This window comes from Bacillus sp. FSL R9-9410 (assembly GCF_038050385.1).
Taxonomy (GTDB): Bacteria; Bacillota; Bacilli; order Bacillales; family Bacillaceae_G; genus Bacillus_A; species Bacillus_A cereus_U.
On record NZ_JBBOTV010000001.1, the window covers coordinates 3,167,808 to 3,225,478 of the forward strand.

Here is a 57,671-nt window from a genome sequence, read left to right on the forward strand (position 1 = left end):
CAACATCTTGGAAGTACTTCGCTGCCATTTGAGAGAACTTCATCATAAGTACTGCACCAATCGCAAAGTTTGGAGCAATGATTGTTCCTACTTCTTTTTCTTTTGCATTTTCTGTTAATTGCTTTAGTTCTTCTTCAGTAAATCCAGTTGTACCAATAACTGATCGAAGTCCACGTTCAACTGCAAGTGTCACATGTTTCTTTCCAATTTCTGGTGTTGTTAAATCTAACAATACATCTGCTTCTACTTCATCTAAACAAGTATGTAAATCCGCGTAAATAGGTGCATCTAGCGCTGGCATTCCCGGTAAATCAGAAATTTTTTCTCCGCCATGCTTATAATCAATTGCTGCTACTAAATTGAAATGTCCTGTTCTTTCCATTAGAAGGACTGCTTCATGTCCCATACGTCCTCTTGGTCCAGCGATAATTACTTTAATTTCTTTCATGCGTCTTTCTCTCCCTCATCAATACGTGTCCAGCGATCTTTATCACGTGTATTAAATTTATTCATTACGATGTTATGCGCTGTTTCTAAATCAATATTTAAACTATTTGCCATACAAATCATAACAAATAACACATCTCCAAGCTCTTCCTCAATACTTCGTTCTTTCTCAGTCGTTTTCTTCGGTTTCTCACCATAATAATGATTAACCTCTCTTGCCAGCTCTCCCATTTCTTCAGTTAAACGGGCCATCATTGCAAGCGGACTAAAATAACCTTCTTTAAATTGACCGATATATGCATCTACTTCCTTCTGCATATCTTTCATCGTTTTTGCTTCCATACTAGTCACCTCTATTCCTTCCTCTTTCATGTTAGCCAATTCATCGCGATTTGACAAATATTATTCTCTCATATCACTATTTACGACTCTTTTTGGGATAGACTATAATAAAGTGAAACTTCTTTTGCAATGTTTTTCTGCAAAAGATTAGCCTGAACCAATCGGGTCCCTACGGCTGGTTCGCCCTTTTCTTCTTCGCTTTTCCCTCTACCAGCCGTTGGGACGGGGTAAAGTGAAACTTCTTTTGCGTGATTTTTGCAAAAGATCAGCCTGAACTAATTAGGCCCTTATACTATTCTCTATTTTTACTAGCAACTAGAAATAACTTATTATTATGTCTTACCGTTTAAGCGGAGCAATTCCAAATCATTACGTAACTAGGGGGATTTCTATATGAAAGCAAACTTGAAGATTCGAAATATCATTTTCATTTTAATCGGTTCCGCTATTTTTTCTTTCGGCATTGTAAATATCAATATTGAAAACCATCTTGCAGAGGGTGGGTTTACCGGTATTACGCTATTATTATATTTTAAATTTTCACTTGATCCTTCCTATACAAACTTAATTTTAAACGTCCCTCTATTTTTCATTGGCTGGAAATTACTCGGCCGAACAACATTTTTATACACATTAATCGGTACATTTAGCGTCTCTTTATTCCTTTGGGTGTTTCAGCGCTACGAAGTTCTCAACTTACATTTAAACTTGCAAAATGATATGACACTGGCTGCTTTATTCGCTGGGGCATTTATCGGTATTGGACTTGGAATTATATTCAAATACGGCGGGACTACTGGCGGTGTTGATATTATCGCAAGGCTAGCTCACAAATATGTTGGCTGGAGTATGGGAAAAACGATGTTTATGTTTGATGCCGTCGTTATCATTATCTCTATTCTTACATATTTATCATACCGAGAAGGCATGTATACGTTAGTTGCTGTTTTTATCGGGGCTAAGGTTATTGATTTCATGCAAGAAGGAGCATATGCAGCAAAAGGAGCGACTATTATTTCTGATAAAAACGATGAAATTGCGTCAAAAATTTTATCCGAAATGGAGCGCGGAGCAACCTTTTTAAAAGCAGTTGGATCCTATACAAAAGTAGAACGTAATGTACTATATTGTGTTGTTGCTAAAAATGAAATCGTAAAATTAAAAAATATCATTATTTCAGTAGATCCACATGCCTTTGTCGCTGTAAGTGATGTACACGATGTTGTTGGCGAAGGATTTACATTAGATGAAAATAAAAATCCGTTACATAATTAAATTCAACTAGAAAAGCTCTTTAGCTTTTCTAGTTTTTTATTACATATCTTTTAAGTTTCTCCAAATCCTCATAGATGAGCTCCAACAAACTCCGATTATAGAAAATAGAAGCTGGATGAAAAGTAGGAAATATATTATATTCTTTTTCAGTCCATATAAATTCTGTACCGCTACTATCTTTCAATTGCTGCACGGGTCGCTTTAACAATTCGCCATGAACATCCGTAATTTTATTATTTTTACCAACTAAACGCTGTAATGCAATATTACCAAGTGTAACAATAACAGGCGGCTGTATAAGTTCCAACTCATAATCTAACAAAGGTGCATGGGCAAGTATTTCTCCTTGATTTGGCGTTCTATTATACCTTTTCTGTATTATTTCGCCATTTCGTTCCCTTTTCTCTCTCCATTTATAAGGTCTACTCCGAACCGCACTCGTAATATATACTTCTTCCCTTGTAACGTGAATACGTTCTAAAAACTCCATTAAATGCTTTCCTGCTCTCCCGCTAAACGGAATCCCATTATGAATTTCTGTTTCACCAGGTGCTTCTCCAACAATCATTAATTTCGGATTTCTAGGGCCCTGTCCACTTAAAAAACCTTCTAATTGGTATGTAGCACTACGCTCCCTCACTTGTTTAACTAAATGATCTGGATATTCTATGTCTGTCACCTTCTTTCATCATTCCATACTTATCTTTATTTTAACTAGTTCTATACCCCATATCCTCTCTATTATTTCCATTTGTAACATATTATAAGATTCAATCCACAAAACAAAAAAAAGACTATCATAATTGATAGTCTTTAATCGTCGCTACGCTGCATACCAGTATAAATTAATACGAGACGTAATAATTCAAATACTGCTACAGCAGCTGCTGCTACATATGTTAATGCTGCCGCATTTAATACTTTACGAGCTTGACCGTACTCATCTGTCGATACGATACCAAGTGCTTCAATTTGTTGCATTGCACGTTTTGATGCATCAAACTCAACTGGTAATGTAACAAGTTGGAAAATAACACCTGCTGCCATTAAAATAATTCCTAGTAACAACAAACCAGACATTTGTGCAAATACACCAATTAGGACAAAAACCCATGACATGTTTGAACCAAAATTAGCAACTGGCACTAACGAATGGCGTACACGCATGAAATTATAATCTTTCGCATCTTGAATTGCGTGTCCTACTTCATGTGCTGCTACAGCTGTACCAGCAACTGAATGACCATAATAGTTATCTGTCGATAATCTAACCGTCTTTACACGCGGGTCATAATGATCTGACAAATGACCTGGCGTTTCTTCTACGGCTACATTATACAATCCATTTTCATCTAAAATTTTTCGAGCCACTTCCGCTCCTGTCATACCTGATGTTGAATAGACTTGTGAATACTTGCTATAGGCACTACGTACTTTTGACTGTGCGTACAACGGTATGATCAAAATGATCGCGAAGTAAATTAAATAAAACATCATAAACCTCCATTGAAGTTTTAATTATAGTACTTCTCATTCTATTTTTTTCTTCCACCGTTGTCAATAAATAAACCTTACAATCCGTATCTTTATTTATACGCATTATCTATCTTTAGAATGCAAGTTACTTCTCCGCTTCTCTCTCTCCCCTTTATACTTTCTCCATCCAACATACGTTAAAGTGAACAAAATAAGTCCTCCAGTAATTGTCATAAACCAAATGAGAGAGGGAGCAATCTCATCTTTTTTTACTGTATGAAATATTTTTTGCAAATCACCTTTAATAATCCCTAGTTGCATTTGTCCACCTTTCGTTTTTAACATAACGTTACGAAATTCATCCAAATAAGATAAATGTGCATTTACACGTTGCGCTTCGTTTTCTGGCAGGGCAATCATTAAACTAGGATAAATAATATTAAATTCATTTAAAAGTGTATTTAGCGTCTGTTGGAACTGTCCATCATCGTCTTTTTCCATCGCTTTTTCTACTTGAGAAAAAGCATTCATTATCTTTCTTTCTCTTTCCACCCAAAGTGGCTGATATTTAGATACTTGTGCATCAACAGCAAGTTGTAACGCTAACATATTATCAACTTTAACTTGCCTATCTAAATCTTCCGCGAGAGATTGTTTCGCCTTATCGTATGCTAAAGAAACGACTCTAATTTGTCCCGGAGTTACTTTTGAATTATTTTCATTTTCCTTTGATAGAAACTGCTCTGAGAAATGGTGCAGTACTTGTATTGCCTTCTCATCTTCTTTTTTCTTCACTAACTGCAAAGAGTCATCTAGCAATCCAGTTAGTTCACTCCACTCTTCAGCATATATACGTACTGGAAACATTATAATTAGAAATGCTATCAGTCCAATTAATGTTCTCTTCATCCCGGTCCCCCCTATAACTACTAGTACAAAATATGTGGAATTGGACAAGAATAGAACAGAACAAAATCAAAAAATATATTATCTCTATGAAAACAAAAAAATTCTCTTTAAACAGAGAATTTTTTCTTTGAAACTCTTTTCTTTTTCACTAAATATTTATACACACCGTAACAAAGTATGCTACTGCCTAAAATCAATAATAAAATAACACATGCAGCATGCATAAAGAATTCTTCCGGTAACATTAAAATAACCGGATCTGTTTCAATATCAAACATCCAATAATCATTGCTAAATAAAAGCTTATGAAATAATACGAAACTCTTTTCAAAATTAATAGCAATTGGTAACGTAAGAGCTATTGGAAAAATAATTGTAAGAATCGCTCCGTGAAGTAAAAACTTTTCTTTTTTCTTTTTTAATAAATACGCTCCTCCTAATACAGCAATTACAATCGTTCCATACATTATATATTGAATCTTTACTAAAATATTTTTAACATCCACAAAATGAATACGTCCATTTGTGGACATATCTAATGTTGGCAATTGTAATGCACCTTCATAAAACGGCGATAAATATGTAATAAGCACGTCATAGTTTCTCTTAACTTCATCTTTCGTCATATCCGCTAAATCTGGAATATTTAAAAAATCAATTTCAAAATAATACAACCATTTTCCATATACAACTACCGTTGTCGCGAGAGCGAAAATAGAAAATGCTATGCTATATGAAACTACTAAAGTGATCAATCGATCCAATATGTTTATACCACTCTTATTTTTCTTCATTTTCTCCCCCTAAATGTCCTCACCATCATAAAGAAAACTGTTTTCGGTTCTCACGTAAGCAATAATAATATGTAATACACAGTACAGCAATACTTAACCAAAACGTAAAATAACCAATTTTCTCTACAAACAAATGCATAATCCCGTATCTCGGCATTTGCCAAAATAAATAATCAATTGCATCATTATGTAATGTCCATATGCCAGCTACAGTGAAGTGCCATTTTTTTATCCGATAAAACGGAGCATATAACATTCCCTGCACTGCCATCGCAAAATGAGATAGCATTAACATATATCCCATAAGGCCGATAGGACCTTTTACATAAATCATAATTGCATTTACAACAACAGCCCAAATACCATATTTTATTAAAGTAACTATCGCTAACGCTTCTATTAACCCCCAGTTCTTCTTCATCAAGAAAGCAATTAAAACAAAGACAAAAAAGAGACTCGCTATAGGGCTATCTGGTACAAACGGCCAAAATATGGGTGAGGTTTCTTTTAATTGATTTCCATACCATATGAATCCGTAAATTGTACCTAATATGTTAACAACCAATAAAAATAATAGTACCGAACGTTGCCTTAACATTGCATACAAGTAAACCAAGCTGTATGTCCAACACCTTTCAAACAAAGTAATTCTTTCATCTAACTCTACTCTATTATATAGCAAACTTTCCGTCATCAAAATAAAAAGCTGACCACAGATTTTGTAGTCAGCTTTTCTATTATTTTTTATTATACTTTGCAACGAATTCCGAAAGCTTTTTCAGTTCCTCATCTGTACCTTTAAATACCCCTTTAGGCATTGAACCTTTTCCATCTTTCGCAATTTTAGCGATTTCTTCTGGTTTTAAAGTTAAGTTTTGCAAAGCCGGTGCTGCCGCCCCGCCCTGTAAATTGTCACCATGACACGTTAAACAAGTATTTTTTTGCATTAACTTGTAGCCGTCATCATTTTTATCAACTGGTGCTGTTTTTACAATTGCTCCTTGTTTTTTTGCAGCGTCCCAGTCGTGGTGTGCTACAGATTCCCAAGTTAAAAAGATAATCGATGCAATTGCTAAAAGCATAAACCCTGTTGCTACAGGACGCTTCAATGGCGCTCTTTCTGGGCCTCGATCTAGAAACGGAGCTAATAGTAACGCTCCAAACGCAATCCCCGGCATAATAAACGCACCAATTACAGTAAATGAGCCTGAAGCATACGAATACTTTAATAACTGATACAAGAATAAGAAATACCAATCTGGAAGTGGTATATATCCTGCATCTGTAGGATCCGCCATTCTCTCAAGCGGTGACGGATGCGCCACTGTTAAACATAAATAACCGATTAAAAAAACTGCACCAACCATCCATTCTTTTAACAAGAAATTCGGCCAAAACGCTTCTGTTTTCCCTGGATATTCAGAATAATCTTTTGGAATATTTGGGTTCCGAGCTACCGGTACCCGAGAATCTCCTACAAACTTCATCCCTTTGCCGCGATGCATAATCTCCCTCCTTTTGTTCTTTCCCCTTTAATTTAGCAATCTCTTATAGCGGACCGGAAATACCTTGTTTGCGAATCATGATGAAGTGGAAGGCCATTAAACCTAGAAGTGCTGCTGGTAAGAAGAAGACGTGAATAGCAAAGAAGCGAGTTAATGTTTGAGCGCCAACAATTTCAGAATGACCAGCGAGTAATGTTTTAATATAAGGACCAATGAGCGGCGTTTGCTCTGCGATTTGAATCCCTACTTTCGTAGCAAATAAAGCTTTCATATCCCACGGTAATAAATATCCGGTAAAACCAAGACCTAACATAACAAAGAAAATAAGAACACCAACAACCCAGTTTAACTCACGAGGCTTTTTATACGCACCCTGGAAGAAAACTCTGAGTGTATGTAAAAACATCATTACAATTACGAGACTGGCACCCCAGTGGTGCATACCACGAACAATTTGTCCATACGCAACTTCATTTTGTAAATAGTAAACCGACTCCCAAGCATTTTTAATATCAGGCACATAATACATTGTTAAAAACATTCCAGACAAAATTTGAATTACAGTAACGAAAAAGGTAAGTCCTCCGAAGCAGTAGACGAATGCAGAAAAGTGATGCGCTGGGTTAACATGCTCAGGTACTTCATGATCAGCGATATCACGCCATATCGGTGTAATATCTAAACGTTCGTCCACCCAATCATAAATTTTATTTAGCATCTACTTTGCACCCCCTTTCGGCTTCGCTTTTCCTAAATAAAGTGTTCCATCTTTTACTTTGGATTCGTATACGTCAAGTGGAGCAAGAGGCGGTGTGCCTTTAATGTTCATCCCATCTTTTGTGTAACGTCCCCCGTGACATGGGCAAAAGAATTGATTAGGATGTGCTTTGTCCGAATTCCAGTTCACTGTGCAACCTAAATGTTTACACACTGGAGAAAACGCAACAATGTCTCCGCTTTCATCTTTATGCACCCAAGCAGATTTTGGCTCTTCAGACTTGTACCATCCGTCAACCTGCTTCACCTTAAAATCGAAGCGCTTCGGCTCTGTTGTAATATCCTTTACTTGTCCAACAGCAACCATATCTGTTCCCGCTTCTTTTCTTAACACCGGATCAAGCGCAAACCGCGTCATCGGCATTAAAATACCCGCCGCCATAAAGCCTCCTACCCCTGTAAGTGTGTAATTTAAAAACTGTCTTCTTGACACACGATGTTCTTTCTCGCTCACGAAAATTTCCCCCCTCTATCAGAAATTGTCCCCTCGTGAAAAAATTATATAAAAAATAAATACTAGGACACTATCATGATATAATACCCTCTTGTATAGGTCAATATCATACTACTCATAATAATAAGAACTTTCTGTTTATTGTTACCTTATCCATCTTTCTTCCAACATTACCATAATATTTTTTATGTGAGCACGAATAACCTCCCTTTTCGCTTGCTCACTAAATTGCTCTAATGATAACGATGGAAACCAAAATAAATCACCCTGCAACTCTTGCATATCTTCTTTCCATGAAAAATCACTTGTCACATAGGCAATATGCTTAAAACCTTGCGTTTGCAAATGATCTGTCCATTCTTGCAAACGGTCTTTTTCATTCTTTTGGCTCTCTACCAAATACGTAAATGCGGGCAGTAAAAGCACTCTTCCTTTATACTCCCTTTCCAACTCCATACTCAAAGCCTCAATAAATTCACCTTGCTCTACAACCATTTTCATTTCTTTTGCTGCCGAAATAGACAAAAGGGGGATAATCCCTGTATCTACATACTCCCTCTCTTGCTCAAACTGTTCCACATCTTTTACAATCCATTTCACCTTTTCTCCCCTCCTTCACCTTAAATGACAGAACTTTCACTTTATATATATTAAACCATACTAAAAGAGGTAAAAAAAGAAAAACTACCTATTATTAAGTAGTTTTTCTTAAAAAGTCTGAAATTCGTAAAGATTACATAATCAAAATGAATTCTATAAAATTTTCAACTCTGCTGTTAACCTATGAAATGCTTCCTTATCTTGCTTATCCAAAGCTTCATCAATTTGTTTCAAAAGACGCTCTCTTCTAAATGAGAATACACTTTCTTCTAAAAATCGTTCTGCAAGCAATCGATCTTTTTCATTCACTTCAATATGCTTTGGTAAATATGGATTTTCTTCTAATACAGCTACATAGTTTGCATTTTGAAACGATGATTTAAAATTAAGCTGAATATAAATATCCTCATCTCGATTCAAACGAATATCATGAAACGACTTTTCTGCATCTGTTGTCATTACATTTTGTTTAAAAAAGTGAAACGGTGTGTCTTTCACACAATTCGCTGACATTACTAAGCCACGCGGACAATATTTTGCATGTTCTACGAAGTGGACTTTATGCATTAATTGATCGTGACTCATTAAATAATTCAAAATCCATACACATTCACGCTGTTTCAGTTGGTAATTATTCAAAAACCATTTTACAAAATCCTTCTTCTCGTTTACAGAAACAGGGGTATTCATAGCGATTAAGTCCCTCCTCTGTCTTTCTCTTTTCTTTTTAGATTCAAGAAGCGGCATTCAGTTTCCTTCCAACTTACGAAAAATCCTCTAAATTATATAACAATTCTTCAATATGAATTTGTGTCGGGTCTAGTTGTATTAACTGCGTAAATACTTCTTTCGCCTCTTTTCGCATTCCTTCTTCTAATAAGAAATAACCGTACTCTTCCAAGAAATCTGGATGATTCTTAAAAGAAGTATATGCACTTTCATAGTGTTTTAATGCATCCGAATACATTTCTAATTGTTTTTTTGCAAATGCAAGATCCCAAAGTAGTTGTGTATCTGGTTCTCCACTGTCAATTGTACGCTCTACAACTGCAATTAACTCTTCGTATTTCTCTTGTCCTTTTAATATATACGCATATTTTAATGTCGCACCTAAATGTCCCGGATCTAGCTCCAGCGCTTTTTTAAGCACTTCTTCTGCCTCCGCTATTTTACCTAATTTCGCCGCAATATTCGCTAATTCTACATAGAAAGGAACAGAAAGCTCATCTACTTTAATTCCTTCTTGAAGTGTTTCATAGCTTTCTTGAAGCATGCCTTCTTTTTCATAGCTTTTCGCTAAATACATGTATAACGATGCGTACTCAGGATCTAATTCTTTTAATTCTTGCCAAGCACCAATTGCTCTTTGATATTCTTCCCCTTGGTATAATGTGAAGGCATATCCAAATAGTGAGTGAATATCTTTTTGCTCTTCTAACCCCGCCTCATAGTAAGAGATTGCCTCTTCCCAGTTTCCAATAGCACTTAAAGTTTCTGCTAGACGAAGCGCAATGACAACACCGCCCATAACTTTATGGTCTGCTAGTAACGATTCATAATAAGTGATCGCCTTTTTCTCTTCACCTTTACTACTATATAATTCTGCTAATCCAAACGTAATAACAGGTTCGTCTGGCATCATTTCTTTCGCCTTTAATAGTTTTTGTTCTGCTACATCATCAAAACCTTGCATTTGGAATAAATCTGCAACAAGTAATAGCGATTGAACATATAGATCATCATTTTCTGGAATATCATGAAGCACTTCAATCGCTTCATCTTCTTTATCTAAATCAATATATAACTCTGCTAAAAATAATGTAAATTCACTTTCTTCTGGATATAACAAGCGTAAATCATCAATAATTGCTAACGCCTCATCCATAAACCCAAGTGTATGATAGTAACGAGCGATATCATACTTCTCTTCATCATTAGCAACTCGTAGTTGTTCTTTTAATAATTGTAATCCTTTTTCTGCTTCACCGTTTTCAATATAAGAAACAGCTTGTTCAAACTTTTGCATAAACGTCTCCTTTAATTCAAAAAATATTCTCTTCTGTTCATTTATCATAAGCAACTAGGTGTAAGAACGCAACCTTTTGAGTGAACTGCCTCTTCCTATACTTGCTCTTATAGCGCAGCTAATTGTTCGAAAAATTTCGGATACGATACAGCGACCGCATCACTATTCTCTATTTTCACTTCTCCATCTATAATACACGATGCGATTGCAAGCATCATCCCAATACGATGATCGCCGTGACTATTAACAGTATTTCCTTTTAAATTTTGTTTACCATATATAATCATACCATCTGGTGTAGCTTCAATCTTCGCACCTAATTTGCCTAATTCATCTACAACCGTATCGATACGGTTTGTTTCTTTTACTTTTAACTCCTCAGCGTTTTTAATAACAGTAATTCCTTCTGCCTGCGTTGCCAATAAAGCAATTACAGGAATTTCATCAATTAATCTTGGAATAAGAGTTCCACCAATTTCTATTCCTTTTAGTTTAGATGTTTCAATCGTAATATCTCCGCACGGCTCAAACTCTTCATTTCTAATATGATTGATAGAAATAAGTGCACCCATCTTTGTTAATACATCTAAAATCCCTGTTCTCGTCGGATTTAAACCAACGTTTTCCAATACAAGCTTACTATTTTGGACAATTGCACCAGCTACTAAGAAAAATGCCGCCGAAGAAACATCTCCTGGAACTTCTATGTCTGCACCTTTAAGTTGTTGTCCGCCTTGTAATGAAACGGTCCGTCCATTAACATCTACGGTACAACCAAATGCACGTAACATTCTTTCCGTATGATCACGAGATTGCATAGGCTCTGTTACCGTAGTTATGCCTTCCCCTTGCAAACCCGCAAGTAAAACCGCTGACTTCACTTGTGCACTCGCTACTGGTGAATCGTAATGCATACCTTTTACCTTACCACCGCGAATAGATAAAGGTGTATATTGTCCGTTTTCTCTACCATCAATTTGAGCATTCATCTTACTAAGCGGGTCTGTAACACGTTTCATAGGACGTTTTCCAATTGATGCATCTCCAATTATCGTACTATGGAACGGCGTATTTGCTAAAATTCCAAGCATAAGACGAATAGTCGTCCCTGAATTCCCCACATCTAATACTTCTTTCGGTTCTTGTAAATTTGCTAATCCTTTACCGTAAATCGTGACATCGTTACCACTCTGTTCAATCTGGACACCTAGTTTTTGAAAACATGCAATTGTACTTAAACAATCTTCGCCCAATAAAAAATTTGATACTTTCGTCGTCCCTTCCGCTATCGCTCCAAACATAACAGAGCGATGCGAAATAGATTTATCTCCTGGAACAACAATTTTCCCATTCAAACTATTTTTTCGTCCTACTAGTTTCAAACTGTATCCTCCTCACATTTTAAATAAGTTATATGTACAATGGTTCTTCTTATACGTCTACTTCTATTGTAACGTTTTCTTTCTTGACCGTGCAAACAACTCCCCTTATTGCAGTTCAAATGAAAAAGACTCCTATAACAGGAGCCTTCACCATTTCTTAAGAATACGTTTCTTCTTTCTTCACTTGTTCTTTTACAAGTTCCGTAAGTAATTCAATAATCTCATCATTTTCTTCTTTTAATCCAACAGTAATACGAATACCATCATGCATACCAAATGCTGCACCAGAACGAACGATGTATCCTTTTTTCATTAATCGTTCGAAAGCTTCATTACCAGGTATACCGAGTTTCAAGAAAATGAAATTCGTTTGAGATGGATAGTAGAATACGTTATATTCCTTACAAAATGCATAATATTGATTTAATCCTTCGGCATTTTTCTTCACACACTCTTGTAAAAACTGTTGATCCTCTATTGCCGCTACTGCTACCGCTTGGGCGATAGTTGATGTGTTAAATGGTAGTCTTGCTACCTCTAACTGCCCAATAAGCTTTGCATCCCCAATCGCATATCCAATACGAAAAGCAGCTAATCCATATGCTTTTGAGAATGTGCGTAGCACCATAAGATTTTCGTACTTTTCAAGAAGGGGTAATGTTTGCGGATAATCTTCTGCCCCAGCATATTCATAATATGCTTCGTCCATAATAACGAGCGCTGACTTTGGAATTGATTCTAAAAATGAAAGTAATTTTTGTTTTTCTACATATGTACCTGTCGGATTATTCGGATTACAAATCCATACAATCTTCGTTTTCTCATCTACTTGCTGTAACATTGCATCTAAATTGTGAATACCATTTTCAAGTGGTACTTCCCGAACTTCCGCTCCTTCAATAACAGCATGATGATAATATTGTGAGAACGTAGGATTCGCCATTACAACATTTGTTCCGTTATGTAGCAAAGCGCGACTAATCATTTGAATGACTTCATCTAACCCACTACCAAATAAAAGTTGTTCCGCTTTTACACTTAAATGCTCTGCTACTTTCTCACGAAGCTCAAAAGCCGCCCCGTCCGGGTAGAGTGCATATTGATTGGCTAACGAAGTTAATGCTTCTGTCACACGCGCAGAGCAGCCAAACGGATTTTCATTCGATGCTAACTTCACAATTTTTGACAATCCATATTCTCTTTTTACTTCTTCAATATTTTTCCCAGGTACATATGCTCTCAAAGTTAACAATTGCTCTTTTACTCTCACTTTTCTTCCCCCAGTCATTGATATGATTTATAATGTCTTACTGTCATCTTTAATCATAACCGCCACCATTACGAGAATACCTTTAAATATGCATTTCATACCTGTTCTACCAACTTTTTTAGACCATATCCTTTTGAAATGCTTCTAACGCAATATGAACAGTCTCATCTGAAATAGATACGACATTCACTCCCCCATATTCCTGCATAAGCACCATATGAATTGTTCCAGCATTTGCTTTTTTATCTTGCTTCATCAACTGAACGAGACGTTCTACATTCAAGTCGCTTGGCATTTTTGGATAACCGTATTTCAAGAACCACTGCTTCATTTCTTCATAAGAAAGATCGATTTTGTACACTTGCTCGCTTAAAAACATGGCAAATAGCATGCCAACCGCTACTCCATCACCGTGAGTAATATTTCCATATCCTAACTCTTTTTCAAGAGCATGTCCTAACGTATGCCCAAAATTCAAATGGGCACGTACACCCTTTTCTGTTTCGTCTTGCGACACAATGTTCGCTTTCACAGGAATCGCCTTCGTTAATATATGAATTAACTTTTCATCACGAAGATCCGTTAATGTTTGCACTTCTTCTTTTAACCAATGATATAGCTCTACATCACCAATGAGAGCATGCTTTATCACTTCTGCATAACCTGATCGCCACTCTTTTTCAGGAAGTGAATGTAAAAATGGCGTATGATATACAACAGCTTCTGGCTGATGAAACGCTCCAATCATATTTTTTCCTAGTGGATGGTTAATTGCTACTTTCCCGCCTACTGCGCTATCGTGAGCTAATAAAGTCGTTGGAACTTGGACAAAGCGAATACCACGCATAAACGACGCGGCAACAAATCCAGCCAAATCTCCAATCATTCCGCCTCCAAGTGCGATGATTAAAGAATTTCTATCTAATTTATTTTCAAGAGCCGCAGTGTGAGCCTCATAGAAATTTTCAAAAGACTTCTCCTTTTCGCCACTCGGTACAACAAACGAAAATACTTTTTGCTCTACTTGCAATGCATCAACAACTGTCTGTAAATGCAGTGATGCAACAGCTTCATCAGAAATAATCATTATGTTAGATACCGCAGGATTCATTTTTTGAATAAGCGTTGTTAAATGTAACAACGCCTCCCTTCCAACATGTACATCATATTCTTTTGATTTCGTTTGAATATGTATGTTCTCCATTAAAATCCCCTCGCATATTCATTATGTTTCTCAATATTTTCACGTATAAGATCGATACGATCTAATCCAAATTGTTCAATTAAAGCTGTTGCGAGCTCCCAAGCCACAACAGCTTCAGCCACAACGCTAGCTGCTGGCACTGCACAACTATCTGAACGTTCAATACTCGCTGTAAAAGGTTCTTTCGTATCAATATCAACACTTTGAAGCGGTTTATATAATGTCGGTATCGGTTTCATAACACCGCGCACAACAACCGGCATACCAGTTGTCATGCCACCTTCTAATCCACCTGCATTGTTTGTTTTTCTTCTGTATCCTTGCACTTCATCCCAAAGGATTTCATCATGTACTTCACTTCCGGGTCTATGTGCTGCTTCAAAACCAATTCCAATTTCAACACCTTTAAAAGCGTTAATGCTCATAATTGCGGCTGCTAATTTTGCATCTAATTTTCTATCATAATGTACATAGCTACCTACTCCGATTGGCATTCCTTCTACAATTACTTCAACAATACCGCCGATAGAATCACCATTTGCCTTCGCATCATCAATTGCTTGCATCATCTTTTTGCCGGCCTTTTCATCTAAACAACGTACAGGAGATGCTTCTGTAGTACTTTGTAATTCCGCAATAGAGTTATATTTAATCTTTTCTACCTGTACACCACCAATCTCGACAACATGTCCCGCTACTTGTATACCTAATTCCGCTAATATTTTTTTTGCAACTGCACCAGCTGCAACACGAACTGTCGTTTCACGTGCGGAAGAACGCTCTAATACATTCCTCATATCTCTATGACCATATTTAATCGCACCATTTAAATCTGCGTGTCCAGGTCTAGGTTTCGTAACTTGCCTTTTCATTTCTTTCTCTTCCTGCTCAGTTAACGGCTCTGCACCCATAACCTTTGTCCAATGTGTAAAATCACGATTTTCAACAACAAGTGCAATTGGGGACCCCATCGTCTTCCCATGCCTAACACCACTTACAATTTGCACTTGGTCTTTCTCAATTTGCATGCGTCTACCGCGTCCATATCCTTTTTGTCTTCTAGCTAATTCTTCATTTATATCATTCGCTACTAAAGATAATCCTGCCGGAACACCTTCTAAAATTGTCGTAAGTTGCGGACCGTGGGATTCACCAGCTGTAATATATCGCATACGTTATTCCTCTTTTCGCATATGTATTTATCCCGCTACATAAAGTAGCTATATTATCTTCCATCACTCTTTAAAATACAAAGAAATTATATAGTAAATCGAGTATTTGCTTTCCCTACTTGTAATTATTCTATTATTTTCATAATAGTAGACCTTTTACTTTACATACCAATATATCATAACAGTCCTAACTTCGTAACTGATCGAAATAAAAAAAAGTGCAAGAAGAATACCCCTATTCTTCTTGCACTTTTTACTATTATCACAGTTATTAAAGCGTTTACAAATTATTTCAAAATAATTAGTAAATCCATTGATTCATTAATTTTGAGTAGTCTACTAATTCTTCTTCCTTAAAGAAAATAGCAATCTCGCGCTCTGCACTTTCTAAAGAATCCGAACCGTGGATAATGTTTTTCGCAACAGTTACACCGAAATCTCCACGAATTGTTCCCATATCAGCTTCATGTGGGCGTGTTTTACCCATCATATTGCGTGCTGTATCTACTACATTTTCACCTTGCCATACCATTGCGAATACAGGGCCCGATGTAATAAAGTCTACTAATTCACCAAAGAAAGGTCTTTCTTTATGCTCACCGTAGTGTTGTTCAGCAATTTCTGGAGTAACTTGCATTAATTTTGCACCAACTAATTGAAAGCCCTTTTTCTCAAAACGAGCTACGATTTCCCCAATGAAGGCACGTTGTACACCGTCTGGTTTTACCATTAGAAATGTTTTTTCCATAAAAAATCTCTCCACTTCTGAATTATGTATGTAATTGTATATCCCCACACACATAGTAACACCCTTATCACAATTGCGCAATAGTTTTGAAATAGAGAGATTATTTTATTTTTTAGAAAAATCACTAAAATTTTCGTTTTCCAATATACTTTGCAACATTTTGCAACGCGTACTTCGCCTGTCCACGAGGGAGTGGTTTTATTATTTCTAATGCTTTATGTAAATAACGTTCACTAAACGAAAATGCTTTATCAATAGCTTCGCTCGCTTTAATATCATCAATAATTTCTTTCATTTCACTTGCTGTTGTATTTTCATGCACAGATGTAATTTTCTGACGAAGAACTGGATCTTCCATAGCATACAAAACAGGTAATGTAATGTTACCTTGTAATAAATCACCACCAGCAGGCTTTCCAAGCTTCTCTTCTGTCGATACGAAATCTAAAATATCATCAATAATTTGATAAGACATACCAACAAAATATCCATACCAAAATAGACGATTTACAGTATCACGATTAGCACCAGCAGCAATCGCTCCCAACTGACAACTCGCGGCGATTAACAATGCTGTTTTTCGTTTTATTCTTCTTAAATACGTTCTTAAATTTTGATCATAGTTATACTTATCTTTAATTTGTTCGATTTCACCTTTACAAACTTCTAAAATTGTATGAGACAACGCTTGATGTGCATCTGGAATTTCTATGTTTGTTATACATTCAAGAGACTTTGCAAACAAGTAGTCTCCTGTATACATTGCAATACGATCTCCCCATTTCGCATTCACTGTTGCGCTACCGCGTCGTAAAAACGCAGCATCAATGACATCATCGTGAACAAGCGAAGCCATATGAATAAGTTCTAATGCAACCGCAACATGCTTAATTGCATCTAACTTATAATCCCCAAATTTCCCTGCAAGCAAAACAAAAACAGGGCGAATCCGCTTCCCACCTGCTTCAATAAGCTGTAATGCCGCTTCTTCTACTAACGGCTGCTCAGAAGCAACTGTCTTCTTCAATTCTTTTTCTATAACATTAATATCCGATCGTAAAAAAGAGTACATAAGTTGTAACTTCATATTGTTCACCTTAACCTAAAACGTCTTTTTTCTATTTTGATTCTGGTTTAATACCTAAATGCATAGCTGCTACACCAAAAGTAAATGGTTTCACTTGCACATTCTTAAGCCCAGCTTCTTCAAACATACTTGCTAACTCTTTCATCCCTGGGAATGTACTAGCAGATTCCTGAAGCCATGAATATTCTTTATAACTTTTCGCAAACATCTTTCCAAATAACGGCATGATATATTTAAAGTATAAGACATATCCTTGACGAAAACCTATCATCGTTGGTTGGGATGTTTCCAGGCAAATTACTTTTCCACCAGGCTTTACTACACGCGTCATTTCTTTTAATACTTGCATGTAATCCGGAACGTTACGTAACCCAAAACCAATCGTTACATAATCAAACGTATTATCTTCATAAGGAAGTTCCATTGCATTTCCATGCATAAGTTCTACTTGCTTTAATTCTAAAGCTTCTACCTTTTGTTTACCGACAGCTAGCATATTTTCGCTAAAGTCTAAACCGTAAACCTTCCCATCTTCACCTACAGCTCCCGCTAGTGCAATTGTCCAATCTGCCGTCCCGCAGCATACATCAAGTGCCTTACTCCCAGGTTTCACATCCATAATTCGCATCGTCTCTTTACGCCATGCCTTATGCCTTTGAAAACTAATTACAGAATTCATCACATCGTATTTATCAGAAATTTTCTCAAATACGTCATGTACTCTTTCTTCTTTTGATTGTTGCATGCTCGTACCTTCTTCCAATGTAAAGTTGCTTATGTCCTTGATTTATCTCTTAACATAGAAATTATCTCATTAACTTCTGTATGATTCTCTAAAAAATTTTCTTCCTGCTTTCTCATTTCCATAAGCCATTCATTAATAACTGTTTCTAGATTTTTATCGTCATCCAATGAGAGTTTTTGAACCGCTTGAAAAACAGGTGAATTTTGTTTATCAGCATACAATTGACACTCTTTTTGAAGACGATTTTTTCCTAACACATAAGTTATATATGGTTTCCAATTAGATAAATGAAAATGATCACATGTTTTTTGCAAAAGCGCAGATTCAATTATTACTACACTTTCCATTATGTCTTGAATCGCCACATGTGCTTTTTGATATAGCATAATTTTATGTTCATTAATCTCCTTAATTCCTTCAGCAAGTGCACGAATTAAGATAATATCACAATTCATTGACAATAAGTAATAGTATAGACCACTATAATAATCCCCTGCAAGAACTGTCAATTGACGACGCTTATGGAACCCACTCGTCTCTTCATTTGCCTTATTTGATACTTTTTCATGTGTATCAAGAGCAATTTGTACAAGCATAATCGTTACTACATAATGATCAATTTGTTCTTTATGTATATTTGCACCTTTTAATGCACCGTATAACAGCGCTATTTTTTCTTCATCAATAAATGGTTCTTCAATATAGTTTATAAAATAAGGATGGCGTAATTTCTCCATCAATTTCTCTTTAATACCCGCATACCCTCCGTAGATGTCACACACAAAAAATCACCCTTGTTTTCTAATTCATAAAATTTATTATAACACATACATTCTATTTTCTATAATCAAAACTTGGCTACTTCTGCCAAACTACCCCCGAATAAACCCTCACCTTTCATTCATACGAGTTATCTTCGTCTCTAACAACTACAAACATTCATTTCCACAAAAGGCAGAAGTAATTTTCAACCTTTATATTCTTGCTCTTTAACACTAAAACTATATCATTTTTTTGTATATAAAAAAAAGAAAAGCAGTTTCCCGCTTTTCTTTACTTCGTCTTAATAAACGATAAAATTTCACTACGTGCTGCTGCATCATTTTCTAACACGCCGCGCACCGCAGTCGTTATTGTTTTCGCACCAGGCTTTTTCACACCACGCATCGTCATACACATATGCTCTGCTTCTACTACTACCATTACACCATGCGGCTCTAGTACTTCCATAATAGAGTTAGCTACTGTTGATGTAATTCGTTCCTGTAGTTGCGGACGACGCGCAATTGTGTCTACAGTACGGGCTAATTTACTTAGCCCTGTTACTTTTCCACCTTGCGGAATATATGCAACGTGAGCAACTCCATAAAACGGAACAAGATGATGCTCACACATCGAATAGAATGGTATATCCTTTACTAGTACAAGCTCTTCGTGGTCTTCTCCAAATACTTTGTGTAAATGCTCTTTCGGATCCTCATGCATCCCTGAGAATACTTCTGCGTACATTTTCGCAACACGTTTCGGTGTATCAAGTACTCCCTCGCGATTTGGGTCATCTCCGATTGCCTCTAAAATAAGACGTACTGCATGTTCAATTTGTTCTAAATTAACTTTTGCCATCCGCTAGCCCTCCCGAAAAACCTAAAAGTGATACGAACACATTCTAGCATATTTATGTTTTTAAAAGCAAAAAGAAGAGTTTCCAAAAAGGAAACTCTTCTTCCCTGTTAATATGTAAGGATTATTTAACCGCATCTTTTAACGCTTTACCAGGTTTGAATGCAGGTACTTTACTTGCAGCGATTTCAATCTCCTCACCTGTTTGTGGGTTACGACCTTTACGAGCCGCACGCTCACGAACTTCGAAGTTACCGAATCCGATTAGTTGTACTTTATCACCTTGTTTTAAAGCTTCTAAGATAGAATCAAAAACAGCGTCCACTGCTTTTGTTGCGTCCTTTTTAGAAAGGGAACTTGCTTCTGCAACAGCATTGATTAAATCTGTCTTGTTCATGCCATTCACCTCCTCCCAAAGATAAGACTGTATAATGATCATAAAATGAGTCTTACTTTCATTTGTAGGCAATTTTTACAAATTCTATACTACAAAGATGTAGATAAATCATTATCAACGCCTATATTATACGATTCTCCTTTATAATTCAATATTTTTAAGGAAATTATTACTCTTAAAATGTGAAATTCTGATGAAACTTGACAATTTACAACAAAATATTAGATAATGGCTGCTTATTTTTCTATTACGAACTCAAAAAGAAAAAAATCCCTCTGCAATTAGAGGGATTTTTTTCTTATAATATAATCGCAATTAATCCGCCAGATCCTTCATTAATAATTCTTTCTAGCGTTTCTTTTAACTTATAACGAGCGTTTTCTGGCATTAGAGATAACTTCGCTTGAATTCCTTCTCTAACAATAGAACTAAGAGAGCGACCAAATATATCAGAATTCCAAATTGATAGCGGGTCATCTTCAAAATCTTGCATCAAGTAACGAACTAGTTCTTCACTTTGTTTTTCAGTACCGATAATCGGTTCAAATGTTGATTCTACATCCACTTTTATCATATGAATAGACGGCGCAACCGCTTTTAATTTAACACCGAACCTTGAACCGTGACGAATAATTTCCGGTTCATCTAAGCTCATATCAGCTAATGCAGGCGCTGCTACTCCATATCCGGTTTGTTTTACCATCCGCAGGGCATCCGCCACTTGGTCATACTCTGTTTTCGCATAAGATAAATCGAGCATAAGCTTCAATAAATGATCTTTTCCTCGAATCTCTACTCCTACTACTTCTTTTAAAATTTGATCATACAATTCATCTGGCGCATATAAATCAATCTCTGCCACACCTTGCCCCATATCGATGCCAGCTAGACTTGCTCGATCAATAAATTCATATTGACTAAACTGCCAAACGACACGGTCCACATCACGAAGACGTTTTATATCCTTTACAGTCTCTTGAACCGCTTCCTGATAACTTTTGCGTAACCAATGCCCTTCATTTAGCACCATTACCCAGCTCGGAAGATTTACATTCACTTCTAAAACTGGGAACTCGAATAACGCTTCTCGAAGTACGTTATACACATCTGTTTCTCTTAAACTCTCTACACTCATCGCAATTACTGGGATATCATATTCTTCTGATAAACTTTGACGTAACTGCTCTGTATCTGGATGATATGGCTGTACAGTATTGATAATCATAATGAAAGGCTTTCCTACTTCTTTTAACTCATTTACAACGCGTTCTTCTGCCTCTATATAATCTCTTCTTGGAATTTCACCAATTGTTCCATCTGTTGTAATAACGACACCAATTGTTGAATGCTCTTGAATTACTTTACGTGTTCCGATTTCTGCAGCTTCATGGAATGGAATAGGCTCTTCATACCAAGGAGTATTAATCATGCGCGGACCATTCTCATCTTCATAGCCTTTTGCTCCTGGAACCGTATATCCAACACAATCTACTAATCGAATATTCACTTCAAGACCTTCATCTACTTCGATAGAAACCGCTTGGTTTGGAACAAACTTCGGTTCCGTCGTCATTATTGTACGACCAGCAGCACTTTGAGGCAGTTCATCCTGCGCTCTTTGACGGTCTGACTCATTTTCAATATTGGGAATAACAACAAGTTCCATAAACTTTTTAATAAATGTTGATTTCCCTGTTCGAACAGCTCCTACAACTCCAAAATAAATATCACCGCCTGTGCGTTCCGCAATATCTTTAAAAATATCTACCTTTTCCAAGTGATTCCCTCCCTCAATATTTTTGGGAATAATTCCACGTTTATAGTCAACTAATACCTTCTCTAACGTTGCCTATAATATCTGATATAATATAATGGTATTCTAGAAGTTCGGACAATATATCATATAATTTTGTCCAATTTCATATGACTATTTAAAAATACCTTTTGTTTGCATCGCAAGTTGTATAACATAAAAAACCTTTCTTCTAGAACTTATTCACTAAAAGAAAGGTTCATGACTTATGATTTTAAAAAAATTGGTTCTCCATTTTTTACTGTGTACGGCAAAGAATATGCAGGAACAAACGGGGAATCCTTCGATAGTATACTCCGGATATCTTCGCCTTCTTTAAATTGCCCTTCATTTTTTTTCAACACTTCATATAAGTCGATTCTATAATCAACAAACAATTCTCCTTTTTCATTGATTACAAGAGGGAGACCTTTTCCTGAGTACGGACTTGTCACTTGTGGTACATCTTTATATCCTAGTTTTTTGAAGTCTAATTCATAAACACCATCTGTAATCACTTTTTTAAAAGGTGGATATTGATGTTCATCCCGATACATCCTGAGCTTCAATGCCACTTCTTGAATTTGTTCCGCCATTCTCACATCAATTAACTTTACTGTCGGATTTTTTTCAACATCTATTAATACATATTGATATACTCCACCACTTTCATACGCATTCCCTGGCGCCTCTTGTATGTACCTTGGAGCAATTTTTTGAAAATCAATTGGATACTTCTGATAAATCGGCGTACTCATATCACGCGTCTTAATTGGTAATAAACCATCCGTTTGCTCCTTATATGTATTAATGGCTTTTTGTACAACTTGCAACTGATCTTCATAAGGAATAGCACTTTGTTTCATATTTTCTTTTGGATACATACACCCTGTTAAAATGCTCATGCAACAAAATATTAAAATAAAATGGATTTTTTTCACTGACAATCACCTTTTCATGCTAGTATGGACTGTTCCTTTTGTAACATTTACCGATTACACATCCTTTATTGCTCTATAGGGCCACTAAATACAACAAGGAAAATAACAATTCCCGATACAATCATGAGGGTGTACGCTACTAAAGCTGTAATCCCTTTCAAAAATTTATTCTTCATTTTATGCCTACTTAATAAAATAAAACTTACTGCAAGAAACATAAATCCAATTGCCCCTAAAGCAAACCACATTTTCATAAGCCCTTCCGACATATATACACCCCTTTACTTTCAATCTATTTTTATACTATTTTAACAAATTAAAATATTTAAACAAATAAAAATCATCATTTTTCCGTGAATTGATGATTTTTATTTAAAATAATAAAACCGAAGCACGAAATGATGCGCTTCGGTTGACCAAATATGCCCTTAACAGCTCTATTCCCATTCTTTCATAACTATCATATGCATTCTCTAAACTCTTTGTTTCTCATAATTTATTTTTTAAACATTTTACTTAACGAACCAAAATCCGCCGGCATATTATTGTTAATAATCGCTTTTACAATTTGATCCTCTTGCTCTTTCGGCACTTCGCGTCCTGCCATTAGAGCAACTTGATGAATCAATTGGCGAAGCACTGTCTCATCACGTAAGTTCGCATTTTGAACAGACGACGCTAATTTAAAAATATCTTCTTTGTTCACTTTCGCTTCTTTTTCAATGTTATTAAAAATGTTGTTATCCATTCTTTTCACCCTCTCCTCAAGTTACTCTTCATCCTATGCAGAGATGAAAAATTGGTGAAAAGACCCATAAAAAATAAAAAACGGTAGAAGTACGAAATGTACTTCTACCGCTTTCTTTATAACAAATCAGGTATCGCTTCAACTTCATGTTTTCGAACACGTCCCATCAATGAGCCTACTGCATCTTTCACATTATTCCCATTGAACAGCACGTCATATAAAGCAGCTGTAATCGGCATTTCAACTTCCATTTTCTCTGCCAATTCATGAGCAGCTTTCGTTGTTCTTACACCTTCAACAACCATACCCATGCTTTCTAATACTTCTTCTAAAGAATGTCCTTTTCCAAGCATATTTCCCGCACGCCAATTTCGACTATGCACACTTGTACAAGTTACAATTAAGTCCCCCATACCAGTTAGGCCGGCAAATGTCAGTGGATTTCCGCCCATTTTTCTTCCTAAACGAGCAATCTCTGTTAAACCACGTGTCATTAATGCCGCTTTCGCATTATCACCTAATCCAAGCCCGTCAGTTATCCCCGCAGCTAGTGCAATAATATTTTTTAAAGCACCACCAAGTTCCACTCCAACGATATCTGGGTTTGTATATACACGGAAATAGCTATTCATAAACAAATCTTGTACTCCCTCAGCCGCTTCCATACGCTTTGCTGCAGACGTAACAGTTGTCGCTTGACGCAATCCAACTTCTTCAGCGTGACTCGGCCCAGATAGTACAACAACATCCTTAATCAAGCTCTCTGGAATTTCTTCCTCAATCACTTCCGAAATACGTTTTGACGTACCTGGTTCGATTCCTTTACTTGCATGAATCCAAGTAATTGGCTCTGTAACAATTTCTTTCATCTCTTGCAATACGTCTCTGTACGCTTTCGTCGGTACTACTAGCAGTACTGTATTTACATCTACTAATGCTTCTTCTAAAGAAGAGTAGGCTACGATTGTGCTTGGCAATGTAATCCCTGGAAGATATCTACTGTTCTCATGCTTCGTATTAATTTCATTCATGAGTTCAGGACGGTTCCCCCAAATACGTACATCATGCCCATTGTCAGCTAATACCATCGCTAACGCTGTTCCCCAGCTACCTGCTCCTATTACTGTGATTTTTGTCATAAAATCACATCCTCTCCATTAGTCTCTTGCTCTAGCGATAATGTGAATCGGCGTTCCTACAAAACCGAACGCTTCACGTAAACGGTTCTTTAAGAAGCGCTCATATGAAAAGTGCATTAATTCCGTATCGTTTACAAATATAACAAATGTTGGTGGTTTTACCGCAACCTGTGTCGCATAGAAGATTTTCAGACGGCTACCATTATGAGTCGGCGTTGGATTCATCGCTACCGCATCCATAATTACATCATTTAATACGTTCGTTTGTACGCGGATGCTATGACTTTCATTTACTTCATTAATAACTGGTAATAATGTTTGTGTACGTTTTTTCGTTTTCGCAGATAAGAATACAATCGGCGCATACTCTAAAAATTGGAAATGAGCGCGAATGTTTTCTTCAAATGCTTTCATTGTTTTTTCATCTTTTTTCACTGCATCCCATTTGTTTACAACGATAATAACAGCTCGTCCTGAATCATGAGCATATCCAGCGATTTTTTTATCTTGCTCAATAATTCCTTCTTCTCCGTCTAAAACGACTAAAACAACGTCAGAACGTTCAATCGCTCTAAGTGCACGAAGTACACTATACTTTTCTGTACTTTCGTATACTTTCCCTTTTTTACGCATACCAGCTGTATCGATGATTACATAATCTTGATCATCTTTACTATATGGTGTATCAACAGCATCACGTGTCGTTCCCGCTATATTACTTACAATTACACGTTCTTGACCAAGAAGTGCATTTACAAGTGATGATTTCCCTACGTTTGGACGTCCAATTAAAGAGAAACGGATTGTTTCATCGTCATACGCTTCTTCTTCAATCTTTGGAAAATGATTTGCAGCTTCATCTAACAAATCACCAAGTCCTAAACCGTGTGTACCTGAAATTGGGAATGGCTCGCCAAATCCTAATGCATAAAAATCATAAATATCACCGCGCATGTCTGGATTATCTACTTTATTTACCGCAAGTACAATTGGTTTTTTAGAACGATATAAAATTTTAGCAACTTCTTCATCTGCTGCAGTTACACCATCGCGACCATTCGTCATAAAAATGATAACATCTGCTTCATCAATCGCTACTTCCGCCTGTTGACGAATTTGTGTCAAGAACGGCTCGTCTCCAATATCAATTCCACCTGTATCAATAATGTTAAATTCATGGCTTAACCATTCTCCCGCACTATAAATACGGTCTCGTGTTATACCTGGTATATCTTCTACGATTGAAACTCTTTCTCCAACAATTCTATTGAAAATAGTAGATTTCCCTACGTTCGGGCGGCCTACTATCGCTATTACTGGTTTCGGCATATACTTTCATCCTTTCAACTTGCTTCTGTTTATTATGTAAAAAACCCTTCTTTGTGCAAGAAGGGATTTGCATTCCAGAATATTTCTCAACGTATCAAAACACCTCACATTATACCACACGTTACTAATGTTTCACAATAATATATACATTATCTTGTAAGCGATGTGCAATACCATCTAAAATAGCCTCTAAATTATTTGCAACAAATTCCAGTTCCTCTGTCGACTCGCAAATAAATAAAGGGGCACCACCTGCAAATTTCTCTGGTGTTGTTGTAATGACTGCGAGAATAACACTTTCTAACATCATCTCTTATCTCCCCTTCCTTTCGGAGCTTCTGATGACATATGAACAGCACTCTCTAATGTTGGTACATTTCCGATCACCCCTATCGCTTTTTCTGCATCTTGATCTTGCGGCAGAACAAAAATCCCAACTCTCCCATCCTCTAAATCACGCTTCGCTAACGGTACAAGTGCCGGCGTTCCAGAATCTCTATATATTCCTAAAGCAACCGAAACATCATGTAAAATAGCTTGACGTTGTCCTAAGTTTGAGATTGTAACCATCGCATCTATCGATTTCGGTTTTAAAATAAATCCCATTCCATATTTCATAATTTCTTCTTGTCTTGCTGGCAATCCAATATTCATAATGTAAATATTATCAATATAAAGTCCCGCTCCTTCAAAACGAAGTGGAACGTGCTCTATTTCTACAAGGTCATGAAGTCTTTTACCTGACATTAATTTTTTCGCAATGAAAAAACTTACTATACCAGTAATTACCCCGGCAATCCATGAATGGAATCCTATATACGCAAACGTTGTTACAAACGACGTTAACATCGCCAAATAGTTACGACTTTCAAATACTAATGCAATTCCTTCAATGTATGTATTGCCACGTGGTACGAGCTCGTATCCATCTAATTGTTGAAGCGTATTTCTTTCCATATTGCGTACATCACGAAATTGCGTCGCTGCTAACGTAAGAAATGTAATTGCAGAGAAATCTTTTTTCAAAACAGACGGAATCGCAATTGCTCCTAAGGCAGCCGCAATTAATCCCATCGCGATATGAATAATTTTCCCGTGAAGCCTCGTCGGATATTGCCTCGTATCGGTACGAAGCATTAACAACCTAGTTATTGTACCTGCAATTACGCCACATAAAATAGCTGGTGTATATTCAGTCATGTATTACCCTCGCCTTTCTTTTACGTGTTTTCCTCTTAAATTGTTCCATATATACTGATGCCTTTGTAATCCAAAGTAAAATCACCATAAATAAAGTGGAAACAGCAGCAACATCTAAAAAAGCTAAACTGCCGTATTCATAAGGAAAATGTAATTTACGAAAAATAAGCGTCACCAGCAATTCTCCTTGTAACATCCCTATATATAAGGAGCATAATCGTAATATGCGATCCCCGTGCAATAAAACCGATGCATACACAAGTGCACCACTTAACAGCAACAACCTATCAACCACAATCCAAATTGGATCATATACTTCTAACAAATGAAAGCTTGTATATAACATTGCAATAATAAGTGCCGAAAGTAAGGTATATAATTTTTTCCAAATAGAATATAACGCGATACCTACAAAAGAAATAATACAAAGAAAAAGGGCATTTACCGATATCGTGAAAGACGCAATCGTCACATTTAACGGAGAACAAATAATAAAAATTAATATACAAGCACTTATCTTCCAACGAATAGATTCTTTTTTCATAAAAAAGGTCACGACAACCCACCCTATCCAAGCAACAAAATAAAAAGTACTCCCATCCATCACTTCACCTCCTATGTTTTCCATTATGGGAACTTTTTATGAAAGTTAATCCCCCTTTTCTTTGTGCATAGTTTTTCTCATAACAGCAACACTTCTAATAAGGAGGTGTAACTCACAATGGGTAAAGATCGCCAAGAACGAAAACTAAGAGAATCACGCCGCGTTGAATCTGATCGCGACCAATCACTTCAATATCCCGGTGCAACAAGTCTTGATACACCGGAGCAAGCTCGAAAGCAGAATCAGCATTAAGTAAAGTGAAACTTCAGCGGGGGTATCCATCCCCACTGATTATTAGCCCACACCAATCGGGCTTTTACGGACAATTCAAAAAGACGGTTTCGATAATGTACGAAACCGTCTTTTTACACCATTATTTTATTTCTACTCGTAATATAATTCTTTTGTTTTCGCATTATAAACCCTATCACTTGATGAGGCATCAATCGTAACTATACCTGTTGGTTTTTTAGAATATGTAATAACATAATACGTATGAAGAGAAGGATTTTTACTCTTTACCTCAACACGTACATAATCCGTCTCTCCTATTTCATTTAACTTTCGCTCAACCTCTTTTTTCACGCCTACAATATCTTCTTTTTCCTCTTTAATTTCCCTACTCACAATGGTATTTCCTTGATCAGAAAGTAATACTACTTCAGCATTACTTAAACTCACTTCATTTGGTATATTAAAATAGTAATTCACATACGAATCTTCCGATGGATTTTTGTCTTCTCCTAATTCCCTTGGCAAAATTAGTGCTTCTATTCCACTTCCTGCATTCACCATTGGATTCCTATACAATTTATTCCCGACTGCGATTGCAATATTCGCCGTTTTAATTGTTGATTGTACTGTTGTTGAACTAGAATCCCCTTCTCTTGCATTTGAAGTTAATGAAATTTCAATCTTTTTATTATATCCAGAAATCGCTGTATCTTCTCTTATATTTCGTGCATGGATATTAACATCTTCACTATTATATGTAATGCGTCCTATCGTATTTTTACTATTTGAAGATACATTATCTCCTTTTTTATTAACATCCTCATCCCCTAAATTATCGTAAATTTCTTCTTGTTTCTTTTGACTCTTAAATAGCAATCTCTTATCTTGTTTTATCGCTAACCAGCTATATAGAGCGGAATACTTTCTTATTTTTACCATGTTTCTCTCCACAAACATGGCAAAAGTAAGAACCCTCCAATAATTCAGCAGCACATTTTCTACATTTCTTCATTTTTATAACCCCTTTTTCAATCATAGCTTTTTCGCACAATATTCCTATATAACTTTATTACAATATAAATTCTCTCTTTTTTCCATTTATAGAATTATATAGATTTCCAACTTCCCGCCCGGACCATTGATTTTTTACAGACTGTGTCTTAACCTCTTTTTCCTTTCTGTGTCAACATGAAAAAAATAGCCCTTCACCTGACCCAAAAGGGTCAGGTGAAGGGCTATTTTCTTAGTTTCTATCATTTATTATTGTTTTCATTTAATAAAATTCAAAAGATATCAGAGTGTTGGAAACCCTAAAGGGTTTCTCAACACTCTGAAAAAAATCAACCGGACGGTTGATTTTTTATCGCCTACTATAATGTGCAGTGTCAATCCCTCGCTGCGCTAACCAATGATATGTTTCGCCTTTTACAACAAGAGGTACAGATTGCAACTCTTCTATCGTCTTCACGCCAAGAGCTGTCATAATAAATTTTAAATCTGTATGTAAAAGATCGATTTCATCCACTAACTTCTCAACACCATCTTGCATTAAAATACGTAAAAAGTATCCAGCAAACGCAGTTGTATTCGCCCCTAATGCGATTGCCTTCGCCACGTCAATTGCTGTTTGTATACCCCCAGATGCAATAAAAGAGAGGTTATTATTTGTAGAGGTTGCTTCAATAATCGAGGTAGCTGTTTGTATGCCCCAGTTATTAAAATAAGAAAGCATTCGCTGTCTTCTTTCATTTTCAACAGCAGCAAAATTCGTACCACCTTGTCCACCAATATCAATTGCTGCTATACCTATACTCGCTAACTGTTGCACTGTTTCCTTACTCATTCCAAATCCGACTTCTTTTACAATAACAGGAACTTTACTGTTTAAAACAATTTGTTCAATTCGCCGAAGTACACCAGTAAAATCACGGTCTCCTTCTGGCATCGTTAACTCTTGTATGACATTTAAATGAATTTGCAGTGCATTCGCTTCAATCATATCAACGGCACGCTCTGCCTGTTCGACAGTTGCCTCACTCCCCAAATTAGCAAAGAAAATACCATTTGGGTTTACCTTTCTGACGATCTTATAAGAAGCCGCCTCGCTTTCATTTTTTAAAGCTGCCATTTGCGACCCTACAGCCATAGCAAGGTTATGATGTTTCGCTACATATGCTAATTGCTCATTAATATGTAATGTTTGCTCTCCTCCACCACCAGTCATCGCATTGATAAAAATCGGCGAACTTAGTGAAAGTTCGCCGATTTTTGTTTCACATGTTACAGTATCATAACTTGAATTTGGCAAGCTTTGATGCACAAAATCAATATCATGAAAGCCATGCGTACGAGACTGACCAGTAGAAAGAGCATATTCAATATGATCTAATTTACGTTTTGCCCTTACCACTTGTACCCCTCTTTATTTCTTTAATTTTTTCAGTTGTTCACCAATAATATCACCTAACTGGAAAGTAGCAGAATCAGCATTTGGCTCATATTGGCTATAATCTTCTGTTACATTATTTTCTTCAAGCGTTTCTTTTATGCTTAAAGAAATACGTTTTTCTGCTACATGGACTTCAAGTACTTTCACCTTTACTTCTTGTCCCATTTCCAATACTTCATTTGGATTTTTCACGTGACGATTTGCAATTTGAGATACATGCACAAGCCCTTCAACACCAGGTAAAATTTCAACAAATGCACCGAATGTAACAAGGCGTTTTACTACGCCCTCACGAATATCTCCAGCCTTTATTTCGCCATCAATATTTTCCCAAGGTCCCGGCTGAGCTGCTTTAATTGATAAAGAAATACGTTGCGTATCAGCATCAACAGATAACACTTTTACCTTTACCTTTTGACCTTGCTCTAATACCTCAGAAGGTTGCTCTACACGTTCGTGTGAAATTTGTGAAATGTGAACTAAACCATCCACACCACCAACGTTAACGAAAGCACCAAAATCCGTTAATCGTTGTACTGTTCCTTCAACAATATCCCCTTCTTTTAACGAAGAGATTGCTTCTTTTTTCTTAGAATCTAGTTCTAGTTCTACTACCGCTTTATGTGAAAGAATAACACGATTTTTTTCACGGTCTAATTCAACAATTTTCACCGCTAATGTTTTTCCTTTATAGTCAGCAAAATCTTCTACATAATGTACCTCTACAAGTGAAGCTGGGATAAAACCACGAACACCAAGGTCCACAACTAACCCACCATTCACAATATCTTTTACAGTAACATCAAATACATGACCAGAATTAAATTTTTCTTGTAATTCTACCCACGCTTTTTCTGCGTCAACAGCTCTCTTAGATAAAACAAGATCATCTTCTTCTAATTTAATAATTTTCAATTCAAGTGTTTGATCTAATTCTACAACATCGCTTGCTTTTTCAATATGAACGTTAGCTAATTCACTAATCGGAATTACGCCATCTGTTTTGTATCCAACATTTACAAGCACTTGTTTCTCTTCAACTTTCGTTACAGAACCTGTAACAACGTCACCAACTTGTAATTCTTTTGAATTCATAACTTCTTCATTCATTTTCTCTACCATGGAAATACCTCCCTACAGAATTGACAAAGCATTTTTATGTATATACGAAATGAAAACAAATGTTTTCATTTGCATGTTTAAGAATTTATCATCACATATTCTGTTTCAATACAGTTCATAAGAAACTATATTAAACCTATATAAATAGTATACAGCAAAATCATCTTGAAGAAAGTATGATTTGAAATATAATAGCGAATATATTCTGACAGTTTTTTTCCTCTGTAACTAACTTCTTACAAATTAGCCCATTTGTCAAGAAAAGAGACTTATAATTCACTTATCCTTTACATTTCAAAAAAAAAAAAAGAAAGAGGATAGCCCTCTTTCTTTATTTCGCAAATACTCCTGAAACAATACCCATAATTTTTTGGACAACCTCTTCAATTGATAAAGAAGTTGTATCTAATTCCAATGCATCATCAGCCTTTTTCAAAGGAGAAACTTCGCGTTCTGAATCTAATTTATCACGCCTAGCAATTTCTTCTTTTAACTGCTCTAAATTAGAATCGAAACCTTTATTCATATTTTCTAAATGTCTTCTTTCCGCTCTTTCTTCTACAGAAGCAAGCATAAAGATTTTCACTTCAGCATCTGGTAGTACATGTGTACCAATATCACGACCATCCATTACTACGCCGCCTTTTTTAGCTAACTCTTGTTGACGACGTACCATTTCTTCACGAACAAGACGATGCTTTGCTACAATAGATACTCGATTCGTCACATCTGGCGTACGAATCACTTCAGAAACATCTTGTCCATTTAAAAATACAAGTTGTGTATTTTCCCCTTGCTGAAATTCAATATTTACATTTTTTACAACTTTCATTAACTTTTCTTCATTTTCAATATCCACTTTTTGTTCAAGGGCTGCATATGTAATAGCACGGTACATTGCGCCTGTATCAATGTAGACATATGAAAGTTTTTTCGCAACAACTTTTGCAACTGTACTTTTCCCAGCAGCCGCTGGACCATCTATAGCAATCGAAATTCGTTTATCCATTGTAACACCTCATTTTTCACTTATAAAAACAAAACGAAAAGCAGGTATTCTCCCCCTGCTTCTTCTCATTTGCCTCACGTCATTAAATCCTCAATTATTGTAGCATAATCCATCATAGAAGAAAATGAAAACTACTTATTCACCTGTAAGATTTTCGCCTTATTTTGCGTGACGACACCCTCGTAATAAACAATTTTCGATAAATATTTCACTGAAGATTTATGTATAAAAAGCAGTTGGACGACAGAAAGACAAATAAATTGAATCAGTAATATACGAATTATAATTTTCTCCACTTTTTTCAAAAAACTCACTCCTTCCCTCTCTACACTTACATATACCCTCCTATAAATTCCCATAAACAAAACCTAACCTAATAACCACTTACCGAAGCACAATTAAAGTAATTTATTTTATTGTCATTTTCTAACCATACTTTTATACATTTTCATTGTCGAATTTACTCAAAACATGTTATGTTCTAAATGTATTTTTCAACTTGAAAGGGGTATAAGCATTGAAAAGAATCCTAGTTTTACACACAGGTGGAACAATTGCAATGGAGGAAGATAAAGAAACCGGGGTCGTACAACCAGGTGAAAAGAATCCTCTTTTAAAATTTATTCCTGATTTAGAAGGCGATGTTGATTTAATTGTCGAAGATGTGTTCCATCTTCCATCTCCTCACATGACTCCTAGCGAAATGCTACAATTACAAGTCATCATTGACGAAAGAGTAAGACAAGATGATATTCACGGCGTAGTCATTACGCATGGTACCGATACATTAGAAGAGACAGCTTATTTTCTTGATTTAACAGTTCAAGCAACGATCCCAATCGTTGTGACAGGAGCAATGCGTTCTAGTAATGAATTAGGTGCTGATGGTCTATATAATTTCTTATCAGCTGTAAAAGTTGCTAGTAGTAATGAAGCTGCTAAAAAAGGCGTTCTAGTCGTATTAAACGACGAAATACATTGTGCTACAAATGTAACAAAAACGCACACAAGTAATGTCGCGACATTCCAAAGTCCACAGTACGGACCAATTGGCATGGTAACAAAACGTGGTGTTGTTTTCCATCATGCTTTAGTGCATCACGAAACATGCACAGTACGACAGATTTCTAAAAACGTTGTCGTTCTAAAAGCATACGCAGGTATGGATGATACATTATTATCAGCAATTGAAACACTACCAGTAGACGGAATTGTTATTGAAGCACTTGGACAAGGTAATTTACCTCCAAGAACACTTCCAAGTCTAGAACGATTAATAGGCAAAGGAATTCCTGTCGTATTAGTGTCTCGCTGTTTCAACGGTATCGTTCAAGATGTATATTCGTATGAAGGTGGCGGCAAGCAATTAAAAGATATGGGCGTTATATTCACATACGGTTTAAATGCTCAAAAGGCGCGTATTAAATTATTAGTCGCATTAGAGAATACAAATTCTCATGAAGCAATCCAAAATATGTATATGCACGATTAAAAAAGAAGCTGTCGAATTTCGACAGCTTCTTTTTATTCTTCTCTTGATGCAATGGTTTGCGCAATCGCATCTCCATGGAATCTACCGTTCTCGATAAATATTTCATTTGCGTTATTCCCCGCAGCAATTACACCTGCAATAAAAATATTTTCAGCGTTTGTTTCCATACTACCCTCTGTATAAATCGGGCGTCCTGTTTCTTCATCAATCCGAACTCCCATTTTCGTTAAGAAGCTGTGGTCTGGATGGTAACCCGTCATAGCAAATACAAAATCGTTTTGAATTGTATTTTCCTCACCATCTACTGTATACGTCAACGTATGCTCAGTAATTTCTTTTACATGCGCATGGAAACGCATTTGAATTGTCCCATTTCGTACTAACGCCTCAAATTCCGGCAAAATCCACGGCTTAATACTTGGCGAGTATTCCCCGCCACGGTATAGAACTGCTACACGTGCACCCGATTTAACAAGCTCTAACGCCGCATCTATACTTGAATTTTTACCACCTATTACAACGACATCTCGATCAAAATAAGGATGTCCTTCTTTGAAATAATGAGCTACTTTCTCAAGTTTCTCACCAGGTACATTCATATAATTCGGATTATCATAATATCCAGTTGCGACAACAATGTATTTCGCCACATATATTTCTTTGTTTCCGTCACGCTTCGTCGTTTCAACTTTAAAAACATCACCATCTTTTTGAACTTGTTCCACTCGTTCAAATGCATTTACACGTATAGATTTACGCTTTACTACTTCACGATAATACGCAAGCGCTTGATTACGAAATGGCTTACGATTTTCTGTAATAAAAGCAACTTCACCAATTTCTAATTTTTCACTAGAGGAGAAAAATGTTTGATGAGTTGGATAATTATAAATTGCATTTACTATGTTACCTTTTTCGATTACTAACGGATTTAACCCCACTTTTTGCAACGAAATCGCCGCTGCTAATCCGCATGGACCGCCTCCGATAATAATAACTGTTTCTTTTTGCATACTCGGTTCACTCCTAGTCTTCTACCTCTGCTCTATTTATCTAAACAAGAAAAAACCTACTTACAGCAGTAGGCACCTATCTTTATTGTATTCATTTTTCATATATTTGTCATCTAAACGAAACATACATCCGATAGACATCTGCTAAAAACTGCTGAAATTTAATTCCTTGTTGCCCTAATACATTTTCAGGATCGATTTTCCGAGTAGGATCCAACGTTTTGTGTGACACAATAGCCTTTTTAGGATTTAAACCGAAATTTTGACATAAATACGCATGATACCAAGTAAAACGAGTATACGCCTCCCAAAAGTTTACGTCGCCTCCATAACAAAGTTCCACCCCAATAGCAGCCTTATTCGCATCATAACCGAATAAATCATTATCCGTCGGCACATTGTATCGAACATGGTACGCAACTTCATTTATAGGGACAATTTCTAATATTGTTTTATCATCAATAAATGTATGCGCTGAAGCTTTCGGTTGTATTTCATTAAAGTAATCCCGATTTCCTATCGCATTGCTACCAGGGTTCCCTGTGTCATGACTTACAATAAATCTTACTTTTGAAAGAGGAATTCCTGGTCGTGAATTTCCATACCCAATATAATTACGCTCAATAGGGAACATCGCCATTACTACCAACTCCCGCTCTACAAAGTTACCTTACTTCCTTATATATGTATTCGGTAGCAATGTCCTTATGGCATTATTTCTTATGCGAAGAGAAAATCGAAAATATTTGATGTGAATACCAGAAATAATACAATACTTACAGCCACTCCGTAAAAACCGTAAAACCAAACACAATCTTCTTTCGTATCTAAACCGAAAAACTTATTTACTGATTGTAATAATGATCCACGCTTACTATGATTATTTCGTAAAACTTCCACTCGTTCCACAACATCTGCTGGCATCATAAATCTTTGGTCTACTGTCATTTTCATCATTTATCTCTCCTTAAAATCATTTCCGTTTTGCTTATCTAAGGAAAGTATAGCACGTTTGTTCGTATAGAACAAGTGTTCTTTTTGTTTTTATTTTTCACCAAGCTACGTAATAATTCCAATTACTACTGCGATAATCAATCCTCCAACAACCAGATGCAATAAACCCTCTCCAAACATTCTAAAAACACTTGTTTTCTGGGCATTTTAAATTATTGCTATTTTTACTTTCTAGTTGGTTCCCCCTTCTTCTAATCAATCTACTCGATTCATCATTTCATTATCCATATACAACACCTCTAACTAGTAACTTCAGCAAAAAACGCGATTCCCTCAAAAGGAAATCACGTTTTCTCAAAACATTATATATTATACCCAACCTCTGAAGCGACTAGCCTCAGCCATTTTACGAACACCAATCATGTATGCAGCTAAGCGCATGTTTACTTTACGAACTTGTGATGTTTCATAGATTGAATCGAATGATTTTACCATTACTTTTTCTAAACGTTGTTCTACTTCTTCCTCAGTCCAGTAGTAACCTTGGTTATTTTGTACCCACTCAAAGTAAGATACCGTAACGCCACCAGCACTTGCTAATACGTCTGGAACAAGTAAGATACCACGATCTGTTAAGATTTTTGTTGCTTCTAATGTAGTTGGACCATTTGCAGCTTCAACTACAATTTTCGCTTTAATCTTATCAGCATTTTCTTCTGTAATTTGGTTCTCAATTGCAGCTGGAACTAAAATATCGCAATCAAGTTCTAACAATTCTGTGTTTGAAATTGTATTATTAAATAGTTTTGTTACAGTACCGAAGCTATCGCGACGATCTAGTAAGTAGTCAATATCTAATCCATTCGGATCATGTAGTGCACCGTACGCATCTGAAATTGCAATTACTTTCGCGCCTGCATCATGCATAAATTTAGCTAAGAAGCTACCCGCATTCCCAAATCCTTGAACAACAACGCGTGCACCTTTAATATCAATGTCACGTTTTTTCGCAGCTTCACGAATACAAATTGTTACACCTTTTGCAGTCGCTGTTTCACGTCCGTGTGATCCACCTAATACAAGTGGTTTACCTGTAATAAATCCTGGTGAATTAAATTCATCGATACGGCTATACTCATCCATCATCCATGCCATAATTTGTGAGTTTGTAAATACATCTGGAGCTGGAATATCTTTTGTCGGACCAACAATTTGGCTAATTGCTCGTACATAACCGCGGCTTAATCTTTCTAATTCACGGAAAGACATCTCACGTGGGTCACAAATGATTCCACCTTTACCTCCACCATATGGTAAATCAACAATACCACATTTTAAACTCATCCAAATAGAAAGTGCTTTCACTTCATTTTCTGTTACGTTTGGATGGAAGCGAATTCCACCTTTCGTTGGACCAACAGCATCATTATGTTGCGCACGATATCCTGTAAATATTTTAACAGTCCCGTCATCCATACGAACTGGAATTTTCACTGTCATCATACGAATTGGTTCTTTCAATAATTCATATACTTCGTTTGGATAACCCAATTTTTCTAATGCTTCATTAATTACAATTTGTGTTGAATTTAACAATTCAAAATGTTGTTCCCCTTGTTGTTGTGTTTTCGTTTGAGTTCCCTTTTCGGCTACCATAGTAAGTAAACCCCCTGTAATTTCACTTGTTTAGTAAACCTTCATTGCCTAGTATACACCGTTAAATTTGGAATGCAATAGAAAACGCTAACAAATATATACAAACTATTTTGCATTGCAAGCGTTTTCACTATTATTATAGTCCTTTTATTGCTTTTAGAAAAGTAAAATACTTAAATATTTAAATATTTTTCATTTTCATCAAAATACGTTCGATAAAACAATTATTTCATCAAAAAATACTGATTATATTTTTAAATATAGATCGGCTAGTCTTGTTTCCTACACTTCGCTCTATAGATTTTAGATTTTCCAATCTTCAGCTGAATAAAAATAAAACCTCAAGCTACGTTACATTAGCTGAGGTTTTGTTTTTTTACAAAGTAATTGTATATTTGTTCAATTGCTTGAGAATCCATTAATTCTTTACCATATTCCATTATGCGGTAAATTGTTGCTGTTGACGGATTACCGTATTCCGCTAAAATAGCTATAAAATCCGCCTTCAATAATTGAAATTGCTCTTCTTCTTCTATCCAAAGATAAAAACGATCATCCCACGTATACAACTTCCCATCAGTTACACCAAGGTTATATAAGCGATTTGACAAATTGATTACATCATCTAATGTAGCAAACTCGTAAAGTATATGTTCGCTTTCATCAAGAGTCACTTGCATTTCAATAAACTCGTCACGGAACTCATCTTCTGTATCCACTTCGTGATTTTCTTTTGTTACAATTACAACCATACCTTGAGCTTGTAGAGAAAATACTTCAACAGCAATCGGTCCATCCGCTTCAAACCCTAATTCTTTATTCGCTTCTTGCATCATATCACGGAATAGTTGCTGTACTTTCGGTGCATTTCTCCACAAATCTTCTTTCGTTAATCCTCGTTCAGATAAATCATCAAATGTTAGGAAAATTTTAATCTTATTATAATTTAAACGTTCCAGTCTCATCTCATACCCTCCCTACGTAACCATTGCATCTAATTTTTATTATATGAAATAGAAAATAGATGGTTCTTTTCGAACGACTATTCTAACATTTTTAACCATCCATCCCATTCTTCTTTCGTATTACCAATTAGGATATTTTGAAGATTTAATTGATCTCCAATGCCTTTTCTTCCTATAAAACCACCAGAGAGGTTTTCATTTTTTTTTTGCAATAAGTCAATAAATTCTACTGCCTCTTCAAGTTCTCGTTCATCATCAAAAGATATAAACAAATATTTAGGTTGTAATTGTTCAATAGCTAGTAAAATACCTTCTTCATCTAAACTTGTCCCCATATACATTGCTTGATATCCTTTTAGTCGTAAATACGTCGCGAAAATAAATCCTTTTAATATATTATTTTCTAAAACGAAAACTTTGTTAACGGAAGAATACACTGACGCATTATGATATATCATTCCTAGACGTGTTTGTAAGAATGATACAACATATTTGAATTGTGACATTGTAATCTCATTATTATTTTTTAAAGATAACAACTTGTTTGCCACTTGAAGGATGATGCTTGTAACAACCTTTTCCGTTGAATATATACTAAAAACCTCGTTTAATAATGCAGAAGTTGTAATTTCATCAAATTTTAACAAAGCTTGTAGTATATCGTCCACTAAAACAACTTCTGTATCTGTAATTTTTTCTTTTTGAACGTTGTTCTGCAAACGATTCCCTTCCAATAACTGAACTGCTTGTCCAATCATCATCCCCTCAGAAACTTTATTCATTAACCATTTCAAAATATGAATATGCTCTTCTGTATATAAACGGTGCCCCGCACGATTTCTCTTTGGGGCAATAATATGATAGCGTCTTTCCCATGCGCGAAGTGTACTCGGTTGAATTCCGAGTATATTCGAAATAGCTTTTATATTATATGTCCCATTTAAAGTCGGCATTATTTTCCTCCGCATAATGTAATGATATGTGTTTGGGAAGGTGCCCGAAAACGAAGAGGGAATAATGTTGTTCCATACCCATTACTAACAAAGAGAGTCGTATTAGAATGCTTATATACACCACCCTTTAAATACTTTTCAGATGGAAACAACCGAATCTGACCTCCATGTGTATGTCCACTTAATACGAGCGAAATTTGTTCTTTACCAGACATTTTCTTTATTATATCTGGGTTGTGACTAATTAAAATGCGAAAACCTTCTTCTTTACAATCAGACAACGCTAAATCTAAACGATCTCGTTCTAATCCAACATCATCGATACCGAGTAAGCAAATTTTCTCTCCTAATTCAGACTCAAATACAACTCTTGTATTATCTAATACCTTCACATTATTTTCTATTAATAAAGCATCCAATTCGTGATATTCAATTTCATAATCATTATTTCCCCATACAAAATATACAGGGGCTATTTCTCTTAACTTTTGAATATTTAAAGAGATTTGCGATAAAGGTACTCCTTTTTCAGCTAAATCACCGCCAATAATTACGATATCAGCTTTTCCTTTCACTCGTTCAATTAGCGAGCTAGAAATGGTCCTTCTATGAATATCCGAAATAAAAAAAACTTTAACTTTTTGAAAACTTTCCGGAAATTCTTCGAATACTAAAGTATGTTCCAACACTGTATTACGCATTGCTTCTTTATACATTCCAAGAAGACATACAAAACCAATGCATATGAGAGTACATAATAATATAATCCATGACATATATTTTTTACTCTCCCTCCTCGTAAAGTATAGTCCTTAATTTTATGTGCAGCTATATCACTCATTTAGCTAGCTCTCATACTTCGTGGACTTATCTTTTATAGGAATTTTCAATTCTTGTCCTACTTTCACTTCATCTTCTTGTAAATCATTATACTTTTTTATTATTTCTATCCCATTTTTATCTGAGAAATATTGCTTCGCTATACTTTCTAAAGTTTCTCCATCTTTCACAACATGAGTTGCTACTTTCTCAGACTGCTTCTTTGATTCAGTCTGAGCTGAATCAAAGAAAATCACTTCAAACGCACTTTTCTCAGCATTATTACTATCACTTTTTACCTGTATATACTTATCCGTATACCATAGGATACTAATAGGTAACAATATGAACAAAAATGTTAACACTCGGACGAAAATGTGATTCATTTTAAACTTTGGTTTGTTCTCTTTATTTCTATGAATTTCACTACGCGGCGGTAAAACTTCATCTTCTTCCACTTGCTCAACTTCTAACTCCTCTTCAAAATCAGGAATTCGTTTTCTCATGTTGTTCACCACCACCTTCCATTTATTTTCTTAATTGGAGCCCCATTATAAAATCAACAAGAAAGTGTGCAAAGATTGTTATAAACAAATTTCCTGTCCACTCGAATACATAACCAAAAACAAAACTAATAAAGCAGACGAAACAAAACAAAAAAGGCTTCGTTATATACCGAATATGTAACACAGCAAAAATTAAACTCGCTATTACAATTCCGAAATGAGTCTGCACTACACCTCTAAATAAAAACTCTTCCGCAAAGCCAATAATAAACGTGATAACGAGTAAATGCATGACAGAAATCCCTTGAAACATTCTATCGTTAATGCCACCATCATCAAACCAAGATTCTGGAAACACTCGCATTGCAACATAATCTAATAACACAATACAGATCGCTAACAAGCTACCTATTACAAGTATAGAAACCGGTTCCCATTTCCACAAACTATAAACTTCTCTTTTATCTTGAAATAATATATATGCTAGTAAACAACCGATACCAATAATGATTAGTTGTGTTATGTAGAGATTCAGTCTTATTTCTCTCGGACTCATATCTTCAACATTATGCCTTTGAATGTTCATCATTCCTCCATCTTCCCTAGGCCGAAAAGCTTTTGTAACTCTGTTTCCCAATTATAGTCGAAAACTAACTGTTGCGCTCGTCTTTTTTTATAATCCGTTTTTGTAATACCACAGTAATCACAACAGTTTTCTATCTCTTTTTCTTTTCTATAACCGAATTGTTGTAATAAATATTCACGTCTACATCCTTGAACTTGTATCCATGACTTCATATTTTCTAGCTCACTATATTTATTGCGCAGTCTCACTGCCACTTCCGCTATTAATCTGTGCATTATTTCATCTGACAAGCTCTCTAGCATGAGATTTCGCTGTTGTATGATTCCAAGATGTTCGAGATGATAACGTGTAAAACGCCAATACTGTTCATTAAATCTTGCTGCATTATAACAAATTTCTTCTACATCTTCTAATGGTAATACTTTCGTTTGAAACATTCTTTCTTGTAGTAACGAAAATAAAAATTGTATTTGCGATTTACTTGGCAATTCATCTTCAATGATTGAAATTGGCAAATCGTGATCCAATGGACTACATAATAAAATGGCTATACTCAATTCTCCATCTCTTCCCGCTCTTCCAATTTCTTGTAAATAGGAAGCTACATTTGTCGGATATTGAAAATGAATAATATATCTTGTATTCGCCTTATTTACCCCCATCCCAAAAGCGCTTGTACATATTACAATTTGCAACTGGTCATTCATAAACTGTTGTTGAATTAACATACGCTCTTCATGTTCCATACCACCATGATAAAAAGCTACACCTGTAATTCCTTTTCCTCTTAAATACTCGGTTAAACGCTCTGTCCAGGCCCTACTTGAACAATAAACAATACCAGGCCCTTGCAAATACATTACATGCTCAAAAAGCGCCTCTTTTTTTTCTTCTATTGTTTCCACAAATTGCACTTCCATCGCAATATTTGGACGATCAATTGAGTACACATGCTCAGCTATATTTTTTAGATTTAAACTTTCCGCTATATCTCGCAGTACATCCTTTGTCGCAGTTGCTGTTAATGCTAATACTTTCGGAGATCCGATACTCTCAATTACTTTATCTAATTTTTTATAATCTGGCCGAAAATCATAGCCCCATTGTGAAATACAATGCGCTTCATCTACGACAAATAATGAAATATGAATTTTTTTCAATTCTCTTATTAGAAGTTCCGACTGCAACATCTCTGGTGATACGAAAACAAATTTATAAAAAGATAGCTTTTTCATTGCTTCTCTTTTTTCACTTAACGTCCGAAAACTATTCAATGCAATAACTCGATTTTTTACGACATACTTTAATTGCGTAACTTGGTCTTCCATTAAAGATAATAATGGTGATACAACAAGCACCGTACCCTCTTGCAGAAGCCCCGGAAGTTGATAACACATTGACTTTCCTCTTCCAGTCGGAAGCATTGCTACAACATCTTTCCCTTCCAATAAGTCCGTAATAACTCCTTTTTGCCCCGGACGAAATTCAGAATATCCAAACCACTTATATAAATATTCCTCAAGCTTCATTTATACCCTCCATCCGCGCCAATACAAGACGGACTTCAAAATAAGAGATTTCCTCTCCAACCGCTTGCTTCAACACACGCAATTTGCGTGTTTGTAATGCTTCAATTACTTTTGTTACTTTTTCTATTTTTTCTTTTTCCATAAACATCTCAATAGAAAATTCTTTTTCTCGTAAAGCAATTTCTACAAAATGGTCTTCTATCGTGGCAACCTTCAAATTCCGAATTGTTGCTATTTCTTCTAAAGAGCGTCCTTGTTTCCAAAGATTATATGTTTTTTTCGTTGATAAGCTAAATAAATCAGCTTTCTCATTTGGATAAGATATAATTTCAGCTAATAATGGAAACTCATTTTCTTTATTGCGAACTTCTTGAATAAGGAAATGAATTGTACCCCAAAATAAAAAATAAACTCGAAATATATCTTGTTTCGTAATTTCCGCTAATTGTTGTAAAGTACACCCAATACGTTCATACCCAGTTAACCGATATGTTACGATTGTCGCCTCTACTGGATTATTTTTTTGTAAAAGAGTATGCATTTCCTTCCATAATCTTTTAGCCAATTCACTTCTCATATATGGTATTCCAGTGAGGAAGCGTTTCACCCACATCATTATTTCTGTATCCTGTTGAATTGGAATAAATTTCGTATTCGCCTGTTGTAAATTCGAAATGGTTTGAACGATCAATGATAATCTCCTCCAAAACGTTTCACCTATTTCACCATAGTGTAAACCATTTAAATACGTCGGAAAGGCAAAGTCACCTTCCCATTTGTTTAATTGCATGTTACCAGCAGTCGTTAACACATATGTATTATCATGTATACCTTGAACTAAATCCGTTCGTAACAACCTTGCAACTTCTTGATCATAATCAGCTCTATTTAATGACTTATAAATCCCAAACAAAAAAGAAATTTGAAACATATTCCCATCTTGTAATGTTTGCGACGATCTCTTTCCTTTTAATAAATAATAAATCGAAGAAACGGTTCTTTCACCATTCAATTGTTTTAAACAATATAATAAAGTATATTGTAGCTGCATTACCGCTTCCACCTCTCTGTCTAACTTCATTCCCTTTTCAATACGATTGCACATTAACTGCTATTCATTTAACTTATCATATTCACACTACATGCTTGTATATATTCTATTGTATCAAACGAAATAACATTTAAGTATTTTGAAAATCTTATGAAATAATTCAAAAATAAGTTGACACCCTAATTGATAAGCATTATCATTATAATTTTATGTTGAAAAGTTTTAAAAACCGTTTTACAATAAGGTTATAATTTTTTGGCGAACTTTTCACATACATATTATCAGGAGGGAAAAAAGATGGCAAAATATACAATCGTTGACAAAGATACTTGTATCGCATGCGGTGCTTGTGGTGCTGCTGCACCAGACATTTATGACTATGATGATGAAGGTATTGCATTTGTAACATTAGACGATAACCAAGGTATCGTTGAAATTCCAGATGTATTAATTGAAGATATGATGGATGCATTCGAAGGTTGTCCAACTGACTCAATTAAAGTTGCTGACGAATCATTTGATGGCGACTCTTTAAAATTCGAATAGTCTTTTATTAACTTTAAACCCCCCTCATAAGTATGAGGGGGGTTTTTACTCTCTTTTTCATTCTCACTAACAAAAAAACCATTGGCAGCGTAACTGCTAATGGTTTAATATTTTTAAGCATTTTTCATTTTTGCAAATACCCATACTTTCAAGCGTGAAAATAATGCTACAAATACAATTGTTACAACAATTCCTTTAATTACATTAAACGGTAATATCGCCGTTACAATAGTTTGTCGCATAATATCACTAGACATAGCTGGTGAATTTAAAAACCAAGTGTACGCTGGTAAAATAATAAAGTAGTTTAACACACTCATAATAACTGTCATAGTAATTGTGCCTAGCATTAATCCTGTCGTTAAACTTTTTACTGTGCGATACTTTCGGAATAAGAATGCTGCTGGACCAATAAATAAACATCCCGCTATAAAGTTTGCTACTTCTCCTACTGGTACTCCCGTTAAACTTCCTTGAATTCCGTAATGCAAAATATTTTTTATCGCTTCTACAATTACACCTGCAATTGGACTAAAAATTATCGCCGCAATTAAAGCTGGCACATCACTAAAATCAATCTTTAAAAATGGCGGAAGCCCTGGGAATGGAAAATCCAACATCATTAGTAAATACGCAATACTACTTAGCATCGCTACACTCACCATCTGCACTACACTGTTTTTTTGTTTCATCTTTCTCTCTCCTTTTCCATCGATCTTCTCATGGAAAGTGGAAAGGTTCTGCTATGCCTATTTTTTCATAGAACGAAAAAACCCTTTGTGATTTACACAAAGGGAGAATTTTAAGGCACATCAAACAGACGTTCAAATACTTATCTTTTTTGAACGCTTGAACCTCCATCTTCTCCCATCCAGACTGTACTGTCGGCTTTGGAATCACACCAAATCCTGCCTTAACGGCTCGCGGGCTTAGAACGAAATTATTAACTGTTCATCACCGCCGGTCGGGATTTTCACCCTGCCCCGAAGATAGACCGATATTCTATTTTCCACTTCATTATACAACAACATAATCGTATTGTGAACAAAAAAAGTGTAACTTATTAAAAATAAGTTATTTATTTTATATTATTAAAGAAGCAATCACTATATTTTACAATACAACCCATATTTTTTATAATTCGGTATTTCTCTTATGAATCCCCTAGTCATATGTCGTCAAAAGTGATAAGATGTTGAATTGTTAAGATAAGAACATTTTCTGAGTTATGGAGGAAATGTCATGAAGAAAGATAAAAGACACTCTATTCGAGAAGCAATGAAAAAGAACTTAAGAAAAGAATACTTTTATTTGAAAAAAGAATTACTTTTCTACTGTCCAATTGATCTAGGCACATTCTCAAGAGAGACATACTACGCTACTTTTGACCAAGATGGCATAAGTATTTATCAGTATGATAAAAAAACAGAAAGTAAATTAAAATTGTGTGAGCGTCATCCATGGAAGAGTTGGAATAAGGTAAAAGTTGATCACTATTTAACAACTTCTCAATTTATTTTCCAAGGTGAGCGAAATTGGATTTTATCCCTTTTCCAAAAAGGAAAAGAAGCTCAAAAAATAATTGAAGAACATACATCTTTACAAACGGAAGTTGTTTCCCGTCCTTTTTCCAAGAAACTTCCTGGTTTCCGTTCTGATACACCATTGAATAAATACATCGGTAGCATTTGTTACACTGCACTTATTGCATTTTTATTAAAATGGATGATTCCATTTCAAGCACCACAAATCGCCCTGTATTCTCTTTCAATTGGCTTTATGCTTCTTGGTTTACTTTGTCTTACAATTGGTCTAATCGAACCAACTATCGTACTATTTCGGACAAAAGAAAAAACAAGAACAAAAGTCTTTTACTTATATAGCTACTTAGCTATTTCTGGATTTATATGTGTCTTTATTTTTTGGTAAAAGAAGCCGTCCCAAAAGATCTTTTGGGACGGTTTTTCGTTAAGAATAGGTTGCTCTTATTGTCGCATTTTGTTATTAAGTCGATATAATTTCATTTACTATCGCAATCTTAACTAAGACGAAAGTAAGTTTATTCAAAAGTTATGCTTTTGGGACGTTTCCTTTACTTAACGTATAGTTGTTGATTCGGATAGATTTGCTCTTGTCGCAATCCATTCCTCACTTTAATTTCCTCAACTGTCATACTAAATTTCCGAGCAATGCCAACTAAAGTATCACCTTTTTGTACAACATATAGTGATGATGACACGACTTGATTTTTTTGTTCATTTAAAACAAGCAACGGATTCATCGCATTCCTTTTCTCCATCGTCCATCTCCCTTGATGCACTTCTAAATGTAAATGCGCTCCTCGCGATTCTCCTGTATTCCCTACCTCTCCAATTAGCTTTCCTTTTGAAATGGTATCCCCTTGAACTACATATCTCTTATTTAAATGCGCATAAACAGCCTCATATTCTCCATGTTTAATAAACACAACATTTCCATAACTACTTGAAAAATAAGACTTTGTCACCTTACCATTTTGAATAGCTGCAACAGGCGTTCCAATAGGCGCAGCTATATCAATACCATAGTGTTTCCCATGTCTTGTCCCAAAATAATCACTTATCTGCCCATCAATAGGCCATATCCACTGATTCTCTTCAGCGTAAACATGTAATTGAGATAAAAATAATATACTCAATATCAACACGCCACATTTTAACGCTTTCATATACATCCTCCGTTTTCTAATAACGATCATACCTTCTCTATTGTGGGATATTACAGAAAAAAGTATACAAAAAAAGAAAGTGGATTACTCCACTTCCTTCTCTTCTCTATTGCGAAAAACAAGTGCACTGCGGTTATATTCCACATCTTTCACTTGTAAACGTGCATTTATTACTCTAGCAAGCGCAAATAAATAATCAGATAACCTATTTACATACTTTAGAACAATTTCATTAGTTTCTCCTTCTTTTTGCAATGAAACTATACAACGTTCCGCTCTTCTTATAACTGTACGTGCAATGTGTAGTGCAGCCGATACCTCGCTACCGCCTGGTAAAATAAAACGCTCTAACGGCGGCGCTTCTTCTGTATACGAATCAATTCGTCTTTCTAAATACTCGACCATCTCTATCGTTACTTTATAAGGGATTTTCTTCTCTACTATTGCTAAATCCCCTCCACAATCAAATAGTTCATGTTGAATATTTTCAAGTTCGCTATAAATGTTGCGAAAACATTCCTCTTGTAATTTAGACATGGCATATCCGATATGAGAATTCGCCTCATCAATTGTGCCATAAGCTTCTACACGTATATGATCTTTATCCACTCGGCCACCTATGACACTCGTTTCCCCTTTATCACCTGTTTTTGTATACAGTTTCATTTCATTATGGCACCTCTCTTTTTATTTTCATTCTGATTATTAAAGAAAAAAAACTCTACCATTCTTTATTTAATTGCACTTACAAAAAAATAAAAAAACAGTAAAGCTTTTATTCATGATCAACTTTAAAAAACATATATATCTAAATTATACGATTTGGTAAATATACAGAGAATATAGTTCCTTCTCCAACGACACTTGATACAAAAATCTTCCCGTCATGACCTTGAACAATATTTTTAGCAATCGCAAGCCCGAGTCCTGTTCCAACTTTTTTCCCGCGAGTTCTCGCTTTATCAGCTTTATAGAATCGATCGAACAAGAACGGAATATCTTCTTCTGGAATACCAGCACCTGAATCTTGCACTTCGAAAGTAAGGCCACTATTTTTCGTATTAATTACAAGTGTAACATGTCCACCTGCATTTGTATGACGGATTGCATTATCAATTAAATTCGTCAGTACCTGTTCCATACGGTCTGCATCAAACGGATATTGTGCAATTGGACTTTGGAAATCCACTGTTAATTGGACTTCTTTATCCTTTGCAATCCCCTGGAATTTACGGCCAATTTTTTCAACAAATGGATGAATATCTACTTCACCTATATGTAACTCTACATGTCCACTTTCCATACGGGCTAAATCTAATAACTCATTTACAAGTTTACCTAAACGAACAGATTCATCATAAATAATTTGAACAAACTCATTAATTTCTTCTTTCGTTTGCACAATATCATCTAAAATTGCTTCACTATATCCTTGAAGCATTACCATCGGTGTACGAAGTTCATGTGATACATTCGCAATAAAGTCTTGACGCATTTTCTCAAGACGACGCTCCTCCGTCATATCTCGCAATACTGCTACAGCTCCACGAATTTTTGTCTGATTGTAAAGCGGTGTCATAAGAACTACGTAGTTACCTTTTTGCAAATTAATTTCAACAACTTGTTGTTGCTCACTTTCTACAACGAGATGGAATAGTTCAACAAGTTCAGAAGGCAGTTTTTTACTTAACTCCACTTCTTTTTCTTCTTGCCAAACTTGTAAGAAGTGTTCTGCCGGTGGGTTGATAACAACGACTTCACCTTCTTGATTTAACGTAATAACACCATCTGCCATACTACTCAAAATGCTAGCCAACTGCTCTTTTTCTTGCTGCAGGGCATTCATATTAAACTTCAACTGTTTCCCCATTTGATTTAAAGCAGTTGCAAGCTCACCAATTTCATCCTGCGACACCATAGGGGCTTTCGTATCAAATTTCCCGCGCGCTACCTCAAATGCAACCTCACGCATTTTACGAAGCGGTGCCGTAATTCGAGTAGATAAGAAAAATGCAAAGAAAGTTGTTAAAATAATCGCAATCCCGGCTGATAAGAAAATAAAATCAGTCGTTCTCTCCATACCTTGTATTGGAACTTGCAATGATTCATATACAAACACCGCACTTTGATTTTTTGACTGTACTGGTTTCCCGACGATCATAATATCATTTTCAGTGTTCTTATTCTTCCTACTATTAGAAGCTTTTCTAATATTATTCTTAATATCCTTTTTATCTGTAAAAACAGCTGCTAATTCTTTATCATTTTTCAAATCATCTATTGTAAGAGTAACTAATCCTTCTTGTTTCGGCGAAGAAGAAATTTCCTTACCATCTTCTACAATGATAATCCTTGAAAGTGGATCAGAAAATTTGTAAGCAATATCCTCAATCGTTTTTACATCGGCACCTTCTTCAATTAATTCCGTGACACTTGTTGCAACTTTCTGAAGCCTAGCTTCACTCATATCAACATAATACGTTCTAAAAAACTGTGAAAGTAAAATAGCAACAAATCCAAGAACAAACGAAACGAGAAGTAATATGGTCATCCATAACTTCCCTACTACACTTCTCCAAAGCATCAGTCGTTCACAACCTCAAACTTGTAACCAACGCCCCAAACGGTAACAATCATCTTCGCTGCATCTGGTGATTGTTTACTTAACTTTTCACGTAAACGCTTTACATGCGTATCAACTGTACGTAAATCTCCGAAGAACTCATATTGCCATACTTCTTTTAACAATTGCTCACGGTCAAAAACTTTATCCGGGGCTTTCGCTAAGAATAATAGCAATTCATATTCTTTCGGTGTTAAGTTTACTTCATTACCATCCGCTGTAACGCGGTGCGCATCATTATCAATTGCTAAATGAGGGAACACAGTAACATCTTTCGTCGTTGTATCTTGTGTAAAGAATGTCGTTGGTACAGCGCGGCGTAATACCGCTTTCACACGAAGTACTACTTCACGCGGGCTAAACGGCTTTACAATATAATCATCAGTTCCAACTTCAAACCCTTGTACCCTATTTACTTCCTCACCTTTTGCTGTCAGCATAATAATTGGCGTCGCTTTCTTCTCACGAATCCCTTTACACACTTCGATACCATCTTTACCAGGCATCATAATATCCAATAGGATTAAATCATAATCATTTTGTAACGCCATTTCTAAAGCTGTATCACCATTATCCGCTTCTTCAATTGTGTATTGCTCTCTTTCTAAATACATCTTTAATAAACGACGAATACGATCCTCATCGTCTACAATTAAAATTCTTGATTCATTTTCCATTTCTACCCGCTGCGTACTTTTACCACAACGGTTTACACCTACCCTTCTACAATATAATGTTGCACCTATCCTCGTTTAATTAAGCACTTTTTAACGTTCCACTTCCCATATTATGCTTCACAAGAATAATAAAGTTTGTTCATTTTTTTTCCAAAACTATGTATTTTTTTTGAACAGTATATTGGGTCCTCGACATCATTTTACAGAATCAACTACTACTTTGTCATGTTTTTCTCAAAAAAGAAGAAAATTTGACAAAAATAAAATAGGAAAGTGACATACACTCTCCTATTTTATTTCTCTATGCATATGAATGTAAACCCGCGATAATTAAGTTTACTACAATAAAGTTAAACATAATGATTGCAAAACCAATTACTGCAAGCCAGGCGGATTTTTCTCCATGCCATCCTTTAGATAAACGTAAATGTAATACCGCAGCATAAAAGAGCCAAGTAATAAGCGCCCAAACTTCTTTTGGATCCCAACCCCAAAAGCGCGTCCAAGCAATTTGAGCCCAGATCATTGCAAAGATTAACGCTCCTAATGTAAACACTGGGAATCCTATCGCAATAGAACGATATCCGATTTCATCTAATAAATCACTATTCGTATTCTTTACTAACGGCTGAAGTGCAGCTGACACTCGCTTACGTAAAACAAGTCTTAATACAATATAAAGTAGTGTTCCGACTAACACTGACCAAATAACAGTATTTAATTTTTTCGCATTTACAATCGCTGGGACTTCAACTGTTGGCTCTAATTTATTTTCCGTCATTAATTTCCCTTCATGCGGTCCAACTAAAGCAGGGAGATTATACTTCATCTCAACTTGTTGTTCATTTTTATCAATCCATTGAAACTTCGCTTCGTATTTCATACTAGAAAATACCGTTGTTACTCCAATAAATCCAACTGTACAAACAAGTGTGAAAACTACTGTCTCTAACCAAAATGTACGCTTACTTCTTGTTGATTGATCTACATTTTTCAGTAAATACATTACGCCTGTAATAAAACTAATTGCTAATATTGCTTGTCCCGCTGCCGCTGTCGTTACATGAATATGTAGCCAATTACTCTTTAAAGATGGGATAAGCGGCGAAATTTCTCTCGGGAACATACTTGCATAAGCGATTAATAAAAGAGCTACCGGTAAAGCAAATAAACCAATAATACTTACACGATATACAAAGTACATAATGATAAAAGCTCCCACAAGCATCATGCCGAAAAATGTACCAAATTCAAAAAAGTTACTAACTGGTGCATGTCCTGATGCAATCCATCTTGTAATAAAATATACTATTTGCGCAATAAATCCTAAAATTGCTATAGTTATACCTATATTTGCCCACTTATGACCTTTTTCTTTAATTGATCCTCCAAAAAATAAAGTTGCAATTAAATATAAGATGAACGCGGCGAACAGAAAATTACTACTTATTTGTACCATATCGTTTCCCCACCTTAACTAATTTTTTTATCATTCATTTTATCGTGTGGTTGTGGAATCGCTGTTCCTTCTAGTACTCTTTCAATATCTTTCTTTAAGCCGAACCAATTTTTATTCGTATGGCCTGCAACCCACCATTCATCATTAACACGTTGTATCCAAATACGGCGATGGTTCCAATACATACCTTGAATCACACCAACCATAAATATAAATCCTCCAATACCGAGAATCCAAAGTGTCAAATCTTTTCTTACTGTAAGAGCTGTTGCATTTTGCATTTCCACACCTGCAAATGACATTTTATATTTATTATTCCCATCTGGCTCTATGTTTTGCTGAATACCGACGAAACTAACTTCACCATCTGATGTTTCCGGGGTAAACATTTTAAAGACGAATGCAGGATTATTCGGTAATTTTGTTTTCGTATTCGGCCTTCCATTCTCATCAAAATAAAAATCAGGAAAATAGCTTAATAGTTCTAGAGAATACCCATTTCCTAAATCATATTTTTCTGTAGGATTCGCTAAATCTACTTTAATCGGTCCCCACTTTTGATTATTTTCTTTGTTTTGCAAATGGAAAGACATGCTTTTAAATTCACTTTCTTTATAATCCACTTGATAAACAGCAAATTGATCAAATTTCAGTGGCTCATTCACTCGAATTTCAGCTTCTTTTACCTTTTCTAATTTTGGTTTTTGACCTGCTATATTTTCTCCTACCGCTTTATATAATACAGCATTTGTTTGGAAGTTTTTCGCAATCATTTTATCACCAACACGATCAATTGCTTCATCAAAAACTTCTTTATCCTTACTCTTATCATAAACTTCCTTGATAAACTTTTCGTTTTTCAAATAGTATTGACCATCTGTTCCTGGTATTTCTTTCGTTTCACCGTCACGTAACCAAAGTGCTTCATCTACATACATACTCGGTAAAAAACGTAGCATTGCACCGAATAGAAAGATAATAAGACCAATATGGTTTACATATGGACCCCAACGAGAAAAACGCCCCTTTTCCGCTAAAACGTTCCCGTCTTCCACTTTCACATTATAATTACGTTTCTTTAAATTAATTTGAACTCGTTCTAAGTCACCTTCATGCGGCGTACCAGTCCCGTACACTCTCTGTCTTTTTAAAAAACTTGGGTGTCTTTTCACCCCTTGTTTTTTTAAAGCTTTATAAAGAGGAATAACACGGTCTAAACTACATATAACAAGTGAAATACCAATGGAAGCAATTAAAATCATGTACCACCATGATCCATATAAATTATTAAATCCTAATTGATAGTATAATTGCCCTAAAAATCCATACTCGGTCTTATAATATTCAGCTGGTTCGATTCCTGGAGTTATGTACATTTCTTGGGGAAAGATAGTTCCTATTGCCGATGCAGCTAAAGTTATTACAATTAACCATACACCTACTTTTACAGAAGAGAAAAAACTCCAAATTTTATCGACTATCGTTTTTGTATGTGTGAGAGATCTCCGGGCACTCCCCTCATATCTCATATCCAATAATTTCATATTTTCATTACTTTCAAATGGTTTCCCACATGCTTCACAAAAAATGGTTCCTATCGGATTAACATGTCCACATTCACACTTAATTTCTTTCAAAGCTCTCACCGCCCTTTTATCTATATGTACTATTGTATATTCCAGCTCAGAGTTACCGCAATACTCAGAATTTTTAAAGCGAAGGCGCTATACGTAAGCACCTCTTATGTAAAGGCTTTCTTAATTATGGAGTAATTTTCTTTAAGTACTCTTCCAATTGTTCCTTCGTTTGCTCACCTATAATTTGTTCTACTACTTTGCCTTCTTTATCAATTAAAAAGGTTGTTGGTAATGGGCCTACTCCATATGTACCTATGATTTTTTGCCCTTTATCAATTGCAACTGGGAATTTCAAATCATATTGTTTCACAAAGTTCTTCACTGCGATATCCGTTTCATCTGCATCTAAGGCAATAATTTCAACGCCTTTTTCTTTATATTTCGGATATAACTCATTCATATAAGGCATTTCTTTTTCACAAGGTTTACACCAAGTTCCCCAAAAATTTAAAAATACACCTTTTCCCTTTAAATCTTTTAATTCAATATTCTTTCCTTCTAAATCAGTTACAACAAAGTTAGGTGCTTCTTTTCCAATTTGCATTTTCTCTTTATCAGTAAAAAATCCTTGATATAGCGTAAACCCTACCGCACCGCTTAAAATGAGCAAAATGATAACACGAAATAATAAGCGATTTTTTTTCATATTGTCTCCCCTCTCTTCGACGAGTGATAAATATATGTATTTTTTAATAAATCACCAGCGGAGCATTCCACTGGTGAAAGTTTCACAATATAGATTAGCGAGGCTTTGTAGAAGCCAATGCACGTAATTGTTTCACCTCATGTGGTGTCAATTCTCTTGCATCACCAGGACGCAAGCTACCCACTTCTAAAAAGGCATAACGTTCACGTTTTAATTTCATTACTTTACAATCTAACGCTTCAAACATGCGGCGTACTTGACGGTTACGTCCTTCATGAATCGTTAATTGTACAATCGCCATCTCTTTACGCTTGTCCCAAGAAATAATTTTCACTTGTGCTGGTGCTGTTTTCCCATCTTCTAATGCAACACCTCGTTCTAACATGCGAATTTTCTCACCTGTTAATGGCCCTTTAATTTTCGCAACATACGTTTTTTCAACTTTATATTTCGGATGCATTAATATATTTGCGAAGTCCCCATCATTTGTCATCAATAATACGCCAGACGTATCATAATCTAAGCGTCCGATTGGGAATAAACGTTGTCTAATTTCAGGGAAAAAGTCTGTTACAACATTTCTTCCTTTATCATCTGATACACTTGAAATTACACCAGTTGGTTTATATAGTAAAAAATAAACAGGTTCTTCTTTTTCAAGAGGGATGTTATTTACTTCCACTTTATCTTGAGGAGTTACTTTTGTTCCTAACTCCTTCACTATTTTCCCATTAACTTTCACTTTCCCTTGCTGAATTAATTCCTCAGCCTTTCTTCTCGATGCAATACCTGCTTGCGCAATCACTTTTTGTAATCGTTCCATTTCTTTTTTTCACCTCAAATTTATCTTACCTTACATTAGAAAGACTTGGCAACCGCCTAAGCTTTATGCCATTTACTTCGCCTATCTTTAACAACATAGCAATGATAATAAACGTATAAAGGCTATATCACGTTTTCACCCTTTATTATTATTTACACTTTTTCATGTTGTCCACGATAAAAGTTCACCATTTTGTCAAAAATACCGCATAAAAAAACCACTATTAAACTACACGTTAATAGTGGTCGTATACCTATTATAAGCGAAATAGCGAAAAAAATGAATAGCATTACCGAAACAATAGGGAAACAAACACAATCGAACAAATAATTCCGATTAAATCTGCAAAAAGTCCTACCTTTAATGCATCTCCCATTTTTCTAATACCGACAGCCCCAAAGTATACTGTTAATATATAAAAAGTCGTATCTGTGCTACCTTGCATCGTTGAAGCTAACCTACCAATAAACGAGTCTGGCCCATATGTAGCGATTAAATCGGTCGTAATACTTAAACCAGCAGATCCCGAAATCGGACGTATAAGTGCAAGTGGAACGATTTCGGCTGGTACATGAATAAAGTCTAACATCGGCTTCATTACCGATATCATCGCATCTAAAGCACCTGATGCCCGGAAAATAGAAATAGATACAAGCATTCCAACCATAAACGGCAAAATGGAAACCGCAATTTGAATCCCTTCTTTTCCGCCCTCAACGAACGATTCATACGTTGGAACTTTCTTTATCGTGCCATACAAAAGGATAAAACCAATTACACAAGGAATTACCCATAATGAAATTGTATTTACAATACTCATTTTTTCCGCCCCTTTCTACTCCTTCTCCGGTAAAAATAGCGGTCAATCCAAATCGCTCCAATCATCGATAACACTTGTGCTATAAATGTTACGCCAACGATTTCAGTAGGGTTTGCTGATTCATAAGTCATTCGAATCGAAATGACAGTAGTCGGAATTAATGTAATTGCTGAAGTATTTAATGCTAGAAACGTCACCATAGAACGACTTGCTGAATCCTTTCCACCATTTAACTCTTTCAGTTGTTCCATTGCTTTAATACCTAAAGGTGTTGCTGCATTACCTAACCCAAAAAAGTTCGCCATCATATTTGATAAAATGAATCCCATTGACGGGTGATCCTTCGGTATTTCTGGAAACAATCTTTTTACTATCGGCATAAAAAGTGATACTAACTTCTTTAACAATCCAGCTTCCTCAGCAATTTTCATTAAACCGAGCCAAAATACTAAAACACTAATAAGTCCAATACAAATCGTTACAGCATCTTTTGACCCTTCAAATATTGCTTTGGTCACTTCTTCCATCGTTCCATTTATCATGGCATACACAATCCCTATAACTGCCATCGCTGCCCATACGAGATTAACCATCTATCCCAACACCTATCATGTAAGAGAAGATTTCTTTTACGTTATTCCAATACATTCCCGTTGTAGCTACTAACTTTCGTTTACTGTAAAACAAATTTCGTTCTCCAACTTTCTCGTTCCCTACATAAATTTCTGTCTTCCCAATCTTTACTCCATCCGTAAGTTTTTCACTTTTATCGAGCTCAACTTTCAATAACACGCTCTTTCTTTCCTCTTCAGTTAAAGGTACAGAAAAACTATTTTTCGTATAAACATGATTGGCATATTTCTTTTCATTTATTTCAGCGATTGCTCCTTGTCCTAAAACTTTCGCTTGCTTATAGCGTTCAAAGCCTTTATCAAACAAATTCATATGATCATCCCAGTCACTAGAAGCACTCAAAGTTACGACAATTAAATCTAGTCCATCTTTTGAAGCTGTTGTGACAAGCGTCCGTCCTGCTTTCTTCGTAAAACCTGTCTTTCCCCCTGTTGCAAATTCATAATAAGATGTCACAAGCTTATGTTTATTTTTCCACGGATAATCCCAAGAATCTGATTTATACGTTTTTGTTCCAAAAATTTTCTTAAAGTTCTCGTTCCCCATTGCATATTTCGTTAATAATGCCATGTCATAAGCCGACGAATAATGCGATCCATCCCCATCCAAGCCATGCGGGTTTGAGAAATGTGTATCTTTCATTCCGATTTCTTTCGCCTTTTCATTCATTAAATATACGAACCCTTCTATACTCCCTCCCACATTTTCAGCAATTACTTGTGCTGCATCATTACCAGATCTAAGCATTAATCCGTAAACTAAATCTTCTAGCTTCACTT

65 protein-coding genes and 1 riboswitch (2 of these 66 cut by a window edge) are annotated in these 57,671 nt (G+C 35.7%); of the genes, 5 read left to right on the plus strand and 60 right to left on the minus strand.

Annotated features, from left to right (window positions below; translation table 11 throughout):
* Together dapB and MKX77_RS16440 are read right to left on the minus strand one after the other, a co-directional pair.
* On the minus strand, positions 1 to 448 hold the 5' portion of the coding sequence (dapB, locus tag MKX77_RS16435; protein WP_341307248.1) for a dihydrodipicolinate reductase. The gene continues 353 nt to the left of window position 1, outside the view; the window shows 448 of its 801 coding nt (coding positions 1–448); the start codon lies at positions 446 to 448; the stop codon falls past the left edge of the window.
* The gene (locus tag MKX77_RS16440) at positions 445 to 789 is read right to left on the minus strand and encodes a nucleotide pyrophosphohydrolase (RefSeq protein WP_002117709.1); all 345 of its coding nucleotides are present in this window, start codon (positions 787 to 789) and stop codon (positions 445 to 447) included. The genes dapB and MKX77_RS16440 overlap by 4 nt, the downstream gene beginning before the upstream one ends.
* A 393-nt stretch (positions 790 to 1,182) precedes the next feature.
* Here MKX77_RS16440 and MKX77_RS16445 point away from each other — a divergent pair, with 393 nt between their 5' ends.
* Positions 1,183 to 2,064, plus strand: a complete 882-nt coding sequence (locus MKX77_RS16445; RefSeq protein WP_215555787.1) for a YitT family protein — start codon at positions 1,183 to 1,185, stop codon at positions 2,062 to 2,064.
* Between the two features lie 28 nt (positions 2,065 to 2,092).
* Here the strand turns inward: MKX77_RS16445 and MKX77_RS16450 are convergent, their stop codons facing one another.
* The 30 genes from MKX77_RS16450 to MKX77_RS16595 all read right to left on the minus strand — a co-directional run bounded on the left by MKX77_RS16450 (position 2,093) and on the right by MKX77_RS16595 (position 27,983).
* On the minus strand, positions 2,093 to 2,743 hold the full coding sequence (locus MKX77_RS16450) for a uracil-DNA glycosylase (RefSeq protein ID WP_215555786.1): 651 nt from the start codon (positions 2,741 to 2,743) through the stop codon (positions 2,093 to 2,095).
* Between the two features lie 134 nt (positions 2,744 to 2,877).
* A complete protein-coding gene (locus MKX77_RS16455; RefSeq protein WP_002086606.1) occupies positions 2,878 to 3,558 on the minus strand; it encodes a zinc metallopeptidase in 681 nt (226 codons plus the stop codon).
* 105 nt (positions 3,559 to 3,663) lie between these two features.
* Complete coding sequence (gene ypjB / locus MKX77_RS16460; protein WP_215555785.1) at positions 3,664 to 4,449, minus strand: sporulation protein YpjB; 786 nt, start codon at positions 4,447 to 4,449, stop codon at positions 3,664 to 3,666.
* Positions 4,450 to 4,556: 107 nt separating this feature from the next.
* Positions 4,557 to 5,243 (minus strand): lipoprotein intramolecular transacylase Lit, encoded by a 687-nt coding sequence (gene lit, locus MKX77_RS16465; protein ID WP_215555784.1) that lies wholly within the window; start codon positions 5,241 to 5,243, stop codon positions 4,557 to 4,559.
* Positions 5,244 to 5,268: 25 nt separating this feature from the next.
* Positions 5,269 to 5,859, minus strand: coding sequence for a DUF1405 domain-containing protein (locus tag MKX77_RS16470; RefSeq protein WP_215555783.1), 591 nt, complete (start codon positions 5,857 to 5,859; stop codon positions 5,269 to 5,271).
* A gap of 121 nt (positions 5,860 to 5,980) precedes the next feature.
* Positions 5,981 to 6,748, minus strand: a complete 768-nt coding sequence (qcrC, locus tag MKX77_RS16475) for a menaquinol-cytochrome c reductase cytochrome b/c subunit (RefSeq protein WP_215555782.1) — start codon at positions 6,746 to 6,748, stop codon at positions 5,981 to 5,983.
* A 43-nt stretch (positions 6,749 to 6,791) separates the two neighbouring features.
* Positions 6,792 to 7,466 (minus strand): menaquinol-cytochrome c reductase cytochrome b subunit, encoded by a 675-nt coding sequence (gene qcrB / locus MKX77_RS16480; RefSeq protein WP_215555781.1) that lies wholly within the window; start codon positions 7,464 to 7,466, stop codon positions 6,792 to 6,794.
* Positions 7,467 to 7,979 carry a menaquinol-cytochrome c reductase iron-sulfur subunit gene (gene qcrA / locus MKX77_RS16485; RefSeq protein WP_002158584.1) on the minus strand — a complete coding sequence of 171 codons (513 nt, stop codon included), beginning with the start codon at positions 7,977 to 7,979 and terminating at the stop codon, positions 7,467 to 7,469. It lies immediately after the preceding gene.
* Between the two features lie 144 nt (positions 7,980 to 8,123).
* Positions 8,124 to 8,579 carry a YpiF family protein gene (locus tag MKX77_RS16490; protein ID WP_341307249.1) on the minus strand — a complete coding sequence of 152 codons (456 nt, stop codon included), beginning with the start codon at positions 8,577 to 8,579 and terminating at the stop codon, positions 8,124 to 8,126.
* 153 nt (positions 8,580 to 8,732) lie between these two features.
* A complete protein-coding gene (locus tag MKX77_RS16495) occupies positions 8,733 to 9,269 on the minus strand; it encodes a ReoY family proteolytic degradation factor (RefSeq protein ID WP_002086615.1) in 537 nt (178 codons plus the stop codon).
* A 73-nt stretch (positions 9,270 to 9,342) separates the two neighbouring features.
* The gene (locus MKX77_RS16500; RefSeq protein WP_215555779.1) at positions 9,343 to 10,605 is read right to left on the minus strand and encodes a tetratricopeptide repeat protein; all 1,263 of its coding nucleotides are present in this window, start codon (positions 10,603 to 10,605) and stop codon (positions 9,343 to 9,345) included.
* A 107-nt stretch (positions 10,606 to 10,712) separates the two neighbouring features.
* On the minus strand, positions 10,713 to 11,987 hold the full coding sequence (gene aroA / locus MKX77_RS16505) for a 3-phosphoshikimate 1-carboxyvinyltransferase (RefSeq protein WP_215555778.1): 1,275 nt from the start codon (positions 11,985 to 11,987) through the stop codon (positions 10,713 to 10,715).
* A 157-nt stretch (positions 11,988 to 12,144) separates the two neighbouring features.
* Complete coding sequence (gene hisC, locus MKX77_RS16510; protein WP_215555777.1) at positions 12,145 to 13,257, minus strand: histidinol-phosphate transaminase; 1,113 nt, start codon at positions 13,255 to 13,257, stop codon at positions 12,145 to 12,147.
* Positions 13,258 to 13,375: 118 nt separating this feature from the next.
* The gene (gene aroB / locus MKX77_RS16515) at positions 13,376 to 14,461 is read right to left on the minus strand and encodes a 3-dehydroquinate synthase (protein ID WP_215555776.1); all 1,086 of its coding nucleotides are present in this window, start codon (positions 14,459 to 14,461) and stop codon (positions 13,376 to 13,378) included.
* A complete protein-coding gene (gene aroC, locus MKX77_RS16520) occupies positions 14,461 to 15,633 on the minus strand; it encodes a chorismate synthase (RefSeq protein ID WP_215555775.1) in 1,173 nt (390 codons plus the stop codon). Before aroC ends, aroB begins: the two co-directional genes overlap by 1 nt.
* Before the next feature lie 301 nt (positions 15,634 to 15,934).
* Positions 15,935 to 16,381, minus strand: a complete 447-nt coding sequence (ndk, locus tag MKX77_RS16525; RefSeq protein ID WP_002064527.1) for a nucleoside-diphosphate kinase — start codon at positions 16,379 to 16,381, stop codon at positions 15,935 to 15,937.
* 124 nt (positions 16,382 to 16,505) lie between these two features.
* Positions 16,506 to 17,468, minus strand: a complete 963-nt coding sequence (hepT, locus tag MKX77_RS16530; protein WP_002011823.1) for a heptaprenyl diphosphate synthase component II — start codon at positions 17,466 to 17,468, stop codon at positions 16,506 to 16,508.
* 31 nt (positions 17,469 to 17,499) lie between these two features.
* Positions 17,500 to 18,213: a 2-heptaprenyl-1,4-naphthoquinone methyltransferase gene (gene menG, locus MKX77_RS16535; protein WP_215555774.1), complete on the minus strand. Its 714-nt coding sequence runs from the start codon at positions 18,211 to 18,213 to the stop codon at positions 17,500 to 17,502.
* 29 nt (positions 18,214 to 18,242) lie between these two features.
* Positions 18,243 to 18,995: a heptaprenyl diphosphate synthase component 1 gene (locus MKX77_RS16540; protein WP_341307250.1), complete on the minus strand. Its 753-nt coding sequence runs from the start codon at positions 18,993 to 18,995 to the stop codon at positions 18,243 to 18,245.
* Positions 18,996 to 19,266: 271 nt separating this feature from the next.
* Positions 19,267 to 19,836: a GTP cyclohydrolase I FolE gene (gene folE / locus MKX77_RS16545; RefSeq protein WP_001151479.1), complete on the minus strand. Its 570-nt coding sequence runs from the start codon at positions 19,834 to 19,836 to the stop codon at positions 19,267 to 19,269.
* A 121-nt stretch (positions 19,837 to 19,957) separates the two neighbouring features.
* On the minus strand, positions 19,958 to 20,230 hold the full coding sequence (locus MKX77_RS16550) for an HU family DNA-binding protein (protein ID WP_001043860.1): 273 nt from the start codon (positions 20,228 to 20,230) through the stop codon (positions 19,958 to 19,960).
* Between the two features lie 298 nt (positions 20,231 to 20,528).
* The gene (spoIVA, locus tag MKX77_RS16555) at positions 20,529 to 22,007 is read right to left on the minus strand and encodes a stage IV sporulation protein A (protein ID WP_341307251.1); all 1,479 of its coding nucleotides are present in this window, start codon (positions 22,005 to 22,007) and stop codon (positions 20,529 to 20,531) included.
* A gap of 242 nt (positions 22,008 to 22,249) precedes the next feature.
* Entirely contained in the window at positions 22,250 to 22,963 is a 714-nt protein-coding gene (locus MKX77_RS16560) for a hypothetical protein (protein ID WP_341307252.1), read from the minus strand.
* 65 nt (positions 22,964 to 23,028) lie between these two features.
* Entirely contained in the window at positions 23,029 to 23,232 is a 204-nt protein-coding gene (locus tag MKX77_RS16565; RefSeq protein WP_002011815.1) for a DUF2768 domain-containing protein, read from the minus strand.
* A 227-nt stretch (positions 23,233 to 23,459) separates the two neighbouring features.
* Positions 23,460 to 23,711: a stage VI sporulation protein F gene (locus tag MKX77_RS16570; protein ID WP_000369753.1), complete on the minus strand. Its 252-nt coding sequence runs from the start codon at positions 23,709 to 23,711 to the stop codon at positions 23,460 to 23,462.
* Between the two features lie 116 nt (positions 23,712 to 23,827).
* Positions 23,828 to 24,850: an NAD(P)H-dependent glycerol-3-phosphate dehydrogenase gene (locus MKX77_RS16575; RefSeq protein WP_215555770.1), complete on the minus strand. Its 1,023-nt coding sequence runs from the start codon at positions 24,848 to 24,850 to the stop codon at positions 23,828 to 23,830.
* 18 nt (positions 24,851 to 24,868) lie between these two features.
* Positions 24,869 to 26,179, minus strand: a complete 1,311-nt coding sequence (gene der, locus MKX77_RS16580) for a ribosome biogenesis GTPase Der (RefSeq protein ID WP_215555769.1) — start codon at positions 26,177 to 26,179, stop codon at positions 24,869 to 24,871.
* A 124-nt stretch (positions 26,180 to 26,303) separates the two neighbouring features.
* On the minus strand, positions 26,304 to 26,489 hold the full coding sequence (locus tag MKX77_RS16585) for a capping complex subunit for YIEGIA (RefSeq protein WP_002086624.1): 186 nt from the start codon (positions 26,487 to 26,489) through the stop codon (positions 26,304 to 26,306).
* Positions 26,486 to 27,379: a YIEGIA family protein gene (locus tag MKX77_RS16590; RefSeq protein WP_219917739.1), complete on the minus strand. Its 894-nt coding sequence runs from the start codon at positions 27,377 to 27,379 to the stop codon at positions 26,486 to 26,488. The genes MKX77_RS16585 and MKX77_RS16590 overlap by 4 nt, the downstream gene beginning before the upstream one ends.
* On the minus strand, positions 27,372 to 27,983 hold the full coding sequence (locus tag MKX77_RS16595; protein ID WP_215555768.1) for a YphA family membrane protein: 612 nt from the start codon (positions 27,981 to 27,983) through the stop codon (positions 27,372 to 27,374). Before MKX77_RS16595 ends, MKX77_RS16590 begins: the two co-directional genes overlap by 8 nt.
* Positions 27,984 to 28,100: 117 nt before the next feature.
* Between MKX77_RS16595 and MKX77_RS16600 the strand changes: the two genes are divergently transcribed.
* Positions 28,101 to 28,235, plus strand: coding sequence for a YpzI family protein (locus tag MKX77_RS16600; protein ID WP_000513901.1), 135 nt, complete (start codon positions 28,101 to 28,103; stop codon positions 28,233 to 28,235).
* A 132-nt stretch (positions 28,236 to 28,367) separates the two neighbouring features.
* Here MKX77_RS16600 and MKX77_RS16605 read toward each other — a convergent pair whose 3' ends face one another.
* The 5 genes from MKX77_RS16605 to MKX77_RS16625 form a co-directional block, all read right to left on the minus strand.
* Positions 28,368 to 29,156, minus strand: coding sequence for a hypothetical protein (locus MKX77_RS16605; RefSeq protein ID WP_341307253.1), 789 nt, complete (start codon positions 29,154 to 29,156; stop codon positions 28,368 to 28,370).
* 421 nt (positions 29,157 to 29,577) lie between these two features.
* Positions 29,578 to 30,627: a type 2 isopentenyl-diphosphate Delta-isomerase gene (fni, locus tag MKX77_RS16610; protein ID WP_215555766.1), complete on the minus strand. Its 1,050-nt coding sequence runs from the start codon at positions 30,625 to 30,627 to the stop codon at positions 29,578 to 29,580.
* A 12-nt stretch (positions 30,628 to 30,639) separates the two neighbouring features.
* Positions 30,640 to 31,788 (minus strand): 30S ribosomal protein S1, encoded by a 1,149-nt coding sequence (gene rpsA, locus MKX77_RS16615; RefSeq protein WP_215555765.1) that lies wholly within the window; start codon positions 31,786 to 31,788, stop codon positions 30,640 to 30,642.
* A gap of 331 nt (positions 31,789 to 32,119) precedes the next feature.
* A complete protein-coding gene (gene cmk, locus MKX77_RS16620; protein WP_341307254.1) occupies positions 32,120 to 32,797 on the minus strand; it encodes a (d)CMP kinase in 678 nt (225 codons plus the stop codon).
* Between the two features lie 131 nt (positions 32,798 to 32,928).
* The gene (locus MKX77_RS16625) at positions 32,929 to 33,102 is read right to left on the minus strand and encodes a DUF5359 family protein (protein WP_341307255.1); all 174 of its coding nucleotides are present in this window, start codon (positions 33,100 to 33,102) and stop codon (positions 32,929 to 32,931) included.
* Between the two features lie 212 nt (positions 33,103 to 33,314).
* Between MKX77_RS16625 and ansA the strand changes: the two genes are divergently transcribed.
* On the plus strand, positions 33,315 to 34,289 hold the full coding sequence (gene ansA, locus MKX77_RS16630) for an asparaginase (RefSeq protein ID WP_080019176.1): 975 nt from the start codon (positions 33,315 to 33,317) through the stop codon (positions 34,287 to 34,289).
* Between the two features lie 32 nt (positions 34,290 to 34,321).
* Here the strand turns inward: ansA and MKX77_RS16635 are convergent, their stop codons facing one another.
* From MKX77_RS16635 to MKX77_RS16685, 11 genes are all read right to left on the minus strand, one after another.
* Positions 34,322 to 35,302, minus strand: a complete 981-nt coding sequence (locus MKX77_RS16635; RefSeq protein WP_341307256.1) for a YpdA family putative bacillithiol disulfide reductase — start codon at positions 35,300 to 35,302, stop codon at positions 34,322 to 34,324.
* Positions 35,303 to 35,411: 109 nt separating this feature from the next.
* Positions 35,412 to 35,942, minus strand: a complete 531-nt coding sequence (locus MKX77_RS16640; RefSeq protein ID WP_002149378.1) for a peptidoglycan recognition protein family protein — start codon at positions 35,940 to 35,942, stop codon at positions 35,412 to 35,414.
* 80 nt (positions 35,943 to 36,022) lie between these two features.
* Positions 36,023 to 36,259 carry a DUF3961 domain-containing protein gene (locus MKX77_RS16645; protein ID WP_215555761.1) on the minus strand — a complete coding sequence of 79 codons (237 nt, stop codon included), beginning with the start codon at positions 36,257 to 36,259 and terminating at the stop codon, positions 36,023 to 36,025.
* A gap of 366 nt (positions 36,260 to 36,625) precedes the next feature.
* A complete protein-coding gene (gudB, locus tag MKX77_RS16650; protein ID WP_000225168.1) occupies positions 36,626 to 37,912 on the minus strand; it encodes an NAD-specific glutamate dehydrogenase in 1,287 nt (428 codons plus the stop codon).
* A 356-nt stretch (positions 37,913 to 38,268) separates the two neighbouring features.
* Complete coding sequence (locus MKX77_RS16655; protein ID WP_002158605.1) at positions 38,269 to 38,877, minus strand: genetic competence negative regulator; 609 nt, start codon at positions 38,875 to 38,877, stop codon at positions 38,269 to 38,271.
* Between the two features lie 77 nt (positions 38,878 to 38,954).
* On the minus strand, positions 38,955 to 39,830 hold the full coding sequence (locus tag MKX77_RS16660) for a MerR family transcriptional regulator (protein WP_341307257.1): 876 nt from the start codon (positions 39,828 to 39,830) through the stop codon (positions 38,955 to 38,957).
* Positions 39,830 to 40,606 carry a metallophosphoesterase gene (locus tag MKX77_RS16665; protein ID WP_341307258.1) on the minus strand — a complete coding sequence of 259 codons (777 nt, stop codon included), beginning with the start codon at positions 40,604 to 40,606 and terminating at the stop codon, positions 39,830 to 39,832. The genes MKX77_RS16660 and MKX77_RS16665 overlap by 1 nt, the downstream gene beginning before the upstream one ends.
* Positions 40,607 to 40,675: 69 nt before the next feature.
* Complete coding sequence (locus MKX77_RS16670; RefSeq protein WP_215555758.1) at positions 40,676 to 41,155, minus strand: LysM peptidoglycan-binding domain-containing protein; 480 nt, start codon at positions 41,153 to 41,155, stop codon at positions 40,676 to 40,678.
* Between the two features lie 22 nt (positions 41,156 to 41,177).
* On the minus strand, positions 41,178 to 41,741 hold the full coding sequence (locus MKX77_RS16675) for a CPBP family intramembrane glutamic endopeptidase (RefSeq protein WP_002149398.1): 564 nt from the start codon (positions 41,739 to 41,741) through the stop codon (positions 41,178 to 41,180).
* Complete coding sequence (locus tag MKX77_RS16680) at positions 41,741 to 43,270, minus strand: RecQ family ATP-dependent DNA helicase (protein WP_341307259.1); 1,530 nt, start codon at positions 43,268 to 43,270, stop codon at positions 41,741 to 41,743. Before MKX77_RS16680 ends, MKX77_RS16675 begins: the two co-directional genes overlap by 1 nt.
* Positions 43,260 to 44,321 (minus strand): helix-turn-helix domain-containing protein, encoded by a 1,062-nt coding sequence (locus tag MKX77_RS16685; RefSeq protein ID WP_002149404.1) that lies wholly within the window; start codon positions 44,319 to 44,321, stop codon positions 43,260 to 43,262. Before MKX77_RS16685 ends, MKX77_RS16680 begins: the two co-directional genes overlap by 11 nt.
* A 297-nt stretch (positions 44,322 to 44,618) precedes the next feature.
* On the opposite strand from MKX77_RS16685, the gene MKX77_RS16690 reads away from it, so the two are divergent.
* Positions 44,619 to 44,867 (plus strand): ferredoxin, encoded by a 249-nt coding sequence (locus MKX77_RS16690; RefSeq protein ID WP_001151994.1) that lies wholly within the window; start codon positions 44,619 to 44,621, stop codon positions 44,865 to 44,867.
* 113 nt (positions 44,868 to 44,980) lie between these two features.
* Here MKX77_RS16690 and MKX77_RS16695 read toward each other — a convergent pair whose 3' ends face one another.
* The gene (locus tag MKX77_RS16695; RefSeq protein WP_002011769.1) at positions 44,981 to 45,559 is read right to left on the minus strand and encodes an ECF transporter S component; all 579 of its coding nucleotides are present in this window, start codon (positions 45,557 to 45,559) and stop codon (positions 44,981 to 44,983) included.
* Positions 45,560 to 45,722: 163 nt separating this feature from the next.
* A riboswitch (FMN riboswitch) is annotated at positions 45,723 to 45,862 on the minus strand.
* 247 nt (positions 45,863 to 46,109) lie between these two features.
* Between MKX77_RS16695 and MKX77_RS16700 the strand changes: the two genes are divergently transcribed.
* Positions 46,110 to 46,796 (plus strand): hypothetical protein, encoded by a 687-nt coding sequence (locus MKX77_RS16700; RefSeq protein WP_002149409.1) that lies wholly within the window; start codon positions 46,110 to 46,112, stop codon positions 46,794 to 46,796.
* A 163-nt stretch (positions 46,797 to 46,959) separates the two neighbouring features.
* Here the strand turns inward: MKX77_RS16700 and MKX77_RS16705 are convergent, their stop codons facing one another.
* The 11 genes from MKX77_RS16705 to MKX77_RS16755 all read right to left on the minus strand — a co-directional run.
* Positions 46,960 to 47,574, minus strand: a complete 615-nt coding sequence (locus MKX77_RS16705) for a peptidoglycan DD-metalloendopeptidase family protein (RefSeq protein WP_341307260.1) — start codon at positions 47,572 to 47,574, stop codon at positions 46,960 to 46,962.
* Between the two features lie 84 nt (positions 47,575 to 47,658).
* Complete coding sequence (locus tag MKX77_RS16710) at positions 47,659 to 48,240, minus strand: cob(I)yrinic acid a,c-diamide adenosyltransferase (protein ID WP_341307261.1); 582 nt, start codon at positions 48,238 to 48,240, stop codon at positions 47,659 to 47,661.
* A gap of 142 nt (positions 48,241 to 48,382) precedes the next feature.
* Positions 48,383 to 50,158, minus strand: a complete 1,776-nt coding sequence (gene resE / locus MKX77_RS16715) for a sensor histidine kinase ResE (protein WP_215555754.1) — start codon at positions 50,156 to 50,158, stop codon at positions 48,383 to 48,385.
* On the minus strand, positions 50,158 to 50,874 hold the full coding sequence (resD, locus tag MKX77_RS16720) for a DNA-binding response regulator ResD (RefSeq protein ID WP_215555753.1): 717 nt from the start codon (positions 50,872 to 50,874) through the stop codon (positions 50,158 to 50,160). Before resD ends, resE begins: the two co-directional genes overlap by 1 nt.
* A 301-nt stretch (positions 50,875 to 51,175) precedes the next feature.
* Positions 51,176 to 52,333, minus strand: coding sequence for a cytochrome c biogenesis protein ResC (gene resC, locus MKX77_RS16725; protein ID WP_002158615.1), 1,158 nt, complete (start codon positions 52,331 to 52,333; stop codon positions 51,176 to 51,178).
* A 14-nt stretch (positions 52,334 to 52,347) separates the two neighbouring features.
* On the minus strand, positions 52,348 to 53,970 hold the full coding sequence (gene resB, locus MKX77_RS16730; protein ID WP_341307262.1) for a cytochrome c biogenesis protein ResB: 1,623 nt from the start codon (positions 53,968 to 53,970) through the stop codon (positions 52,348 to 52,350).
* A gap of 124 nt (positions 53,971 to 54,094) precedes the next feature.
* A complete protein-coding gene (gene resA / locus MKX77_RS16735) occupies positions 54,095 to 54,616 on the minus strand; it encodes a thiol-disulfide oxidoreductase ResA (RefSeq protein WP_002064495.1) in 522 nt (173 codons plus the stop codon).
* A 94-nt stretch (positions 54,617 to 54,710) separates the two neighbouring features.
* Positions 54,711 to 55,439, minus strand: coding sequence for a 23S rRNA pseudouridine(2605) synthase RluB (gene rluB / locus MKX77_RS16740; protein ID WP_341307263.1), 729 nt, complete (start codon positions 55,437 to 55,439; stop codon positions 54,711 to 54,713).
* Between the two features lie 289 nt (positions 55,440 to 55,728).
* The gene (gene spmB / locus MKX77_RS16745; protein WP_002086660.1) at positions 55,729 to 56,259 is read right to left on the minus strand and encodes a spore maturation protein SpmB; all 531 of its coding nucleotides are present in this window, start codon (positions 56,257 to 56,259) and stop codon (positions 55,729 to 55,731) included.
* The gene (gene spmA, locus MKX77_RS16750; protein ID WP_016094459.1) at positions 56,256 to 56,852 is read right to left on the minus strand and encodes a spore maturation protein SpmA; all 597 of its coding nucleotides are present in this window, start codon (positions 56,850 to 56,852) and stop codon (positions 56,256 to 56,258) included. The genes spmB and spmA overlap by 4 nt, the downstream gene beginning before the upstream one ends.
* Positions 56,845 to 57,671, minus strand: the 3' portion of a protein-coding gene (locus tag MKX77_RS16755) for a D-alanyl-D-alanine carboxypeptidase family protein (RefSeq protein ID WP_341307264.1). It continues 298 nt past the right edge of the window; the window shows 827 of its 1,125 coding nt (coding positions 299–1,125); its start codon lies beyond the right edge, outside the window; the stop codon is at positions 56,845 to 56,847. The genes spmA and MKX77_RS16755 overlap by 8 nt, the downstream gene beginning before the upstream one ends.

Bases quoted from the DNA above. Each gene is read 5' to 3' on its own strand.
- MKX77_RS16595 (WP_215555768.1), bottom strand. From the start codon at position 27,983: ATGGATGGGAGTACTTTTTATTTTGTTGCTTGGATAGGGTGGGTTGTC.
- resD (WP_215555753.1), bottom strand. From the start codon at position 50,874: ATGGAAAATGAATCAAGAATTTTAATTGTAGACGATGAGGATCGTATT.
- MKX77_RS16670 (WP_215555758.1), bottom strand. From the start codon at position 41,155: ATGAGAAAACGAATTCCTGATTTTGAAGAGGAGTTAGAAGTTGAGCAA.
- MKX77_RS16575 (WP_215555770.1), bottom strand. From the start codon at position 24,850: ATGACAAAAATCACAGTAATAGGAGCAGGTAGCTGGGGAACAGCGTTA.
- MKX77_RS16590 (WP_219917739.1), bottom strand. From the start codon at position 27,379: ATGACTGAATATACACCAGCTATTTTATGTGGCGTAATTGCAGGTACA.
- ypjB (WP_215555785.1), bottom strand. From the start codon at position 4,449: ATGAAGAGAACATTAATTGGACTGATAGCATTTCTAATTATAATGTTT.
- lit (WP_215555784.1), bottom strand. From the start codon at position 5,243: ATGAAGAAAAATAAGAGTGGTATAAACATATTGGATCGATTGATCACT.
- MKX77_RS16440 (WP_002117709.1), bottom strand. From the start codon at position 789: ATGGAAGCAAAAACGATGAAAGATATGCAGAAGGAAGTAGATGCATAT.
- spmA (WP_016094459.1), bottom strand. From the start codon at position 56,852: ATGGTTAATCTCGTATGGGCAGCGATGGCAGTTATAGGGATTGTGTAT.
- MKX77_RS16550 (WP_001043860.1), bottom strand. From the start codon at position 20,230: ATGAACAAGACAGATTTAATCAATGCTGTTGCAGAAGCAAGTTCCCTT.
- MKX77_RS16690 (WP_001151994.1), top strand. From the start codon at position 44,619: ATGGCAAAATATACAATCGTTGACAAAGATACTTGTATCGCATGCGGT.
- MKX77_RS16675 (WP_002149398.1), bottom strand. From the start codon at position 41,741: ATGAACATTCAAAGGCATAATGTTGAAGATATGAGTCCGAGAGAAATA.
- MKX77_RS16700 (WP_002149409.1), top strand. From the start codon at position 46,110: ATGAAGAAAGATAAAAGACACTCTATTCGAGAAGCAATGAAAAAGAAC.
- folE (WP_001151479.1), bottom strand. From the start codon at position 19,836: ATGGCAAAAGTTAATTTAGAACAAATTGAACATGCAGTACGTCTTATT.
- gudB (WP_000225168.1), bottom strand. From the start codon at position 37,912: ATGGTAGCCGAAAAGGGAACTCAAACGAAAACACAACAACAAGGGGAA.
- rluB (WP_341307263.1), bottom strand. From the start codon at position 55,439: ATGGAACGATTACAAAAAGTGATTGCGCAAGCAGGTATTGCATCGAGA.
- resC (WP_002158615.1), bottom strand. From the start codon at position 52,333: ATGGTACAAATAAGTAGTAATTTTCTGTTCGCCGCGTTCATCTTATAT.
- MKX77_RS16710 (WP_341307261.1), bottom strand. From the start codon at position 48,240: ATGAAACTGTATACAAAAACAGGTGATAAAGGGGAAACGAGTGTCATA.
- MKX77_RS16655 (WP_002158605.1), bottom strand. From the start codon at position 38,877: ATGAGACTGGAACGTTTAAATTATAATAAGATTAAAATTTTCCTAACA.
- MKX77_RS16705 (WP_341307260.1), bottom strand. From the start codon at position 47,574: ATGAAAGCGTTAAAATGTGGCGTGTTGATATTGAGTATATTATTTTTA.
- MKX77_RS16695 (WP_002011769.1), bottom strand. From the start codon at position 45,559: ATGAAACAAAAAAACAGTGTAGTGCAGATGGTGAGTGTAGCGATGCTA.
- MKX77_RS16495 (WP_002086615.1), bottom strand. From the start codon at position 9,269: ATGAATACCCCTGTTTCTGTAAACGAGAAGAAGGATTTTGTAAAATGG.
- aroB (WP_215555776.1), bottom strand. From the start codon at position 14,461: ATGGAGAACATACATATTCAAACGAAATCAAAAGAATATGATGTACAT.
- spmB (WP_002086660.1), bottom strand. From the start codon at position 56,259: ATGAGTATTGTAAATACAATTTCATTATGGGTAATTCCTTGTGTAATT.
- MKX77_RS16570 (WP_000369753.1), bottom strand. From the start codon at position 23,711: ATGGATAACAACATTTTTAATAACATTGAAAAAGAAGCGAAAGTGAAC.
- cmk (WP_341307254.1), bottom strand. From the start codon at position 32,797: ATGGATAAACGAATTTCGATTGCTATAGATGGTCCAGCGGCTGCTGGG.
- der (WP_215555769.1), bottom strand. From the start codon at position 26,179: ATGCCGAAACCAGTAATAGCGATAGTAGGCCGCCCGAACGTAGGGAAA.
- resE (WP_215555754.1), bottom strand. From the start codon at position 50,158: ATGCTTTGGAGAAGTGTAGTAGGGAAGTTATGGATGACCATATTACTT.
- rpsA (WP_215555765.1), bottom strand. From the start codon at position 31,788: ATGGTAGAGAAAATGAATGAAGAAGTTATGAATTCAAAAGAATTACAA.
- MKX77_RS16605 (WP_341307253.1), bottom strand. From the start codon at position 29,156: ATGGTAAAAATAAGAAAGTATTCCGCTCTATATAGCTGGTTAGCGATA.
- MKX77_RS16500 (WP_215555779.1), bottom strand. From the start codon at position 10,605: ATGCAAAAGTTTGAACAAGCTGTTTCTTATATTGAAAACGGTGAAGCA.
- MKX77_RS16565 (WP_002011815.1), bottom strand. From the start codon at position 23,232: ATGTCGGAAGGGCTTATGAAAATGTGGTTTGCTTTAGGGGCAATTGGA.
- hepT (WP_002011823.1), bottom strand. From the start codon at position 17,468: ATGAAGTTACAACTTATGTACTCTTTTTTACGATCGGATATTAATGTT.
- MKX77_RS16685 (WP_002149404.1), bottom strand. From the start codon at position 44,321: ATGCAGCTACAATATACTTTATTATATTGTTTAAAACAATTGAATGGT.
- MKX77_RS16585 (WP_002086624.1), bottom strand. From the start codon at position 26,489: ATGATGTTAGAAAGTGTTATTCTCGCAGTCATTACAACAACACCAGAG.
- MKX77_RS16660 (WP_341307257.1), bottom strand. From the start codon at position 39,830: ATGCCGACTTTAAATGGGACATATAATATAAAAGCTATTTCGAATATA.
- MKX77_RS16645 (WP_215555761.1), bottom strand. From the start codon at position 36,259: ATGATGAAAATGACAGTAGACCAAAGATTTATGATGCCAGCAGATGTT.
- MKX77_RS16635 (WP_341307256.1), bottom strand. From the start codon at position 35,302: ATGCAAAAAGAAACAGTTATTATTATCGGAGGCGGTCCATGCGGATTA.
- MKX77_RS16665 (WP_341307258.1), bottom strand. From the start codon at position 40,606: ATGTCATGGATTATATTATTATGTACTCTCATATGCATTGGTTTTGTA.
- qcrC (WP_215555782.1), bottom strand. From the start codon at position 6,748: ATGCATCGCGGCAAAGGGATGAAGTTTGTAGGAGATTCTCGGGTACCG.
- resA (WP_002064495.1), bottom strand. From the start codon at position 54,616: ATGAAAAAAAATCGCTTATTATTTCGTGTTATCATTTTGCTCATTTTA.
- MKX77_RS16455 (WP_002086606.1), bottom strand. From the start codon at position 3,558: ATGTTTTATTTAATTTACTTCGCGATCATTTTGATCATACCGTTGTAC.
- menG (WP_215555774.1), bottom strand. From the start codon at position 18,213: ATGCAACAATCAAAAGAAGAAAGAGTACATGACGTATTTGAGAAAATT.
- MKX77_RS16680 (WP_341307259.1), bottom strand. From the start codon at position 43,270: ATGAAGCTTGAGGAATATTTATATAAGTGGTTTGGATATTCTGAATTT.
- MKX77_RS16445 (WP_215555787.1), top strand. From the start codon at position 1,183: ATGAAAGCAAACTTGAAGATTCGAAATATCATTTTCATTTTAATCGGT.
- qcrB (WP_215555781.1), bottom strand. From the start codon at position 7,466: ATGCTAAATAAAATTTATGATTGGGTGGACGAACGTTTAGATATTACA.
- ndk (WP_002064527.1), bottom strand. From the start codon at position 16,381: ATGGAAAAAACATTTCTAATGGTAAAACCAGACGGTGTACAACGTGCC.
- aroC (WP_215555775.1), bottom strand. From the start codon at position 15,633: ATGCGATATATTACAGCTGGTGAATCCCACGGTCCGCAACTTACGACA.
- MKX77_RS16600 (WP_000513901.1), top strand. From the start codon at position 28,101: ATGGGTAAAGATCGCCAAGAACGAAAACTAAGAGAATCACGCCGCGTT.
- MKX77_RS16640 (WP_002149378.1), bottom strand. From the start codon at position 35,942: ATGGCGATGTTCCCTATTGAGCGTAATTATATTGGGTATGGAAATTCA.